General features: G+C 55.5%; 56 protein-coding genes, 1 pseudogene and 2 riboswitches (1 of these 59 cut by a window edge). Of the genes and pseudogenes, 23 read left to right on the forward strand and 34 right to left on the reverse strand.

Going from position 1 to position 55780, the window contains the following annotated elements; all coding sequences use genetic code 11:
• A protein-coding gene (locus ACT3RW_RS15090) for an FAD-dependent oxidoreductase (protein ID WP_444614327.1) crosses the window boundary here: on the forward strand, positions 1-468 show its 3' portion. Its footprint begins 705 nt before the window's first position; 468 of the gene's 1173 nt are visible here — the last part of the coding sequence; its start codon lies beyond the left edge, outside the window; it ends in the stop codon at positions 466-468.
• 11 nt (positions 469-479) lie between these two features.
• On the opposite strand, the gene ACT3RW_RS15095 is transcribed toward ACT3RW_RS15090, so the two are convergent.
• Genes ACT3RW_RS15095 through ACT3RW_RS15105 form a run of 3 tightly spaced genes read right to left on the reverse strand, consistent with a single transcriptional unit; the run spans position 480 to position 2471 of the window.
• Positions 480-1343, reverse strand: a complete 864-nt coding sequence (locus tag ACT3RW_RS15095) for an agmatine deiminase family protein (protein WP_444614328.1) — start codon at positions 1341-1343, stop codon at positions 480-482.
• A 26-nt stretch (positions 1344-1369) separates the two neighbouring features.
• Positions 1370-1501 carry a hypothetical protein gene (locus ACT3RW_RS15100; protein ID WP_444614329.1) on the reverse strand — a complete coding sequence of 44 codons (132 nt, stop codon included), beginning with the start codon at positions 1499-1501 and terminating at the stop codon, positions 1370-1372.
• Positions 1494-2471, reverse strand: coding sequence for a nitrilase-related carbon-nitrogen hydrolase (locus ACT3RW_RS15105; RefSeq protein ID WP_131089305.1), 978 nt, complete (start codon positions 2469-2471; stop codon positions 1494-1496). Before ACT3RW_RS15105 ends, ACT3RW_RS15100 begins: the two co-directional genes overlap by 8 nt.
• A 143-nt stretch (positions 2472-2614) precedes the next feature.
• Here ACT3RW_RS15105 and ACT3RW_RS15110 point away from each other — a divergent pair, with 143 nt between their 5' ends.
• Positions 2615-3220 (forward strand): TetR/AcrR family transcriptional regulator, encoded by a 606-nt coding sequence (locus tag ACT3RW_RS15110; protein ID WP_444614330.1) that lies wholly within the window; start codon positions 2615-2617, stop codon positions 3218-3220.
• A 2-nt stretch (positions 3221-3222) separates the two neighbouring features.
• On the opposite strand, the gene glsA is transcribed toward ACT3RW_RS15110, so the two are convergent.
• Positions 3223-4251 (reverse strand): glutaminase A, encoded by a 1029-nt coding sequence (gene glsA / locus ACT3RW_RS15115; RefSeq protein WP_131089843.1) that lies wholly within the window; start codon positions 4249-4251, stop codon positions 3223-3225.
• 209 nt (positions 4252-4460) lie between these two features.
• On the opposite strand from glsA, the gene ACT3RW_RS15120 reads away from it, so the two are divergent.
• Positions 4461-4883 (forward strand): acyl-CoA thioesterase, encoded by a 423-nt coding sequence (locus tag ACT3RW_RS15120; protein ID WP_131089307.1) that lies wholly within the window; start codon positions 4461-4463, stop codon positions 4881-4883.
• Positions 4884-5086: 203 nt separating this feature from the next.
• Entirely contained in the window at positions 5087-5509 is a 423-nt protein-coding gene (locus ACT3RW_RS15125; protein WP_131089308.1) for a VOC family protein, read from the forward strand.
• Positions 5510-5513: 4 nt separating this feature from the next.
• Here the strand turns inward: ACT3RW_RS15125 and ACT3RW_RS15130 are convergent, their stop codons facing one another.
• Entirely contained in the window at positions 5514-6338 is an 825-nt protein-coding gene (locus tag ACT3RW_RS15130; protein ID WP_444614331.1) for an SGNH/GDSL hydrolase family protein, read from the reverse strand.
• A gap of 235 nt (positions 6339-6573) precedes the next feature.
• Between ACT3RW_RS15130 and ACT3RW_RS15135 the strand changes: the two genes are divergently transcribed.
• The 3 genes from ACT3RW_RS15135 to ACT3RW_RS15145 are packed head-to-tail and all read left to right on the forward strand — an operon-like array spanning position 6574 to position 9385.
• Positions 6574-7848 (forward strand): sensor histidine kinase, encoded by a 1275-nt coding sequence (locus ACT3RW_RS15135; protein ID WP_444614332.1) that lies wholly within the window; start codon positions 6574-6576, stop codon positions 7846-7848.
• Positions 7836-8525: a response regulator transcription factor gene (locus ACT3RW_RS15140; protein ID WP_444614333.1), complete on the forward strand. Its 690-nt coding sequence runs from the start codon at positions 7836-7838 to the stop codon at positions 8523-8525. The genes ACT3RW_RS15135 and ACT3RW_RS15140 overlap by 13 nt, the downstream gene beginning before the upstream one ends.
• Positions 8522-9385: a DUF4097 family beta strand repeat-containing protein gene (locus ACT3RW_RS15145; RefSeq protein WP_444614334.1), complete on the forward strand. Its 864-nt coding sequence runs from the start codon at positions 8522-8524 to the stop codon at positions 9383-9385. Before ACT3RW_RS15140 ends, ACT3RW_RS15145 begins: the two co-directional genes overlap by 4 nt.
• Positions 9386-9458: 73 nt before the next feature.
• Here ACT3RW_RS15145 and ACT3RW_RS15150 read toward each other — a convergent pair whose 3' ends face one another.
• The 3 genes from ACT3RW_RS15150 to ACT3RW_RS15160 all read right to left on the reverse strand — a co-directional run bounded on the left by ACT3RW_RS15150 (position 9459) and on the right by ACT3RW_RS15160 (position 13605).
• The gene (locus tag ACT3RW_RS15150; RefSeq protein WP_444614335.1) at positions 9459-10286 is read right to left on the reverse strand and encodes a PspA/IM30 family protein; all 828 of its coding nucleotides are present in this window, start codon (positions 10284-10286) and stop codon (positions 9459-9461) included.
• Between the two features lie 80 nt (positions 10287-10366).
• Complete coding sequence (locus tag ACT3RW_RS15155; protein ID WP_444614336.1) at positions 10367-11026, reverse strand: AAA family ATPase; 660 nt, start codon at positions 11024-11026, stop codon at positions 10367-10369.
• 671 nt (positions 11027-11697) lie between these two features.
• On the reverse strand, positions 11698-13605 hold the full coding sequence (locus ACT3RW_RS15160) for an FAD-dependent monooxygenase (RefSeq protein WP_444614337.1): 1908 nt from the start codon (positions 13603-13605) through the stop codon (positions 11698-11700).
• A 273-nt stretch (positions 13606-13878) separates the two neighbouring features.
• Here ACT3RW_RS15160 and ACT3RW_RS15165 point away from each other — a divergent pair, with 273 nt between their 5' ends.
• The 3 genes from ACT3RW_RS15165 to ACT3RW_RS15175 all read left to right on the forward strand — a co-directional run bounded on the left by ACT3RW_RS15165 (position 13879) and on the right by ACT3RW_RS15175 (position 17615).
• Complete coding sequence (locus ACT3RW_RS15165) at positions 13879-15576, forward strand: purine-cytosine permease family protein (protein ID WP_444614338.1); 1698 nt, start codon at positions 13879-13881, stop codon at positions 15574-15576.
• A gap of 188 nt (positions 15577-15764) precedes the next feature.
• On the forward strand, positions 15765-16433 hold the full coding sequence (locus ACT3RW_RS15170; RefSeq protein ID WP_262199205.1) for an IclR family transcriptional regulator: 669 nt from the start codon (positions 15765-15767) through the stop codon (positions 16431-16433).
• A 414-nt stretch (positions 16434-16847) separates the two neighbouring features.
• On the forward strand, positions 16848-17615 hold the full coding sequence (locus ACT3RW_RS15175) for a DUF2786 domain-containing protein (protein WP_262199204.1): 768 nt from the start codon (positions 16848-16850) through the stop codon (positions 17613-17615).
• Between the two features lie 156 nt (positions 17616-17771).
• On the opposite strand, the gene ACT3RW_RS15180 is transcribed toward ACT3RW_RS15175, so the two are convergent.
• Positions 17772-18230, reverse strand: coding sequence for a GatB/YqeY domain-containing protein (locus tag ACT3RW_RS15180; RefSeq protein WP_262199203.1), 459 nt, complete (start codon positions 18228-18230; stop codon positions 17772-17774).
• 83 nt (positions 18231-18313) lie between these two features.
• On the opposite strand from ACT3RW_RS15180, the gene ACT3RW_RS15185 reads away from it, so the two are divergent.
• On the forward strand, positions 18314-19681 hold the full coding sequence (locus ACT3RW_RS15185; protein WP_444614339.1) for a DUF4232 domain-containing protein: 1368 nt from the start codon (positions 18314-18316) through the stop codon (positions 19679-19681).
• A 34-nt stretch (positions 19682-19715) separates the two neighbouring features.
• On the opposite strand, the gene ACT3RW_RS15190 is transcribed toward ACT3RW_RS15185, so the two are convergent.
• Both ACT3RW_RS15190 and ACT3RW_RS15195 read right to left on the reverse strand, forming a co-directional pair.
• On the reverse strand, positions 19716-20990 hold the full coding sequence (locus ACT3RW_RS15190; protein WP_444614340.1) for a carboxylate--amine ligase: 1275 nt from the start codon (positions 20988-20990) through the stop codon (positions 19716-19718).
• Positions 20991-21004: 14 nt separating this feature from the next.
• The gene (locus ACT3RW_RS15195; RefSeq protein WP_262199200.1) at positions 21005-22147 is read right to left on the reverse strand and encodes a lipid II:glycine glycyltransferase FemX; all 1143 of its coding nucleotides are present in this window, start codon (positions 22145-22147) and stop codon (positions 21005-21007) included.
• A gap of 96 nt (positions 22148-22243) precedes the next feature.
• Between ACT3RW_RS15195 and ACT3RW_RS15200 the strand changes: the two genes are divergently transcribed.
• The 3 genes from ACT3RW_RS15200 to ACT3RW_RS15210 are packed head-to-tail and all read left to right on the forward strand — an operon-like array spanning position 22244 to position 25258.
• On the forward strand, positions 22244-22573 hold the full coding sequence (locus ACT3RW_RS15200; protein WP_131089326.1) for a metal-sensitive transcriptional regulator: 330 nt from the start codon (positions 22244-22246) through the stop codon (positions 22571-22573).
• A 57-nt stretch (positions 22574-22630) separates the two neighbouring features.
• On the forward strand, positions 22631-22951 hold the full coding sequence (locus ACT3RW_RS15205) for a heavy-metal-associated domain-containing protein (RefSeq protein WP_131089327.1): 321 nt from the start codon (positions 22631-22633) through the stop codon (positions 22949-22951).
• A 57-nt stretch (positions 22952-23008) separates the two neighbouring features.
• On the forward strand, positions 23009-25258 hold the full coding sequence (locus tag ACT3RW_RS15210; RefSeq protein ID WP_444614341.1) for a heavy metal translocating P-type ATPase: 2250 nt from the start codon (positions 23009-23011) through the stop codon (positions 25256-25258).
• 8 nt (positions 25259-25266) lie between these two features.
• Here ACT3RW_RS15210 and ACT3RW_RS15215 read toward each other — a convergent pair whose 3' ends face one another.
• Positions 25267-26034 carry a hypothetical protein gene (locus tag ACT3RW_RS15215; RefSeq protein WP_444614342.1) on the reverse strand — a complete coding sequence of 256 codons (768 nt, stop codon included), beginning with the start codon at positions 26032-26034 and terminating at the stop codon, positions 25267-25269.
• A gap of 192 nt (positions 26035-26226) precedes the next feature.
• Positions 26227-26324: riboswitch (glycine riboswitch) on the forward strand.
• Positions 26325-26433: riboswitch (glycine riboswitch) on the forward strand.
• A 274-nt stretch (positions 26434-26707) separates the two neighbouring features.
• Between ACT3RW_RS15215 and ACT3RW_RS15220 the strand changes: the two are divergent.
• Positions 26708-28113, forward strand: a pseudogene (locus tag ACT3RW_RS15220) (amino acid permease).
• 172 nt (positions 28114-28285) lie between these two features.
• The gene (locus ACT3RW_RS15225) at positions 28286-28690 is read left to right on the forward strand and encodes a 4a-hydroxytetrahydrobiopterin dehydratase (RefSeq protein ID WP_444614343.1); all 405 of its coding nucleotides are present in this window, start codon (positions 28286-28288) and stop codon (positions 28688-28690) included.
• On the opposite strand, the gene ACT3RW_RS15230 is transcribed toward ACT3RW_RS15225, so the two are convergent.
• Both ACT3RW_RS15230 and ACT3RW_RS15235 read right to left on the reverse strand, forming a co-directional pair.
• Positions 28661-29692 (reverse strand): FUSC family protein, encoded by a 1032-nt coding sequence (locus ACT3RW_RS15230; protein WP_444614344.1) that lies wholly within the window; start codon positions 29690-29692, stop codon positions 28661-28663. The genes ACT3RW_RS15225 and ACT3RW_RS15230 overlap by 30 nt on opposite strands.
• Positions 29692-30141 carry a MarR family winged helix-turn-helix transcriptional regulator gene (locus tag ACT3RW_RS15235; protein WP_444614345.1) on the reverse strand — a complete coding sequence of 150 codons (450 nt, stop codon included), beginning with the start codon at positions 30139-30141 and terminating at the stop codon, positions 29692-29694. Before ACT3RW_RS15235 ends, ACT3RW_RS15230 begins: the two co-directional genes overlap by 1 nt.
• Positions 30142-30614: 473 nt before the next feature.
• Here ACT3RW_RS15235 and ACT3RW_RS15240 point away from each other — a divergent pair, with 473 nt between their 5' ends.
• Positions 30615-31163: a CGNR zinc finger domain-containing protein gene (locus ACT3RW_RS15240; protein ID WP_131089335.1), complete on the forward strand. Its 549-nt coding sequence runs from the start codon at positions 30615-30617 to the stop codon at positions 31161-31163.
• Here ACT3RW_RS15240 and ACT3RW_RS15245 read toward each other — a convergent pair whose 3' ends face one another.
• On the reverse strand, positions 31164-32186 hold the full coding sequence (locus ACT3RW_RS15245) for an Rv2578c family radical SAM protein (RefSeq protein ID WP_444614346.1): 1023 nt from the start codon (positions 32184-32186) through the stop codon (positions 31164-31166).
• A 163-nt stretch (positions 32187-32349) separates the two neighbouring features.
• Between ACT3RW_RS15245 and ACT3RW_RS15250 the strand changes: the two genes are divergently transcribed.
• Positions 32350-32877 carry a PadR family transcriptional regulator gene (locus ACT3RW_RS15250; RefSeq protein WP_444614347.1) on the forward strand — a complete coding sequence of 176 codons (528 nt, stop codon included), beginning with the start codon at positions 32350-32352 and terminating at the stop codon, positions 32875-32877.
• Positions 32874-33860 carry a zinc-binding alcohol dehydrogenase family protein gene (locus ACT3RW_RS15255; RefSeq protein ID WP_444614348.1) on the forward strand — a complete coding sequence of 329 codons (987 nt, stop codon included), beginning with the start codon at positions 32874-32876 and terminating at the stop codon, positions 33858-33860. Before ACT3RW_RS15250 ends, ACT3RW_RS15255 begins: the two co-directional genes overlap by 4 nt.
• Positions 33861-33873: 13 nt before the next feature.
• Here ACT3RW_RS15255 and ACT3RW_RS15260 read toward each other — a convergent pair whose 3' ends face one another.
• Positions 33874-34509, reverse strand: a complete 636-nt coding sequence (locus ACT3RW_RS15260) for a TetR/AcrR family transcriptional regulator (protein ID WP_444614349.1) — start codon at positions 34507-34509, stop codon at positions 33874-33876.
• Positions 34510-34592: 83 nt separating this feature from the next.
• On the opposite strand from ACT3RW_RS15260, the gene ACT3RW_RS15265 reads away from it, so the two are divergent.
• The gene (locus ACT3RW_RS15265) at positions 34593-34928 is read left to right on the forward strand and encodes a hypothetical protein (protein ID WP_262199193.1); all 336 of its coding nucleotides are present in this window, start codon (positions 34593-34595) and stop codon (positions 34926-34928) included.
• A gap of 156 nt (positions 34929-35084) precedes the next feature.
• Complete coding sequence (locus ACT3RW_RS15270; RefSeq protein ID WP_131089339.1) at positions 35085-35396, forward strand: hypothetical protein; 312 nt, start codon at positions 35085-35087, stop codon at positions 35394-35396.
• 39 nt (positions 35397-35435) lie between these two features.
• Here ACT3RW_RS15270 and rraA read toward each other — a convergent pair whose 3' ends face one another.
• From rraA to ACT3RW_RS15350, 16 genes are all read right to left on the reverse strand, one after another.
• The gene (rraA, locus tag ACT3RW_RS15275; protein WP_444614350.1) at positions 35436-35912 is read right to left on the reverse strand and encodes a ribonuclease E activity regulator RraA; all 477 of its coding nucleotides are present in this window, start codon (positions 35910-35912) and stop codon (positions 35436-35438) included.
• A gap of 80 nt (positions 35913-35992) precedes the next feature.
• Positions 35993-37468, reverse strand: a complete 1476-nt coding sequence (locus ACT3RW_RS15280; protein WP_444614351.1) for an amino acid permease — start codon at positions 37466-37468, stop codon at positions 35993-35995.
• Positions 37469-37562: 94 nt separating this feature from the next.
• Entirely contained in the window at positions 37563-37856 is a 294-nt protein-coding gene (locus ACT3RW_RS15285) for a hypothetical protein (RefSeq protein WP_444614352.1), read from the reverse strand.
• A gap of 38 nt (positions 37857-37894) precedes the next feature.
• Positions 37895-38488: an HdeD family acid-resistance protein gene (locus ACT3RW_RS15290; protein ID WP_165477306.1), complete on the reverse strand. Its 594-nt coding sequence runs from the start codon at positions 38486-38488 to the stop codon at positions 37895-37897.
• A gap of 135 nt (positions 38489-38623) precedes the next feature.
• Positions 38624-39964 (reverse strand): MATE family efflux transporter, encoded by a 1341-nt coding sequence (locus tag ACT3RW_RS15295; protein ID WP_131089343.1) that lies wholly within the window; start codon positions 39962-39964, stop codon positions 38624-38626.
• A 30-nt stretch (positions 39965-39994) separates the two neighbouring features.
• Positions 39995-41263, reverse strand: coding sequence for an MFS transporter (locus ACT3RW_RS15300; protein WP_262199192.1), 1269 nt, complete (start codon positions 41261-41263; stop codon positions 39995-39997).
• Between the two features lie 4 nt (positions 41264-41267).
• Positions 41268-42038 carry a CPBP family intramembrane glutamic endopeptidase gene (locus tag ACT3RW_RS15305; protein ID WP_131089345.1) on the reverse strand — a complete coding sequence of 257 codons (771 nt, stop codon included), beginning with the start codon at positions 42036-42038 and terminating at the stop codon, positions 41268-41270.
• A 173-nt stretch (positions 42039-42211) separates the two neighbouring features.
• Complete coding sequence (gene aqpZ / locus ACT3RW_RS15310) at positions 42212-42976, reverse strand: aquaporin Z (RefSeq protein WP_444614353.1); 765 nt, start codon at positions 42974-42976, stop codon at positions 42212-42214.
• A 209-nt stretch (positions 42977-43185) separates the two neighbouring features.
• Complete coding sequence (locus ACT3RW_RS15315) at positions 43186-44241, reverse strand: FUSC family protein (protein WP_444614354.1); 1056 nt, start codon at positions 44239-44241, stop codon at positions 43186-43188.
• 172 nt (positions 44242-44413) lie between these two features.
• A complete protein-coding gene (locus tag ACT3RW_RS15320) occupies positions 44414-45334 on the reverse strand; it encodes a LysR family transcriptional regulator (RefSeq protein WP_444614355.1) in 921 nt (306 codons plus the stop codon).
• 154 nt (positions 45335-45488) lie between these two features.
• Positions 45489-47573, reverse strand: coding sequence for an ABC transporter ATP-binding protein (locus tag ACT3RW_RS15325; protein WP_444614356.1), 2085 nt, complete (start codon positions 47571-47573; stop codon positions 45489-45491).
• On the reverse strand, positions 47574-49307 hold the full coding sequence (locus ACT3RW_RS15330; protein ID WP_131089349.1) for an ABC transporter ATP-binding protein: 1734 nt from the start codon (positions 49305-49307) through the stop codon (positions 47574-47576). It abuts the gene before it with no gap.
• Between the two features lie 250 nt (positions 49308-49557).
• On the reverse strand, positions 49558-50208 hold the full coding sequence (locus tag ACT3RW_RS15335) for a 4a-hydroxytetrahydrobiopterin dehydratase (RefSeq protein WP_444614357.1): 651 nt from the start codon (positions 50206-50208) through the stop codon (positions 49558-49560).
• Between the two features lie 144 nt (positions 50209-50352).
• Complete coding sequence (locus ACT3RW_RS15340) at positions 50353-50613, reverse strand: hypothetical protein (RefSeq protein WP_444614358.1); 261 nt, start codon at positions 50611-50613, stop codon at positions 50353-50355.
• Positions 50614-50716: 103 nt separating this feature from the next.
• Positions 50717-50875: a hypothetical protein gene (locus ACT3RW_RS15345; RefSeq protein ID WP_165477307.1), complete on the reverse strand. Its 159-nt coding sequence runs from the start codon at positions 50873-50875 to the stop codon at positions 50717-50719.
• A 35-nt stretch (positions 50876-50910) separates the two neighbouring features.
• Positions 50911-51177 carry a DUF7218 family protein gene (locus tag ACT3RW_RS15350; protein ID WP_131089352.1) on the reverse strand — a complete coding sequence of 89 codons (267 nt, stop codon included), beginning with the start codon at positions 51175-51177 and terminating at the stop codon, positions 50911-50913.
• Positions 51178-51474: 297 nt separating this feature from the next.
• Between ACT3RW_RS15350 and ACT3RW_RS15355 the strand changes: the two genes are divergently transcribed.
• Positions 51475-52365: an SDR family oxidoreductase gene (locus ACT3RW_RS15355; RefSeq protein ID WP_444614359.1), complete on the forward strand. Its 891-nt coding sequence runs from the start codon at positions 51475-51477 to the stop codon at positions 52363-52365.
• Between the two features lie 28 nt (positions 52366-52393).
• On the opposite strand, the gene ACT3RW_RS15360 is transcribed toward ACT3RW_RS15355, so the two are convergent.
• Positions 52394-53494, reverse strand: coding sequence for a hypothetical protein (locus ACT3RW_RS15360; RefSeq protein WP_444614360.1), 1101 nt, complete (start codon positions 53492-53494; stop codon positions 52394-52396).
• A 245-nt stretch (positions 53495-53739) separates the two neighbouring features.
• Between ACT3RW_RS15360 and bcp the strand changes: the two genes are divergently transcribed.
• Positions 53740-54216: a thioredoxin-dependent thiol peroxidase gene (gene bcp, locus ACT3RW_RS15365; RefSeq protein ID WP_444614361.1), complete on the forward strand. Its 477-nt coding sequence runs from the start codon at positions 53740-53742 to the stop codon at positions 54214-54216.
• Positions 54217-54301: 85 nt separating this feature from the next.
• Here bcp and ACT3RW_RS15370 read toward each other — a convergent pair whose 3' ends face one another.
• The gene (locus ACT3RW_RS15370; RefSeq protein ID WP_444614362.1) at positions 54302-55678 is read right to left on the reverse strand and encodes an NAD-dependent succinate-semialdehyde dehydrogenase; all 1377 of its coding nucleotides are present in this window, start codon (positions 55676-55678) and stop codon (positions 54302-54304) included.
• Between the last annotated feature and the right edge of the window lie 102 nt (positions 55679-55780).

A 55780-nucleotide genomic window follows, 5' to 3' on the forward strand; every position in this document is an offset into this window, starting at 1 on the left:
TTCCCCGGCTTTAACCATATTTTGGACGGCACGCGGGATATTGGTTCCCCGGTCTTCGGTCCCGTGTACGGCATGCATACTCCGGGACTGGGGATCAAGGTCGGTTGGCATGGCTCCGGGCGACTGACCGATCCTAACCACCGTGAACATCAGGTCATCGAGGAACAGATCCGCGGATTGCAAGACTACGCTCAGCGCTGGCTACCTGGGGTGGATTCGGAAATCTATGAATCAATTTCCTGCACCTATTCCAATACTGATGACGAGAATTTCATCTTGGATCGTCTTGGACCGATCACCATCGGTGCGGGCTTCAGTGGTCACGGTTTCAAGTTTGTTCCGGCTATCGGTGAGTACCTCGCCCAACTGGCCTTGGGCAGTCGCGGCACAGAAGAATTGTTCTCAGCCAGCCGGACCCAGCGCGAGCCATTGTTCTTAGAACGTCGGCGCGCGCTGGGGATCAGCTAACTAGATATCCTCTAACTGCGTGGCAGCTGCTGGGTGATGCAGTGGATGCCACCACCGCGGGCGAATAGTTCGCGTGCATCTACCCTGACTACTTCCCGGCCTTCATACGCTTCGGCCAGGATCTTTGCTGCTTGCGCATCATTGGGATCATCAAAGGCACAAGCGATGACTCCACTGTTGGTCACGAGATGGTTGATATAGGAGTAATCCACCCATCCTTCGTCGTCGCGCAGCACCGTGGGTGCGGGCACGGCAATGAGCTTGAGCTTTCGGCCTTTGGCATCCGTTGATTCTTCAAGACGTGTGCGCACCTCTTGGGAAATCAGGAAATCTGGATGTTCTGGGTTCTGCTGATCGTGGTAGAGCACCACGCCTGGGGCGGCAAAGCAGGCCACAATATCCACGTGCCCGCGAGTACCAAACTCCTGATTGTCGCGCGTCAATCCCCGGTCCAACCAGAGCACCTTTGAGGTGCCCAGTAACCGGGCGAATTCCTCCTCGATCTGCACTTCATTGGCCTCAGGATTTCGTCCTGGATCAAGCTGCACACTGCGGGTAGCCAAAATGGTGCCTTCACCATCAACGTGGATTCCGCCACCCTCATTGGTGATGTTCGCGCGGGCAATGGGCAGTTCTGTTAGCTGCGCTAGGTGATCTGCGATGAGTTGGTCTTTGTCCCAGCTCGCCCAGCTTTGGGCACCCCAGCCGTTGAAGTTCCAGTTCACGGCGGCCAGTTCATTGTGTGCGGTGCGCACAAAGGTTGGTCCGATATCGCGCATCCATGCATCGTTTAGTTCATGGAACGAATAGCTGACCGAGTCCCCTAGGTGGCGGCGCGCGTCGGCTTCGCTCGAAGGATCCACCACCATGGTCACCGGGGTGAACTTGGTGATGGCCCGGGCTACCTGACTCCAGGTGGATCGCGCCGCTTCTGCTTCTTTTCGGTATCCCCCAGCGTGTAGCCACTGGCAGGGAAGGCCATGAAGATTCGATCATGGGCTTCGGTTTCTGCAGGCATGAAAAACTCAGACATTGCTGCTGCTCCGTTCTCCCAAACCAGTCTCTTCGCGCGCTTCACGAAGCGCTGCGTAAGTTTCTGGCCGGCGGGTACGTAGGAATGGGAAGAGCGTCAGCCAGTCTCGGCGCGCGTCAAGATCTAGCGTAGCGACCAGTACCGCAGATTCATCGCGTGGTGCGCGGGCCAGGATGCGTCCGTAGGGATCAGAAATGAAGGAAGAACCGTAGAAGGTTAATGCTCCTTCATCTCCCCACCGGTTAGGGACCACCATGAACAGACCATTGGCAATGCCATTGCCAACAATGGTCTGACGCCACAGTGGTTCGGTATCAAAGTCCGGGTGATCTGGCTCCGAGCCGATAGCCGTTGGGTAGGCAAGCAGATCCGCACCGGCCAGCGAGTAGATGCGTGGTGGCTCACTGAACCATTCATCCCAGCAAGTGGGCAGGCCCATGGCCACATCCCCTAGGGCTGGAATACGGTGTACCGGATAGGGATCTTCGTTGGGTCCTTCGCGGAAGTACTTGTCCTCGTAGTAGCCAGCGGTGCGCGGAATGTGCAGCTTGTTAGTCGCTGCCACCAGCTCACCTTCCGGAGAAACAATAATGGCGGTGTTCAGTCCTAAACCGTCGGCCTCTGGGGCCTTGCGGAACAGTGAAATGTGAACCTGCAGCTGGTAGATCGCGGCCATTTTCTTCGCGAAGCTAAAGGTCCTGCCGGTGAGCAGATCTTCCGCCGTTGCGTCCGCTGCGTTGGCATCCGGGATTTCAAAAGCCGGGTACTTGCTCAAGGTGAGCTCGGGAAGGAAGACAATTTTGGCGCCGTGCTTGGCTGCCGATTTGATGCCTTCTTCTAGTTCGGCTTCGGTGTCTGCCGGGTTTTCATGCCAGCGGTGCTGGACCAACGCTACGGTCAGTGTGCCTCGGGTGGCTTCTTCGGCGCGGGCCGGGGACACCGGTGGTTCTAGGGCCAGAATTTCTTGCATGGTTCACCTTCACGGTTTTAAACGAATGTGATTCATTTTATAGCGTAGATGCTTCCGCGGGGTGAAAGCAAGAGGTTTAACGAATGCTTTTCGTTTATTTTGTGTATGCTCATGTCAAGAGATGTCCACCTACAGGAGTGAGTATGGCCCGGCCATCACAACCCAAGCTGAGCACCGACGCCATCGCTAAGGCAGCCCTGAAATTAGTGGATGCCCACGGAGATTTCACCCTGCCCCAGTTAGCCAAGGCTTTGTCGGTTTCCGCTTCCTCGCTGTACAACCACGTTCAGGGTCGCGATGAAATCATTGAGTTGATGCGTGGCCAAGCGATGTCTGCCATCAAGCTGCCTGACCTAGAGAATTCTTCATGGCAAGACACCGTTCAAGGAATCGCCATCGAGTACTGGGCTTCGTATTCAAAGCACCCGAGGCTCATCCCGTTGATGACCAGCTATACGGTGCGCAATAGCACCACACTGCGTGTTTACGATGCCTTGGCCGAAGCCCTCGCAGCTGCCGGTTTTGAACCAAAACAGCGGTTGCAAGCGATCACCATTATTGATTCCTTCGTCCTGGGCTCAGCCCTCGACGCGGCAGCCCCGAGTGAAGTCTGGGTTGCCGACACCGAGGTCTCCACCGCCTTCAGGCAAGCCTTGGACTCAGGCCAAGATGTTCAGGACCGCTCCGTGGAAACGTTCCGACTCGGCTTGGACATCATCTTGGACGGTCTTCAGAGCTCACTTGCTTGAGTTCAGCGCAGTAGGCTGGGCGCAGAAGCGAAGAGGTTCAAACCCATGGCACGCGAAAGCTGACCGATAGCCAACTGAGCTCGCACCGAGTTTCCGGCCATATCTAGAGGTGGTGAGAACGAGCAAATAGCACCCTTACCCGGGGCCACTGCAACGATGCCACCGGAAACACCAGACTTTGCTGGCAAACCAATTTCAAAGAGCCATTCACCGGAGCGCTCATATAGTCCGTTGGATGCCACCGCAGCCAAGGTATCGCGACAAACATCGGCATCCACCACTCGTTTGCCGGTCACCGGATTCACCCCGCCATCGGCCAGGGTTGCGCCCATGATGGCTAGGTCATGTGCCGTGACGTTCAGTGAGCACTGCTTTGTGTAAACATCCACGGCGTCGAACGGGTCATCCTCTAGCCGACCATAGCTTTTGAGCAGACGTCCCAAAGCCTTGTTGCGCTCATTGGCTAAGGACTCGGAGTGATACACCTCGTCATCCAAGCTCAGCGAGTGACCAACAAAAGCGGAGAGACCTTCCTGCACGTTCTCCCACTTTTTGGCTGCCGTCTTTCCCGGAATCAACGAGGTGGTGGCAATTGCGCCAGCATTAACCATCGGATTCATTGGGTGCCCATTATTGAGTTCAACAGCCATCACCGAGTTGAAGGACATTCCGGTGTTGTTCACGCCAATGCGTTCGCGAACCGTTTCGCGCCCATGTTCCTGAAGGACCAGCGCGTAAACGAACATCTTAGAAATCGACTGAATGGAGAATGGATGAGCGCAGTCGCCCACCGAGTGCATCGAGCCACCCACGTGCGACATAGCGATACCGAAGAGTCCAGGGTCCGCTTGTCCGAGAATCGGAATGTAGTGCGCCAGCAGGCCTTCATCTACATCTGCGTAACGTTCATGGGCTTCTTTGAGCAGTTTGTCGATTTGGTCATTTTTCAGCGCACCGGTAGATACCTGCTGAACTACGTCGTCAAAATCCGTAGGAATGGTCTCGTTATTGCCTTCCGAAGGATAGTTCAATGCCACCTGCCTCTGCTTCTAAAAAATGCCTAATCATGCCTATCTGACTTGAGACTACCAACAGCTCTGCCTATTGGCACCAAAAGTCGCAACCTAAAGAACGCTATCGCTAGCACAAGGCCCGGTTCCACGGTAAGGCTATGTGTTTTCGGCGACAGTGTGGATCACATAACAGCGCAATGACCCGTATCTGACTTAGCATTTTGAGTATGGCTAAGGGTATTACTTTTCATACGCGTAAGTGGGTTCGCCCAGAAGATCTGAATGCAAACGGCACGCTATTCGGCGGTAGCCTCTTGCGATGGATTGATGAAGAAGCGGCGATCTACTCCATCATCCAGCTGGGCAACAAGCATGTTGTCACCAAGTTCATGTCCGAGATCAACTTCATTGCTTCGGCTAAGGAAGGCGACCTCATTGAAATGGGCCTCACGGCCATCGACTTCGGTCGCACCTCGATCACCTTGCGTGCAGAAGTACGCAACATCTTCACTCAGGAATCAATCCTGACCATCGAAAAGATCGTGTTTGTGAATATCGGTGAAGACGGTAAGCCACAGCCACACGGCTTCGACCACATCACCTACACCCGGGATCGCATCCCGCTGGAAATCACCACTGCGCTCATCTAACTTTCAGTACCAAAGACCCTAATCCCACACTGCATTCAGGGTGCTTCCAAGACCTCGATCACGAACACATCTAATGTGTTCGGGTCGAGGTCTTGTGCTTTGTCCATGGCAGTTGAGGCAAAGCACTTGATCTAGCTGGCAGCATCCCGCAAAGTAGATCTTGCCGTTAGATATCACCCGCATAGAGACAAGCGAGCATCACCATGGGACAAATGATTTTCGTCAATCTGCCAACCGCAGATCTGGCCGCAGCAGACAAGTTCTACGAAGCGCTTGGATTCACCAAGAACCCCACCTTCTCCGATGATCATGCAACCTCGTGGGTTATCGATGAAAACATCTTTGTGATGAGCTTGAAGCAAGAATTCTTCGCTACTTTCCTAGTCAATGGCGATAAGCCAGGACTGGATTCAGGATTCCGCGAAGCACTCAATTCCCTGACCGCCGAGACTCGTGAAGGCGTGGATGATTTTGTCTCCCGCGCTCAGGCCGGCGGCGGCAAGACCTACCGTCCAGCCAGCGAACCATTCCCGGGCATGTATCAGGCAGCAGTTCAGGACCCTGACGGACACGTGTGGGAAATTGCTTGGATGAGCCCTGAAGCCATGGAAGCTCCAGCAGGCTAAGTACTCAAGAAACTTCTGAATTCCGCAAAGGCTGCGCCACGAACGAGGCGCGGCGCTTGCGGAATTGTTTTTTCATGCCCTTGGCCGGGTACATGGGTTCTGGCCAACGTGGTGCAAGCTCGTCCCCCAACGTCACTCCGCGCATCCGTCGACCAAACATTGGTAGCACCCATTGTCGCAACCACTCCACGTCCCGCTGGGTGGCCTGCCAGAATCCCGCGCGCTCGGCATGTGCCAGCGGATCAAATTCCAACTGGTGCTCAGACTCTAAAATCTCAAGAATTCGGATGGCCATATAACGATGGCCCGCACGATTCATATGCAGCTTGTCGATATCCCACATGCGCCGGTCTCGGTAGGCATCCCATTGCCAGTAATCCACCAGCACGACACTCTCCGGATACTTTTGCGCCAACGTACGCACGCAGTCATTAAACCGCCAGTTGCGACGTTTAAACGGTGCCAGCACCGGATGTACTGGGATATCAAATCCGGTGAACAACAGTACTTTGGCCCCGGTGGAGACTAGGTCATCCACTGCCTGCGAATATCGTTCAAGGAAAAATCTCATGTCTTTGCGGAACTCTAAGATGTCGTTTCCGCCAGCGTAAAAAGTGATCACGTCCGGCTTGAGCTCAAGGGCCACAGGGATCTGCTCTTCAATGATTTGTTCAAGCCTGCGACTGCGAATCCCCAGGTTCACATATTGCCATTGCGGATCAGCCTTAGACAGCTGTTTGGCCACGCGGTCCGCCCAGCCGCGCACCCCGTTAGGCAACCGTGGCTCCCAGTCCCCTACTCCTTCGGTGAAAGAATCACCTAGCGCCATAAATAGCCGTCCCATACTAATGACGCTATTGGGTCAATGTGCATGGCGTTCACATTCGAGTTGAACACCGGGTAAATGCTGGAATCAGCACGCAGTCCAAAAGACCTTTCGCATGATCAGCCATGGCCATCAGCCGGCCACCGCGTCGCTGATGCCAACTACTTCGGGTTTTCCATAATGAACTTGTATGGTTCCCTGTGTATCGGCGCTGATCTGTGCAATCTACTGTTGAATTATGACTTCGACATCACTGTCTTCACCGGGAGCTACGCGCTCCCGCCCACCACTGAGATTAGGCTTCACGCTGCTGCATCTAGCAGTGATGGGCACTTTTGGTGTCATCGGCCTAGGGCTACTGGTTACCTGGCTGGCGGTAGGAATTGGTCTCGTTCCGCTACTCGGTATTGGCCTGCTGGTACTTGCTGGCCTGCTCGGCGCGATGTTTGTTGTGGCTCGTTTTGAAATTTCACGAATCGGCGGACTGTACGGCATTGATGCGGTGCCACTGCGCTGGCCGGCCCGACGCGGTCCAGACTTTGGCGGCTTTATCCGCACCCTTGGCCGGGCGGTCTCCGAATCACGCATGTGGGCGGCTCTGGGCAGCTTGGTACTTTCCTGCATCACCGGCACCATCATGCTCGGAGTTTTGCAGTGGAGTGTGCACTTCGCGATTCTTTCCTTCGCTCCGCTCACCGGCACAGACACAGTGTCCGGACCGTTCAACGTGGACACTCCTGTCAACCAGGCCCCGTGGCTGATGCTTCTGGCCATCGCCGGAGCAGGCATAATCATCGCTACAGCTTTCCTGCACCGCAGTATCACCGTTGGCATCATCGGATCCTTGGCCCGCGAAACCGAGCTCACCGAACGAGTGCGCAGCACCGCGGTACAGCGGGAAGGTGCGGTGCGTGCCGCCGAGGTGGAACGCACCAGGATCGAACGCGACCTACACGATGGTGTCCAGCCGCGATTGGTCTCCGTGGCCATGACCTTGGGGTTGGCGCATCAGCAGATCGATTCCAACCCCGAACAGGCCAAAGAGCTGGTGGCCGAAGCTCATGCCTCCACTAAGTCCGCCATCACCGAGCTACGTCAACTGACCCGAGGCATCTACGCCTCAGTGCTCGATGATCGTGGCCTGGACGCAGCACTCTCGGCGGTGGCCGGACGTTCACATATTCCGGTCCAGCTTGATGTGCAGTTAGAAGGTCGCTACCCGCGGGTGGCAGAAGCAGCCGTGTACTTCGCCATCGCTGAGGCCTTGACCAACTCGGCCAAACACTCACGAGCCCAACGCTGCCAAGTAACCGTAAGGGTGCGCGAAACCAACGGTCAGCCACATTTGTGGGCGCGAGTTGAAGACAACGGCGTGGGCTCCGCACACATCACTGCCGGTGGCGGATTAGATGGAATCAACAACCGGGTGCTGGCAGCCGGTGGAACCCTGCTTCTGCAAAGTCCGGCCGGCGGACCAACAACAGTGGAAGTGAGCGTGCCATGCGCGTACTAATTTGTGAGGATTCGGTGCTGCTGCGCGAAGGACTGGTGCGCTTGCTGGATCACAGCGGTCACCGCGTGGTTGTGGATCTGCCCGACGCCACCGGGCTAATGAGTTTCTTGGAATCGGTGGATGCCGAAGACTTCCCACAGATCGCCATCTTGGATGTTCGGCTGCCGCCGAGCTACACCGATGAAGGCATCCGAGCAGCTCTTGAAGTGCGCAAAGTCTATCCGGATCTGCCGTTGCTGGTGCTCTCCCAATACGTTGAGGAGCGTTACGCTTCGGAGCTGATTTCCACTCAGTCAGGGGCCATTGGCTACCTGCTCAAGGACCGGGTGGCTGATGTGAGTGAGTTCATTGCGTCGTTGGAACAGATCGCTGCCGGCAGCACTATTTTGGATCAGGAAGTTGTCGCTCAGCTATTAACTCGCCGCAATCATGATGACCGAATGCAACGACTGACCGATAGGGAACGCAGTGTCCTGGCCGCGGTGGCCGAGGGAAAATCCAACCAAGCAATTGCTGCGTTGCTTTTCCTCTCGGAAGCCAGCGTTGAAAAGTACATCACCTCCATCTTCCAGAAGCTCGGCTTAGAGGCCGACGGAACGGGCAACCGGCGTGTGCTGGCCGCCCTGGCACATATACAAAACCTGGGCACCAACCACACAGATCGGAACGGATCATGACTGATACACAAACCACCGCGAGGCCACCGATTCCCCCTACGTCCAACGGCAACGGCACAGCACTGAATATCATTCTCGCTGTGATCGGTGCGCTGGTGATCCTCACCTTGTTGATCAGCTCCGCACGTAGCGCCTTTGCCACCTTGAGCCGTGAAAACTCCACACAGAGTGCCGACATTGCCGGTGTCACCAACTTAGAAATTAGTGCCGGTTCTGGACGCTTTGATCTGCACTTTGCCAAGGTCCAAGAAGCTACGTTGGAAGTGGATAGCTCAGATTCTCAGGAATGGCAGCTCAAGCGCGAGGGAAACAAGTTATCCGTTGATTCACCGGATTCATGGGGCAACTGGTGCTTCTTTGGCTGCAGTTCCTATGAAAACAAAGCGGTGCTCACGCTACCTGAATCCATGAATGATGGAAGTATGGATGCCTACTTTGACCTCTCCGCCGGTGAACTTAATGCTGTCGGTTCCTATAAGAATCTCGAGGTTGAAGTTGGTGCAGGTTCTTTGGACTTGTCCGGAACAGCGAAGAACGCCAAAGTGCAGATCGGAGCAGGAGACGCTGAAGTGTCCTTAGAGGATGTTGAACAAGCTGACTTTGATATTTCCGCAGGGCAGCTTCAAGGCACCCTATCCGGCAAGGCACCGAAACAAATCAACGCTGAAGTCAGCGCCGGTTCCTTGGAACTTGAGCTCCCCGACGTCACCTATGACCTGCGTCAAGATGTCTCAGCCGGGGACGTGAGCAACAAACTAGCAACGGATATGGATTCACCGAATAAGATCTCGGTCAATGTTTCGGCCGGCAATGCCACCTTCCATCCACAGGATTCTGGCCCTGGTCCTTGGAATAACTAATCCGAGAACACAAACAGCATGGGCTGCAGATTTGATCATCTGCAGCCCATGCTGTTCGTGTCTAAAGAAAAGCTTAGGCCTGCTTGTTCTTCAGCGCAGCCAAACGTGCTTCAACCTCTGAAAGATCTGGCGCAGCTGCTTCCAGCTGAGGATCAGCCGGTGCCTGCTCGATGACATCTTGAGGATTGTTGTTGGACTTCAGCGCAGCCAAACGGGCATCAATTTCGGAAGCCGCACCCAGATCTTCAAGCTGAGCAAACTGCGCGTCAAGCGACGAAGCTGCGAGTTCCTGAGCACCACGAACCTTGGCCTCGTCCTGACGGATCTTCTGCTCAAAACGGCTGATTTCGCTGGATGGATCGTTGAAGTCCAAAGCCTTCATGGTGTCCATCATCTGGTTCTGAGTCTTGGCATTGCGTGCACGAGCCACCAGCTCATCGCGCTTGGCCACCAGTTCCTGGCGCTTGGCCTGCATGGTGTTCAGACCGGTCTTGAGCTTATCTACGACGTCGCGCTGGGTGGCGATGGTCGACTGCAGCGAAGTAGCTTTCTTCTCAGCATCCATCTGTCGCTGGATAGCAACGGTGGCTAGCTGGTTGAACTTCTGCTGGCTGTTCGCATCTCCTGCGGCAGCATATTCATCAGCCTTATTGGAGGCAGCGACGGCCTTTGAACCCCACTCGGTGGATTCCTGCTGTAGCTTGGCGTAGTCGTCCTCGGCCATGCGCAGGTTGCCGATGGTCTGGGCAACGGCCTGCTCTGCCTGAGCAATGTTGTTGGTGTAGTCGCGGACCGTCTGGTCCAGCATCTTCTTTGGATCCTCGAGGGCGTCCAGTGTCGCGTTGGCGTTGGCTTTGCCGATTCCGAACATTCGAGCCCAAATTGAGCGCTTCTGTGCCATGGTGCGTCCCTTCGTTGTCCTTTGCTTAAAGCTTAGGGGAAGAGCGCCTGCCTCAATAACTGAAGGGCAATTCGATGAACCTACGCGTCAAAGTGGCGCAGGTAGCGTCCTGGTGCATCAAGGAATAAACGCCAGTTACTGACCATTTCCAAGTCGTCATAACTGGCCGGGCGGATCCCCCACTGGCCGATTTCGTAAATTTTTGCCTGCGGCAGCGAGGCGAGAATGGGTGAGTGGGTGGAGAGAATGACTTGGGATCCGCTGCGCAGCAGATCGGAAATGTGCGAGAGCAACATCAGGCAGCCGTTAAAGGAGAGCGCGGATTCGGCTTCGTCAAAAACCCAGAGCCCGTTGACGCTGGAGCGTTGAGTGAAGAATTCGATGAAGGATTCACCATGGCTCTGGAAGTTGTGCTTGCCGCGCGAGCCGACGGAACCCAAATAGGCGAAGTGCCCATGCATGGTTTCGGCACGCAAAAAGACCCCTGCCTTCGAAGCCCCGGCTCCGCGTTCTAATTGCAGGTGCGAAGATAACCCTGATTCGGTCATTTGTGTATGGTGCATGGAATCGCGAGTTCCGCCCTCTGGATTCAGCCCGAAGGCCGCCGCGATGCCTTCAACCAGGGTTGACTTGCCGGCACCGTTTTCACCAACCAACACGGTCAGCTGTCCCAAGTCCAGACCTTCGTCCAAGACTTGTTGTACCGCTGGGATTTGAGCCGCCCAATCGGAACGATCCATGGGCTCTTTGGGATGCTCTGAGATTCGGCGTATCGGCAAGGAATCAAATAACACGTTCATGCCCCAGAGAATATCAGCCCCGTAGGACAGGACGAGTTGCCGGGCGTCGGGTCTGGGACTGTGCCTGACATCGGCCCGCGTTGTTTGGACCGTTCAGAGAGAACATGTCGCACAGCGATTCACCAACTGCCGCGGGTAACGGAATTCCATTTGTAAGGGAGCATTGCTTGACCTTGAACGTCATGACATTCAATTGGAAAGTATTTGAGGTGTGCAGCCCCAAAACGAAACTCGTAAAAGTGCCAAGACTGAACATCGGACTGTTGTCCCCACCTCAGCTAGAAAGGAAGAGAACAGCCCCGGAACCGTCCCTGTAGTCGTTTAGTAGACCGATCAGACGGCCGGGGTTCTGCTTTTAATTCATGCTCTCAGGGTTATGCCCGTTTGATCGGGGCAAGCCTCAAATTGTGTGCACAAGTAGCCGTAGAGAGCTGTCAACGAACTCTTGAACTGACGCCACGGCTCGGTACAGCGTTCTCTTCAGATCATCCTGCCAGAACGTAGTTGCTTCTTGCTGCGGCTAGATACCAGCTTCCGAAATCAGTAGCACCACTTGCTCCATGCACTTCTCATGGAGCCAGCGGTCCGTAGATATTACCCGACCCGCCAATTCAGGTCTGAGGATCGCTCACAGGCAGCATGTTCCGGGCGAAGAACTCGCTGATTTCCTCACGGGCATCCAGCGGGAAGATGCCTGCGACATACTGATCCGGCCGAACCACGACGATGGCACCATCGCGGTTGATTTCCCGTTCGCTGAAGATGTCGCGTCCATGTCCGGCAGCAAATACCTGGTTGATGTCGTGCAGCCCAAAAGGCACCTTCAGCGGCTGGAAGATCTTGGGCACATCATGCAGTTCTACCTCGGTGTAGTCCTGCTGGTAGATCGCCTTGGTATCAAAGACCGCGTCTTGATCTCCTTCAACCGGAGTGTAGAGGTTGCGCGGGGAAGCAAGATCCGCCTCCCACCAAGTAGCGAAGTCAGCCATGGCCGTGCCTTGAAGCGCAGGAGCTGCGGCATCAGCGAAAGAATAAACGCGCCAGCGTCCATCGGCCTCGTGCTGGTGACCCAGGTGCTGCCAACGGTTATCGGCTCGGCGAATCACCTCAGCCGATTTGAAGCGCTTACCTACCGGGAATCCAACGGCCAGCTCCTGGTGTTCTATACCGGTTGTGATGGCTGATTCGGTGTATTGCGTCATGAAGCCGGCAGGAAATTCCATGGTCTTCAGATAGTACTTTTCCAGTTCGTCCGGGTCTTCCCAGTCATCTACCGACTTGGCCATCCGTGAGGACCACTCCTTGTCGAAGTCGATAAGATTCTGGGCAATCACCTTGCGCTCCTCCGCGTAGGTATCTAGCAGCGCTTCGGGGGCACGGCCTTCGAGCACTGCGGCGAGTTTCCAGCCGAGGTTAAAGCCGTCTTGAATGGAAACGTTCATGCCCTGACCGGCTTTGGCCGAGTGGGTGTGGCAGGCATCGCCCATGATGAAGGCGTGCGGAGCACGGGTTCCACGCTCTTGGTCAGAGACATCGTCAAAGCCATCGGTGATACGGTGCGCCACCTCGTAGACAGAGAACCACGCGACGTTTTTCACGTCCATGGTGTACGGGTGGATGATGCGGTTGGCGGTGGCAACAATGTCTTCCACCGGGGTATTGCGGATGGCTCCAGCGTCCTGTGCGCTCAGCTCTCCTAGGTCAACGTAGAAGCGGACCAGATAGCCGCCCTCACGGGGAATCAAAAGAATATTGCCCGCATCATGGGACTGGATGGAGCACTTAACCTGAATGTCCGGGAAGTCGGTATTCACCATGACATCCATGACGCCCCACGCATGCAACGCCGAATCGCCATGCAACTTGTGGCCCAGCGAACGGCGCACCTGACTGCGGGCACCATCGCCACCAACCAAGTACTTAGCCTTGACGGTGCGCTCTTCACCGGCACGCTCACCGGAAACATATTTGATCGTCGCGGTCACCGGGTACTCGGCGCTGGGGTCGATTTCGCAGCCGAGGTATTCCACACCGTAGTCCGGGGTGATCTTGCCCGGGGCACGTTCTGCATCACGCAGGAAGTAGTCAAGGATGCGTGCTTGATTCACATAGATATGAGGGAATTCGCTAATGCCGTTGGCGTCATCGGCTGCCCGTGAGTGACGTTTAATGTTCGCTGGATTTTCCGGATCAGGGGTCCAGAAGCACATCTCCACATTGCGGTAGGCCTCTTCAATAACTTCATTGGCAAAGCCGAAAGCTTGGAATGTTTCCACTGAACGGGCTTGGATCCCGTCGGCCTGTCCTACGTCGAGGCGACCGGGGCGTAATTCGATGGCGCGAGCGTTGATGCTAGGGAAGCGAGAAAGCTGAGCGGTCACCACGGAGGCGGCCGGGCCGGTGCCAACAATCAGCACGTCCATTTGATCAGGAATATCTGTTGATCGATTGATTCCATAACCTGCGGCCTTTTTGACGCGTGGATCCCCCGAAACATATCCCCGGTGGTGAATCTGCATTACCCGACTCCTAGTTCTGTGCCGCAAAACGTCATTGTCTCTATAATTGCGACACTGTTCTAACTATAGAAACAAGTGTAGCTTCATGCGACCACTTACACCATGCTCCTTGACCTCTTTCCTGAGCAAACAACCGTGAGCCATAAATCAGACTGCACACGGAGTTGGGCAGTCACTCACGTAACCAAGGGTTCACGTGGGGTGGACGTAATTTACGTGCCGGACACAGAACGACGGCAATCGGCGAAACATCAGATCCATAAGCTGAGAAACATGACAGCGACGAATGAACAACAGCAGGCATCGGTAGTCACCGGCGCTACTGCCGGGCAAGACCAACTGAACGCGGCCAAGGAATCTTTAGAGGATTACACCCTCCGCTTTGCCCCACGCTCCTACCGTCGATGGGTTCCTTCGGTAGTGGCCACCAGCGCACTGGGCGGTATCGCTTACCTCGCGGACTTCTCCATTGGCGCGAATATCGCTTTGGCCCACGGAACGGCGAGCGCAATTACCGGTGTGCTCATCGCAGCGGTCATCATCTTCGTTACCGGATTCCCGCTGGCCTACTATGCGGCCCGCTACAACCTCGATCTGGATTTGATCACCCGTGGCTCCGGGTTCGGCTACTACGGTTCAATCGTCAGCAATGTCATCTTCGCGACCTTTACCTTTATCTTCTTCGCTTTAGAAGGTGCCATCATGGCCCAGGGTCTGGAGCTGGGACTCGGAATCCCTAAGGCGCTGGGTTATGCAATTTCAACGCTTATGGTCATCCCGCTGGTTATTTACGGCATGAAGACTTTGGCCAAACTACAGGTGTGGACCACGCCGCTCTGGCTCATCCTGATGGTCGTACCCATGGTGTATCTTGTGGCTAGCCACCCCGAATCCGTAGATACCTTTGTGAACTACGCCGGCGCACAGGGCACCGGCGAGGGCGTGAACTTCGCCTCGGCCATGCTGGCCGCCGGTGTTTGCCTCTCGCTGATGGCGCAGATCGCAGAACAGATCGACTACCTGCGATTCATGCCACCAAAAACTTCAGCCAACGCACGCAAATGGTGGACCGCCGTGATTCTTGGCGGACCGGGTTGGGTCATCTTCGGTGCGATCAAACAGATCACCGGTATGTTCATTGCTGTCTACCTGATTGCCACGCTGGATCCGCAGGCCTCGGCTACCGCGGACGAGCCGGTGCACCAGTTCCTCGGTGTCTACCGTGAAATGATGCCGGCCTGGTTGGCCATGAGCTTGGCCGTGGTTCTTGTGGTCATCTCGCAGATCAAGATCAACGTCACCAACGCCTACTCGGGATCACTGGCCTGGACCAACTCCTTTACCCGCGTGACCAAAACCTATCCCGGCCGCATGGTCTTCGTGCTGGTCAATCTGGGCATCGCCCTGATCCTGATGGAATCGAATATGTTCGACTTCCTCAATACCGTGCTTGGCTTCTACGCGAACTGCGCGATGGCTTGGGTGGTCACCGTGGCCAGCGACATTGCGATCAACAAGTACCTGCTTAAGCTCTCCCCCAAGGTGCCAGAATTCCGTCGTGGCATGCTTTACGCGGTCAATCCGGTGGGCTTCGTTTCGATGCTGGTCTCCGCCATCGCTTCCATCGCGGTCTTCTTCGGACTGCTCGGCCCTGAGCTCCAGCCGTTCAGCCCACTGGTAGCCGTAGCTCTGGCCTTGTTCCTGCCACCGATTTTGGCCATCGTCACCAAGGGACGCTACTACCTGCGCCGCAGCGACGACGGTATCAACAGCCCACTACTAGATGCTGAAGGCAACCCGAGCGATGAGCTCTACACCTGCTGCGTGACCGGTTTGCGCTTCGAGCGTCCAGACATGCTGGCCTCGGCGGTCCCTGGTCCGAACGGAGAACTGCAGTACATCTCCTCACTGGCACTGGCTACGGACCGAACCGGCGAGCACCTGTTGCCAGCCGATCCGCCCATCCGCTAACAGCTTCCTTTCGGTCATGCTTCGCAGATAAGGCCCGTCTCACCAAGTTTTGGTGGGGCGGGCCTTTGGCTTCTGATTAAGTTCAAAGCAAGCCATGCCAAAGCATTGAGCTAGGCTGTGAGCAAATATAGTTCGGACGAGTAAGTAGCTTGTCGCTCAAGGCGCGGACGAGATGAAAAGATGAAGTTATGACCAAATCCACCGAAGGCGGGTCCCAAACTTTGGGCCGCGGACTCGAAGCGCTGACCCTCATCGGTGAATCGCAGAGGCCACTGAGTGTCGCTGAGCTTGCCACGCAGCTCGGGATCCACCGCTCCATGGCCTACCGCCTGGTCAAGACCTTTGAACAGTACGGCTTTGTAGAACGCTTGGCCTCAGGCGATCTTGAACTCGGAGCACGCCTCGGCGCACTGGCACGCAATGTCGCCAAGTCGTTGCAGTCCGCAGCGGCGCCGCACTTGGCCACGGTTTCTGATGAACTGCGCATGACCGCCATACTGGTGGTCTTTGATGGTGAAGCTGCTGTCACCTTGAGTACCGCGGAACCCCGGATGGCCGATGCCACGGTGGCTCAACGCCCCGGCACTCGTCACCCCATTGATAATGGTGCACCTGGCCGAGTGATCCGTTCGCAACTGAACCCAGAACAGTATCCAGCAAGGGACTTTGAATCCAGTCACGACGAAGTTATCCCGGGCCTGACCTCCATTGCGGTTCCGCTGTTGTTGCCGCAGAATAAACCGGCAGCCATCGCGGTCATCTATCCGCCACTAGAGTTGGATGAGAAGCACATCGCCCAGGTGCTCACCAACGCTTCCGAACGCATTTCACAGGCGTTGGGGATTCGGTTGAACTAAGCACCTGAGTGATGGGTTGATTCATCTGCACCTAGGCAGTGCAGGCCTCATTGGAGCATCCAGCATCACGTGGCCTGTAGGTTTCGGTGCCTTCAACTTTTTCCCACACGATGTGGCGATGCTGTCCACAACGTTGGCAGGAAGGAGCTAAGTAAGTGCCCCGCTCTTCCATGGTGTACGTCCGAAAATCACCCATCAGAACCTCTTCTCAAATGGCCCCGAACCAGGGTCGCGGGGCATGCTGGACCTGCTTGGTGCCTTCACTCTACGCGCGGATATCACTACCGGCTAGAGTCGTTGCCAAACAGTTACCCACAGCCCGTCAAGCAGTATTTTCACTCTCCTGCCACACTGGGGCAATGAACCCACAAAACTCGCTTCGTTGCCCGAAGCAAAGCCCGGAAAGAAGGCGTCATGAGCACCTCTGAACACAAGCTTCAGCGACTCAAAGAACGCATCGCGTTACTGCTTAATAAGGCTGAAAACACCAACTTCCCCGCTGAAGCCCAGACCTTCCAAGAGCATGCTGAGCGCCTCATGGTTCGTTACGGTATTGGCCGCGCAGAACTTGATGCGATGGCCACCGGCCCGGACAAGAAAAAAGAACCGATCATTGAAGAACGCTTCGATATGAGAGGTACCTACCGCTTAGGACAACGCGACGGGCTAGCTACCGTCGGGCATGCTTTCCGCACCGTGACACTGCTGCAAACGAACTATTCGAACTTCTGTCGTTTGTACATCATTGGTCACGAGTCAGACGTCAGTACCGTGAAAAACTTGTTCTCCTCATTAGTCATTCAGGCAAGCCTCGCGATGAGTCACTGGTGGAGTGAAGAAGGCAGACACATCGCTTGGGATCGAACCGATTCTGAAAAGGTCATTGAGCGCCGTGAATTCCAGCGAAGTTTTTATCTGCAAGTTGCTGAGCGCATTCGCGGGCTCTACCAAGAGGAAAGCGAACACAGCGGCAGTGGTACCGAACTTGTGCTCGTTAGTCGTAAGGAACAGGTTGACGAATTTGTCAGCGAAAAATATCCGTCCTTGCGTCGCAGCCGTAACCGCGCAGCCTCCGGTAGCTTGAACGCTGCCCTGGCCGGCCGGGTCGCGGGAAGTCGTGCGGATCTTGGCTTTGGCAAAGATGTTGAGTCCAACGGGCCCGCGGGAGAAGTAGCTAGCTAAGGTCTCTTACTGGAAATATTGCCCCAAAATTCCGAGTTAGATTTTCTAAGTGGCAATTTCTTCTACCCGTTCCCTGCCGTCGTTAGCCCTACGCAACGGAAGATATGACAGAGGGCCGTTCCGAAGAACGACCCTGATCACTACTTCTCGGCGTTACTAGCCGAGCTTGGCGCGAACCATCTGCGATACAGCCTTGCCGTCAAAGCGGCCAGCGATCTCGGCACCGACCAGTTTCATGGCCTGTCCCATATCCTTCATGGTCAACTCGTGATCAGCAGACAGTTCTGCCATCACCCTGTCAACGATGCTCTGAGCTTCGGCTTCATCAAGCAGCTTTGGCAGGTAGGTAGAAATGAATGCTGCCTCTGCCAGTTCACGTTCGGCTAGCTCGGCGCGACCGTCTTTGGCAGCCAGTTCGGCGGTTTCCTCGCGGTTGCCAACTTCCTTGCGCAACAGATTCTCTACGTCCTGATCGTTCAGTTCGCTAGGGTTCTTCCCTGACTTCTCACGAGTGCCGATAGCGCTGAGGATATTGCGTAGGGTGGTCTTCTCCAGCTCGTTGCCTGCTTTCAGGTGGACGATGCTGTCTTCGCGCAGGCGATCTTTCAAACTCATGGGGACTCGCTTTCAAAGTACGTGTGCTTGAAACTCTACTCGCTTTAAGCCACCGCATTTTTGCTTCTTGGTATGGTGACTTCATGAGACCACTGCGTGCTGGCGCGATAGTCGCGGCCCTCATCCTCGTAGTGGCGCTCATCGTGATCACCAAACCATGGAAGCTGCTAGATAGTTGTCATGCTCCCGATGAATTCTGCGCTTTAGCTTCCCAGCTTGAAGAAAAGGATGGCGTCGAAGCAACCGCTGTGGACTATGAAGTTACTGCCGTTGACGCCAAAGATGGCGACCGCTCAACGGTCCGTTGGACCGTTGAGCTAGCTGAAGATCTTGACAGTGCGCAGGCCGGCGAACTCGCTTCCGCTGTTTCGGCACAAGTCCAAAGCTTCATCGCTTCTCGCCCGTTGGTACAAAGCTCATTGCGTTTTGTCGCTGGAGAACCCCAAGAATCATCGATTCCTGACTTCAAGTTATATCCGTTGGACGTCTCGGATAGTTCAGAGGCCAAGGCTCAAGTCGCACGGGGCTTTGCGCTACATCAGCTCGGCGCACAAAAAGTCGGCCAGAATTCCGCGACCGCCGAAAATACTCAAGTGCTGACGGCCTTGGCAGACTACGCTTCGAACCAGGGTGCTCCAATTACCTTAGAACTAGCCGATGGTTCCATTCGGTATACGCCCACCACAGGGTTTGATATTGCCCAGCTTGCTTTAGCTATTGAAGCTGCAGGCCTTGGACCCGTGGAATCGGCAATCATGGATTCGTCTGGGCTTTCGGTGCATACCAAAACTGCTGCTGATTCGAAGGAAACCGCTCAGATCAAGAAGTGGCTGACCGAGCATGAGCCTCTCAAAGAACCGATGGCATTCACCTTATCCAGCCCCGGTTTTGCCGACATCATCCAAGGTTGGCTTGGAGACAAAATTCCTGAATCCCTGATTGCTAGGCCTGCGCGGTTGCCTGAAGCTGTGACGCCTTGGCCGCAGGATGCTGCCGCTCAAATCTGCACTGACAAAGATCTTGCCCTAAGCCTCGGCTCTCCCGATGCAGCAACAGGTTCACGCTACATGGCCGTATACGCCAAGAACATTTCTGGCGGTGCCTGCGCAGTTAATGGCTATCCGCAGATTCAATTTCTCAACGCTGACGGTGAGCCACAGCAGGACGTCACGCTAACTAAGATGCCACACATTCAATCTCAGCGCGCTGTGATTCCTGCTGGTGAAAGCATCTTGTCTGCCTTGCAGTGGAAGGCCATGTCCACGGCCAACGACCCGGATCAAACTACGAGGTTGCGCATCAGCGCAGCTTCAGGTTTTAGCGCCACCGAGCTTGCCAGTATGTATGAGCAATCAGCAACTAGCTTGGACATTCTAGACGGCGGCGAAGTCAGCCAGAGCCCGTGGGTTCAAGCACTAGATGGCTGGGCGCTACCGGATTCTTCCGGTTAGCGGCCAGCCATCTAGGGGTACCGAACTGCGCAGACTACTGCTCGCGCGGCGGGAACTTCTTGTACTTGCGGTAGTGGTTAATCGCATTGAGCACTAGGTAAGCCTTACGGCGTGGGTGCTTCTCTGCAGCGAATTTCAACGGGTTGGATACCTTGCCAGCTTTGAGCAGGGCAGCTGCCTTCTTCCCGGTTGCACTGCCCAAGAAACGTCCCAGCAGGTGGTGTGGCAGGACGGTGAACAGGTGCTCACGACGCAACTGCAGCACGCCAGCAGGCGTTTCCATGACTGCATCGGTTTGTGGGTCACCGCTATCAAATTCAGGACCCAAGAATTCGGTGACGTAGAAACGGGCCGGGTTCACCCCAGCAGCGGTCAGATAGAAGTGGTTGCGGCCCAAGCGTGGGTTGATCTCGAAGAATTTCACCGTGTTATCTCGGCGATCAAACTTCGCATCAATCATTGCGATACCGCGCCATCCGAGTTCTTCAAGCATGCGCGCACCATCGGCGGCCATCTGATCATTTTGACCGGTGACGATTGCCGCGGAATTGCCCAGTACCAGCGGGGCGTGTTCTTCAATGACGACTTCCCCATAGCCAGCAAAGATGACCTTGCCTTCTTTGGTAGCGAAGTAGGTGCACAAACGCATAGCGTCGTCCCCGCCAGGCACGTATTCCTGCAGGACGTAGCCAGAGGCATAACCGCTGGCGTCAATCTTGGACAACAGTGTTTCCAGATCATCACGGTTATTGATGGTGTGGATTTTCTGTTTACCCTCGAACTTCGCAGCGATCCAATCCGCGGAGCTTGATGGCTTACCGATCACCGGATAGGTGAACTCCTTGGCCATCAATTCAAGGTCATTGCTCGGATAGTACACGGCCGTGCGTGGGTGCGCGATCTCAAGCTTTTCCGCCAGTGCGTAGAAGTTCTCCTTCAGCGCGGCCGCTTCAATGATCTCCCGCTCTGGGTAGGGAATCACGAAGTGTGCTTCGAGCTGCTCACGGTGCTTGGCAATGAGCATGATGTGGAAGTCCAACGAGCCAAAGAGCATCAGTGGGCGTGCAGAGTTTGCGGTCAGCTCTGCAGCCAACCCGATCAGTGCTGCCACAACGCGGTCTTCATCAGCCATGGAGCCGATGGGGCGCAGTTCGATGGCTACCGAATGCTCGATAACACCGTTGCCTGCTGCGGGCAGGACTACCGAGCGAACGCCGTAGGCTTCATAAAATTCGCGCGCCAGGGTGTAGGTGCCAATGTCGCCGCCGAGAATGACGGGGACGAATGGCTGGGTTTCTTCGATTGCCATGAGTACTGTTTTCCCTACTTCTTGCGCCAGTTCATGTACTTTTCGAAGGCCCAGGCCAGCGGCTTGTTCAGCGCTAGGTCCCATTCGCCGTTGGTCTGCACGATGTCACAGCCGGTATTGGTTTTGAACTTGGTCAGACCCGAGAGGTGGTGTTCCTTATCCAAGGTTGCACTCACGCCACCCTGGTCAAGGTAGCGGCAACCGGCAGCGATGGAGTCTTCCACCATGCGGTTCATGATCGCCTTAGGGGCAAAGAGTTTGCGCTGCTCATTGGAGGAGGCACCGTACAGGTACCACGCCAGGTTAGAAGAGCGGATCACAATGGAGGCGGCCAAATCCACGCCTTCATTACTCGCGATGTACAGAGTGCAAGAACCTGGAACGGCTTCGTTGAGCACCTTGTGCATGGTCTCGAAGTAGCTCAGTGGACGGCCGGTGAAGTCTTGGCGGTCTGCGGTGGTGTTGTACAGGGCATGGAATCGAGCCATGTCCGCGGTGTCTCCCACTTCAACTTCCAAGGTGCTCTTGAGCGCCTTACGAGTTTCGTTGCGGGTGGTCGCGGAGTAGCTGGCCATCACCTGCTCAACGTCCAGCTGGGTGCCATTTTCATCCTGCAGTGCTACCCGAGCGACGTATTCGGGCTGGCCTGCGCCGAAGTCTAGGCCGACGTCTTCCTTGGTGAACCCCAGGTCTAGCAGGGCGTCGTTCAAGGCCAGTGCCTGGGCCGACGAGCTTTTCAGCTCTAGGTCCGAAAGTTGGGCGAAGCCTTCCTTGCCAAGGTTTTTGCGTACGGCTCCGGCTGCCCAGGTGCGTACTTCGCGGCCTGGGCCCATCTTCAGCTGGAAGGCACCACGGTTGCGCAGGTACGCAGCAAGCGGGCGGATGACCTTTTCGGCTGGGTGCGCCTGGAAGTCAATCACTGGACCATCTGGCACATAGGCCAGTGTCTTCTTGATGACTGGGGCAGCGCGGTGCAGTACTAGCGCGGTGCCTACCAGTTCGTCTTGGTCAAACCAGCCGATGGATTCACCACGCCAGCCGCCCTTGACTCGGGCCCATTCTGGACGCTGCAAAAAGCTGACGTCGAGGGCGGTCTCAAGGAAAACTGAGTGTTCGGCGCTGGTAATCGGACGCACGTGCAGGTCGTTGTGGCTCACGGGTGAAATCTTATCGTGCTTCGTGGACTTAAGTAGGGAGGTTGAATACCCCTAGGGGGTACTTGACTTAATACCCCATAGGGGTATTCTAGGAATATGGAAACCACGCAGAGCGTTGATGAGCATGCACAGCATCATGGCTACCACGCGGATAAAGCCGCGCTGGAACGCCGCCTGAAGCGTATTGAAGGCCAAGTTCGCGGAGTGGCCAAGATGGTTGATGAAGACAAATACTGCATCGATATTTTGACCCAGATTTCGGCGATCAACGCAGCATTACACAAGGTCAGCGTGCAGCTGATCGATGACCACATCGGCCATTGTGTGGTTGATGCGGCGAAGTCTTCGCTGGAAACCGGGGACCCGAGCATTGTGCAGGAGAAAATCTCTGAGGCCACCGCCGCAATATCGAGGCTGGTCCGCTAAGCGTTTTTTCACCTAGATTTCCGATTCACACAAAATTCATCGAAAGAGAGCAAGATCATGAGCCACGAATGCAACTGCGGATGCTCCAATGAGAACAACTCGAAGACCTCCCAGGGCCTACAGATCACCACTCGTGATCAGGCAACTCCCCTAAACATCCAAACGGAACTGAAGATCTCCGGCATGACCTGCGGCCACTGCGTCGCCTCGGTCACCGAAGAACTCAAGGAACTTTCCGGCGTACAAAACGTCGACGTCGTACTCGATGCCAAGGGCATCTCCACGGCCACCGTCACCGCAACGCAGCAGCTGAGCGAAGCAAGCCTGCGCGAAGCGATCGACGAGGCCGGTTACACCCTCGAAGCAATCAACGCCTAGCCACCCGCGCCAGGCACAGCCCGTAAACAACGGGCCAGAAAGTGCAAGGTAGAAATAATGAGCTCCCACGCACCCCAGAAGCCAATCGCAGAACTGCGTACCGTCGATCTTGATATTCAAGGCATGACGTGCGCTTCCTGCGTGAACCGAGTGGAACGCAAACTGGGCAAGCTGCCCGGTGTCAGCGCCTTGGTAAATCTCCCGCTGGAAACAGCAAAGGTTCAGGTACCGGTGGATGTCAGCGACGAAACGCTGATCAATACCGTTGAAGCTGCCGGCTACGGCGCCTCGGTAAAAAAGCCAGCGCAGCCTGAGCAGCATCACCACGAAGGGGATGAACATTCGGGTCATGAGCATTTGGTCCCCAACCATCTGTTGCGACGGCTGATCATTTCGGCGGCTTTCACCATCCCGCTGTTTGTGATCTCCATGGTCCCAGCCGCGCAGTTCCCGCATTGGGGATGGGTAGCCTTTGCCCTGGCCACCCCAGTGGTCTTCTATGGTGCGTGGCCTTTCCATAAGGCAGCAGCAATCAACGCCCGGCATCTGTCCTCCACCATGGATACTTTGGTGTCTCTCGGTGTGCTGGCCGCCTATCTCTTCTCGGCAACCCAGCTTGTTCTGGATCCGCAGATGACGGCACACGTGGGTATGTCCATGAGCGAGCATGCCCTCTACTTTGAGACCGCAGGCGTTGTGGCTACCTTGCTGTTGCTTGGACGCTTTCTGGAGCATCGCGCCAAAACCTCAGCATCTGACGCGCTGAAATCTTTGCTCAGTCTGGGAGCGAAGGAAGCTGTACTGCTGCGTGATGGCCAAGAAGTGAAGATCTCGGCCAGTGCATTGCAGCCAGGAGATCACTTTGTGGTGCGCCCCGGTGAGAAAATCGCCACCGATGGCACGGTCACCCACGGTGATAGCGCGGTAGATACCTCATTGCTCACTGGCGAATCCGTACCGCAACAGGTTCGCGTGGGCTCCGAAGTTACCGGGGCAACCCTGAACACTTCTGGCCGTCTAGTAATTGAAGCCACCCGCGTAGGTGAAGAAACAACCCTGGCCCAGATGGGCAAGCTAGTCTCCGAGGCACAGTCCGGCAAGGCACCCATTGCGCGGCTTGCCGATCGCATCTCGGCCGTCTTTGTGCCGATTGTTCTGGGCATCGCAGTACTCACCTTTGTTATTTGGTGGCTGGTTTCCGCTGATCCATATCAAGCATTCAGTGCAGCTGTTGCTGTGCTAGTCATTGCTTGCCCTTGTGCTTTAGGTCTTGCCACCCCCATCGGTTTGTTGGTGGGTACCGGCCGTGGAGCTCAACTGGGTATCTTGATCCGTGGCCCACAGGTTTTGGAAGACACACGCAAACTGGACACGATTGTTCTAGATAAGACCGGCACCGTCACCACCGGAGTGATGACACATACGGGCACAACCACCGCCGCTGGAGTGGACGCAACTGAAGTTTTGCTGTTGACCGCAGCAGTGGAACACCATTCAGAACATCCAATTGCCCAGGCTATCGCCACCGCCGGTGCCAACGTTGGCACGCTTCCCGAGGTGAGTAATTTCCGCTCGGAGCCCGGTGGCGGAGTATCGGGAACCGTGGCTGGGAAGACCATTGTTGTTGGCCGGCCCAGCTGGCTTGAAGCCCAGGGAACGCTACTTGATTCCTCGGCCCGCTCTTTGCTCGAAGAGGCTGAAGCAGCCGGCGCCACTGCGATTCTGGTTGCGGTCGATGCCCAGTTCCAAGCGGTGATTTCCGTTGGTGATCAAGTCAAAGAAACTTCTTCAGAAGCGATCAATGAACTGCAATCCCGTGGTCTGCGGGTAGTTTTACTTACCGGTGATAACCCATCGGTGGCCGCCAAGGTGGCAACACAAGTTGGCATCAAGTCTGACGATGTTTTTGCTGGTGTACTGCCAAGCGAAAAGGCCAAGGCTATCTCTTCGCTACAGGAGCAGGGCAAGGTTGTGGCCATGGTGGGTGACGGTGTGAACGACGCTCCGGCGTTGGCTCAAGCCGATCTCGGCATCGCCATGGGCTCCGGCACCGACGTTGCCATTGAAGCTGCAGATATTACTCTGATGGGCAATGACCTTCATCAGGTCGCTGCCGCCATTGATCTATCGGACAAAACCTTGGCCACGATCAAGATGAACCTGTTCTGGGCTTTCGCCTACAACACTGCGGGTATCCCGATCGCGGCCTTGGGTTTGCTCAATCCAATGATTGCTGGTGCCGCTATGGCAGCCAGCTCCGTTCTGGTGGTTGCCAACTCACTGCGCCTTCGCAGCTTTGGCAAATAGCCCGGCGGTTACGGGGTCTCCCTGACGCTGGTCAGGACTTTCTTCAGAGTTGAGTACTGCTCACTTGCCACGAAAGTCTTGGCCTCGTCGAGGGTGGTATCCCCGTCCTCATCAAGTCCCAGTGCGTGCAGGTACTCAGGATTCATGGCCATGATTGGGGTTTCCTCGGCACTGGTTTTGAAGTAATCAATTGCCGGTGCTTCGGTCCAGTTTTGCCATACATCATCGATGATGACGGCAACACTCAAATCCCTGTCGCCGAGGCTGGCTTCCCGGTAGTAGGAGACCACACTGGTCGGTGCGTACTGCAAATCAGGCGCTGGGGCCGAGTCGAGCACCTCGCGCTTATAGGTGTTCGGGTTGTCAGTGTCCCTGAAACTAGTCGTTTCAAGATCCAATGCGAGATTCTTCTTAGAATCCAAGATCTTGTAGACCGAATAGTCGTCTTGGCATCCATATTCACAATCTTCAACGATTTCCCAGTCTTGCGGCAGGTCAAAGGTGACGTTGTACAGCGAAACGGTACGCCAGGTACCCCCCGGATCTTCGGTTGGTTCCGTTGGCTCAGGTGTCGGAGTTGGCTTGGCAGTTGGTGGTCCGGCATGCTCCGGTGCCGGCGCCCAACTCGGCGGACCTGCATGGCCCGGTGGGCCGACATGATCCGGACGTCCTGCATGATCAGGTGGTGCTGCGATGGCAACTGCACTGCTGGTAAGCAGAAGCCTCGCTGCCAGTACTGCGCCACCCTTGGATAGCGACTTGAGAATGGGTTTCATTGTGGGGTCCTCTCTCCCGTCCACAATGATGAAACTGACCCGACCTTTAATCAAGAGTCCGGATATAAAGATACTGCCTCGGTTTGGTATCACTAATGCCTCGGTACGCCCCCCAAAGAAACCTTGCGCCATGAGACTTGCGTCACATTCACCGCTCAGGGCATACCGTGACGATAATCACCACAATGCCATTGATACGTGGCGGGAGAGTCCCGCCCTCAGCAAGGGCGGGCGCCGTAGGAGCATTTTCCTCCCCGGGAAACTCTCAGGCCCCGTACCGCCACGAGAAGGCAACTATGGAAAGCAGCGCAGAATGAACTGCGCTCACCGAAGGAGCAAGCTTCGCCCAGTAGTCGGGTTGAAGCGAAAACTCTCAGGTTCATATACAGATTGGGGAGGGACCACGAACAGTGACGCTTTGTGCGCATTAGATTCGACGGCTCTCTCCAGTGGCATAGGCAGTAGCTGCTCTTAGCGCAGCGAGCTGACGTTGCCTTCCCGGAGCCGGCGAATCTGGCGTCTTGAGCAAAGCAAGTTGCTAGGCGTCACGCCACACTCCTGGAAGGCAACCAGCATGAGTACCACCAGTTCTGATCCCACACTTGAACGCGGACTATCTAACCGACACATCCAGCTCATCGCCATTGGCGGTGCCATCGGCACCGGCCTGTTCATGGGTTCGGGTAAAACGATCTCCGTCGCCGGCCCGTCAGTCATCTTTGTCTACATCATCATCGGCTTCATGCTCTTCTTCGTCATGCGAGCGATGGGCGAGCTACTGCTGAGCAACCTCAATCACAAGACTTTCGCCGACTTCGCAGGAGACCTGCTGGGCCCTGGGCGGCGTTCTTCACCGGCTGGACCTATTGGTTCTGCTGGGTGGTCACCGGCATTGCCGACGTCGTAGCCATCGCCCACTACATTGCTTACTGGTGGGGTGAGCTACCACTATGGATTCCCGCTCTGGGCTGCATCGCGCTACTACTCGTGCTGAATCTGGCCACCGTGAAAGCCTTCGGCGAAACCGAATTCTGGTTCGCGCTGATCAAGATCATCGCCATCGGCGCACTGATCATTATTGGGCTAGTCATGATCATCACCGGGTTCCAACACAATGGTGCCACCGCATCGGTGAGTAATCTGTGGGCCAATGGCGGAATGTTCCCTACGGGCTTCATGGGCTTTGTCGCAGGGTTCCAAATCGCCGTATTTGCTTTTGTGGGCATCGAATTAGTGGGTACAACTGCCGCCGAAACAAAGGATCCTGAGAAGACCCTGCCCAAGGCCATCAACTCCATCCCGATCCGCATTCTGTTCTTCTACGTCGGCGCCTTGATCATCTTGATGACTGTCCAACCATGGAAGCTGTTCTCCCCGGAAAACTCGCCATTTGTCGGGATGTTCACCCTAGCCGGGCTGGCTGGGGCGGCCGGCATCATCAACTTTGTGGTGCTCACTTCCGCGACCTCCAGCGCCAATTCCGGCATCTACTCCACTTCCCGCATGCTGCGCGGCCTAGCCCTAGAAAACGATGCTCCAAAGAGCTTTGCCAAGCTTTCGCACCGCAAAGTTCCCAAGAACGCCCTGATGTTCTCGTGCATGTTCCTGCTGGCCGGGGTTGTCCTGCTCTACAGTGGCGATTCGGTGATGGGAGCCTTCACGTTGGTTACTACCGTTTCGGCTTTGTGCTTCATGTTTGTATGGACGATCATTCTGCTCAGTTACCTGGTGTTCCGCGCCCGCCGCCCTCACCTGCACGATGCGTCGGCCTACAAGGTTCCCGGTGGTCGAGTGATGCCGTACATAGTTCTGGGCTTCTTCGGATTTATTCTGTGGGCCTTGACCACTCAGCCAGATACTCTTGTTGCCCTACTGGTCACACCCATCTGGTTCCTGCTACTGGGTATTGCCTACCTCGTGATCCGCCGCCACCCGAGGCACCAAGCGCTACGTATGGCGCACGTGGGCAAGGTGGCCCACGAACGCTATGAAGCCGCGGCCTACCGAGATGCTCAGGCGTTTGGCCATCGCGATATTCCAGCCACGGATAAGGTTCTGGAGCAAAAGGCGCATAAGTAGCCCAAGGTACCTCAGCGCGACAGCCGGCTGCCCCGGACCTTAGGCCTAGGGTCCGGGGCAGCCTACGTATTCACTGTGGACGCTGTACCTCGGGACTAATTACTGCGATGATGAAATTTGGCGGCCTCTGGCCAGCACCATGGGATGACCCTCCGCCTTCAGGAGATACACCATGACTGTCCTTCGACAGATTCCATTTCATGAATCACCAACAGCATTAAATCTGAAGCAGCGTTTAGCCGCTCTTGATGATTGGATAGCAGACGAGGATTCATTCAGAGCTTCCTACCGATTTGAATCCAGCAGCACCGCATTAGAATTCATTACCCTCGTGGGCTTGCTCGCTGAGAAGGTGGACCTTCACCCGCAGGTGGATTGGCGTGCTGATGTTGTCACGCTTCGTTTAGCCCATGAATTGAATACCGAAATTACCGAGCAGGATCTTTCACTGGCCCGCCGCATTTCCACGGACGCGCACCGACTGAGCTGCGTGGTGCTCAATCTGAATCAAGAAACCACTGCCCAACCCAAGGGCAAACCAGAAGTGCTACTGGGCGGCCTTTCGGCGACTCGCTAATATTCCGATCACGATGCTCTGCACTGCGCCAACCCCGGCGCCCAGTGCGGTCATCGCGATCCGGTCAATCAGTAAGCTAGAAGCCGGTTCCGGGCTGACCATGTGAACCATCAATAGCGCGGTGACGGTCATGAAGATCATGCCAACGGCGTAGTTGCGCAAGATGACCAGCTCAATGCAGATCTGACCAATAATCGCCACCAGCAAGATGACCCAGATGGGCGGCTGGAAGGCAAAAACTGCGGCGGCCAGCAGTACACCAACGCAGGTTCCGACACTACGCTGTAGCCCTCTGGCCACCCGCGCATAGGTATCAATTCCAGTTACGGCTGCGATGGCACCAAGGCTGGCCCAGTACCAGTGCCCACCACCAACCAGCTGAGCGACGATGCCTGCCAGTAGCACGCCGGATCCCATCTGGAGTGATTCGGGCAGGGCGCGTGCCGATGGGGCCCAAGAGATCCCTCGACCCAACGTGTGGAATAGGTGCGCCCGACGCAGCGACAGACCAAGCATGAACAGCAGACTGAAGATCATCGTTCCGCCACCAACGAGCAGCACACCGATGAACGAGTTAGTTGTAGCGGGAACGGTGATGCAAGCGCCACCTGCGAAGACCGCAAAGACAGGTCCTGGTGGCATCCATCGGGCTGCGTGAGAAACATAGTGCGCGCCAAAACCAATCAGCGCCAGCACGACGACGCAGATGAAAAATGGCGCGTGGATGTACGAGAAATAGGTTCCGAGCAGCATGGCAGCCAGCTGCACCAGACCTACGGAAAGCTGCTGCCAAAAACGTGGCGCGTAGGAATCGTAACGTCCAAAGACCGAACAGAAAGCACCAAAGGCGGCATACATTGCCCAGTCCAGGTGGCCGGTGATGGTGACCAACACCAGCGGGACGGTCAGTGCCAGCGCTGCCTTAGCGGCCGGGATCACCGAGGGTTTAGGTGGCGCGACAACTAGACTGCGTGCGAGGACTTCTTTAACATGTTGTTTCATTAGCGTGCCTCGCCATCTTTGATGGCTACCTGCTGAAGCAATGAACGCAGCGTTGCTTGTTGCTTGGCATCAAGCGCACCAAAAACGTCAGCTTCGCTACGCTGCGCCGCGGCGGTGGCCCGTGCGGTGAACTTCTTGCCGGCGTTCGTCAGTGTGACGATGTTGCGCCGGCGGTCCGCCGGGTCAACACTGCGCTCTAAGATCTTTCGTTCAGCCAGCTCGTCCAAGTAGGCCACTAGGTGTCCGCGGTTCAGATTTGAATGCATTGCCAAGTCATTTTGCGACATTGGCCCGAACTCGGCGAGCGCGCAAACGATCATGAAGTGGTTGCGTGTCAGTGATTCTGATTCCATGAGCTCGGTGAGTTCTTGGGTGCCTATACGTCCAGCCCGCGAGGTCAGGTAGCTCAGGGAGTTCCATTGGAACTGAGGAATCAGAAAGTCGTTCATCCCTTCAAAATATCATTTCATCCCGAAACTATTTCCGTTTGAGCCGATAATCGAATGAACGTCACATCCGCATGACGGCAACAGCAACGCTGAGGGATGAGCGCAAGGTAAAAACCCTGATGTGCAAAGAAATCTGAAAGTTAAACAGCTAGACCCCCTTGATCTCAAGAATATGAGGGGGGTCTGCGCCATTAACTATATTCCTACTTCACCCAGAATTTCAACGTTTCGTTGACTCACAAGAAAACCTCCGCGAAAGCACCTCTCGATTCCTGGACTCTACGGTTGCCAGACTCAGCAAGGGCAACAACGTGCCAGCAATGGTGGCAACCTCGGATCAGTGGTTTCATTCATGCCTAATGACAACTTTTGGGAAGAATTTTCCGCCCCGCACAAGGGCAACCAAACACGCGGGCATCACGATGCGGTTAGGCTTGTAAGGCAGTCAATCCACCCTTATTCAGGAACGAATTATGACCTTTGCTCCAGACATCGAAGCCTCACTTAAGACCGTCGTGAACCTCCTGAACACCGAGGTGCAAATAATCGACATGCTCTCCACCGTGGCTGATCTGGATGAGTTCCTTGACTCTGAAAATTTTGAAGGCTCCCGCGCTCACAACCAGGCCGAACTTCGTTCCATTCGTCAGCTGCGTTCCCAGCTCAAGAGCATCTGGACTGGAGATGAGGAAGAAGCAGTATTTAGGGTCAATCAGATCCTTCGTAACGCCAACGCCCAGCCACAGTTGATCAAGAGTGAAAACCTCGGATATCACCTGCACGCCACAACCACCAGCACTCCGCTCTACGACCGGTTGGCAGTGGACGCAGCCATGTCACTTGCTGAGGTCATTCGTGCTGGCGGTTTAGATCGACTGCGAATCTGCGCTTCTTCCGATTGCCACAACGCCCTGCTAGATCTGTCACGAAACCGCTCAAAGATCTATTGCGATATCGGCAATTGTGCCAACCGTGAGCATGTTCGCGCCTATCGTGCGCGCAAGGCAGCAAAACACTCGTAGTCACTGTCCTAGTGGTTGATCCGCATCATCCAGTGAATGTAACCCGTACTTGTGCGCCAAGACATGTACCGTCTCACTAATGCGCCGGCGGTACTCAACCGGTGCATTAGAAGAGCGCCCATACAGCTTCTCAAATTGCGGGCCTAGTTCAGGGCGATGCGTGCGCACCCACGCTTGAATCGATTCGAGAGCGCCCGGTCGAAGATGCATCACCCCGTGCATGACAGCCTTGGCACCGGAGCTGGCAATCAGTTCCATAGCGCGCTCTAAGTGTTCCGCTGAATCCGAGAGAAACGGAATGATGGGCATCAAGAAGACGGTGACGTCGAATCCCGCGTTGGTCAGTAACCTGACCGTCTCTAGTCGGGCTTCGGCCTTTGGTGCGCCGGGTTCCATCAGCTCGCGCAGGCTTTCATCAAAGATCGCAATAGACATGCTGATACTAATATCTACGCGCTCCCGTGCCGCCTTGAGTAGAGGGATGTCCCGCCGAATCAAGCTGCCCTTGGTCAGGATGGAAAACGGAGTATCGTGTGCCGCTAGCGTTTGGATGATGCCCGGCATGAGTTGATAGCGTCCTTCAGCACGCTGGTACGGATCAGTGTTTGATCCCAGCGCAACCAGTTCACGCTTCCACGTAGGTTTTCTTCTCAGTTCCTGGTCCAGCGCTTGAACAATATTTGTTTTCACGATGATTTGTTGGTCAAAATCTGGCCCGCTATTGAGCCCCAGGTATTCGTGGGTGCTGCGGGCAAAACAATAACGGCAGCCCATCGTGCATCCTCGGTAAGGATTGATGGTCCAGCGAAACGGCATTCGCGAGGTTTCTGGCACTTTAGTCAGTGCAGATTTGGATTCGACTTCATGAAATACGATTCCTGCGAACTCCGGCGTACGAACCGTGCGGGTGACTCCCGAGAGTTTTAGTACGGCAGCTCCAGTGATGACGTCTCGTTCAACGGCGTCTTTCTGAGCATCCCAGCGCATTGGTTTTGGTTCAATATTTTCGGCTGGTTTTGCCATTGGTCCTTCTCGCTCCTGGACGGTGACGCCAAGTTCAGGATCAGATCCCAAGCTCGGCTCAACAGTTTCCGATACCTGACTACCGGATCACCTTTCCGGTCAAGACGGTCAGATAATTCTATACCTCGTTCCGATATACCACGAATCGAGGTATGATGTTCACGTGATTGAGTTGATGATTCTGGGATTCTTGTCTGAAGGCCGTCTCCACGGCTATGAGCTTCGACGTCGAATGGAAGAGCTCGGTGGGCACGCCCGCAAGATCAGTGACGGCACCCTTTATCCAGCCATCACCCGACTTGCCAAAGCTGGGTACGTGACTAAAGAAAGCGAACCCGGAGTAGCGGGCGCTCAGCGGCAAACCTTAGGCCTCACCGAGGCTGGGCACGTTCGCCTTTTGGCAATTCTGCGGGACGCTTCCGGACTAGCCATCACCGACCTGACACATTTTTTCACCGTCCTCACTTTCCTTTCTGTCTTACCTGATGCCGAAGAAAGAAACGCAGTGCTTCAGCGACGCTTGGACTTTCTCGAAGCACCAGCCAGCTTCTACTCAAATGAGGGAGTTCGCGTGAAGATTGCAGACATGACGGATCCATACCGGAGAGGTGTTCAGCGCAGCGCCCGCGCCTTGCGCAATGAAGAACGCAAGTGGATTCGCGAGCTTCTCAATGACAACGAAGGAAAATGATCCAAATGACCATGCGTGCAGTCGTCTTATCTCAGCCCGGACCAGTGTCCAACTTACAGCTTCAATCCCTACCCATTCCAGAACCAACCGAGGGCTGGATTCGCATCCGCGTTCGCGCGGCGGGAATGAACCGGTCAGAACTTCACACCCGGCTTGGGTTGGCCGGCGACTCAGTGCAGATGCCTCGAGTCCTAGGCATTGAAGCGGTTGGCACAGTGGGCCTTGATCCCAGCGGCACGTTTACCACCGAAACTCAGGTGGCCACCATGATGGGTGGCATGGGACGCACCTTTGACGGCGGTTACGCCGAATACACCTGCGTTCCAGTCAACCAGGTGATTCCATTTACCTCCGAGTTGCCATGGGAAGTTCTTGGCGCAGTACCGGAGATGCTTCAAACTTCCTACGGAACGTTGAGTGTAGGTCTGGATGCCCAGCCTGGACAAAGCATCCTCATTCGAGGCGGAACATCCTCAATTGGCATGACCATCGCCGTGCTGGCTAAGTTGATGAACATGACCGTCATTTCAACCACCCGAGACAAAACCAAGGGCGATAGGTTGCGTGAGCTTGGAGTGGACCACATCATCATTGATGATGGAAACGTTGCGGAGCAAGTACGGGAAATCTATCCGGAAGGAGTTGATGCGGCCGTTGAGCTTGTCGGCACCCCGACACTTCGCGATACGCTCTTGGCAACAAGGATGCACGGGACCGTTTGTTTCACCGGCATGCTTTCTAACCAGTGGACAGTGAAGGACTTCTACCCCATCGACTACCTGCCTTGCGGTGTGCGACTCTCCGCCTATTCTGGTGAATCGAGGGATCTTCCAGCCACCGTACTGCAACGCTTCTTGGATCAGGTTGCCGCTGGTTCCGCCACCGTTCCACTAGACCGGACTTTTGAGCTCAGCGAAGTTCAGGATGCCCATGCCCTAATGGAATCAGATAAGGCTTGCGGCAAACTCGTACTCTTACCCTGAGTACCTGACTTCTTCAGTCATTGGAGAGCTCTTGGTTCTGCGCGTTGTCGGCCATGCCCATTTGACCTTCGGATTCGTTCTCGACAAGGTCCTGCGCCAGCGAACGTATCGCGTCTGCCACGATTTTCTTGTGGCCAGCCACTGATTTTTTCCCCAAGATCACTTGGTGAACGTTGGGTGTGGCCAGCAGAGAATTGCACAGCGACACTACAACAAACAGCAGGTTCTGCGCGTCCTCTAAGTTGCTGATACCCAGAGCATTGCGAATCTCTTGAACTTTGGATTCAGCTCGCACCGAGCGTTCTTTGGCGCCAGCTGCACTGCCATGTTCAAGACCTTCCCAATGAGCAAGCCGTGCCATTTTTGAGTTCTTTGAGGAGAAGTCAAAGTATTTTTCAGCGAATGCCACGATACTTTCGATGCCCTGACCCACCACCGTGACGGCGTCAAGGGCCGTGGACAATTCGTGCACCAAGGCCGCCTCAAAGAGTCCCTCTTTGTTGCCAAAGTAGAAGTAAATCCGCTCTGGGTTGCATCCCGATTTATTTGAAATCTCTCGAATTCGGGCGCCAGCAAACCCACGGTCTGCAAATTCTTCAACCGCAGCGGCGAGCAATTTTTGACGAGTCGCTTCCGTATCCCAGCTCATGAGTCAATCGTATCTCCAAACAGTTGTTTGGTAATTATTCCGCCGGACACGTAAACTGACTTCACACATATAGATGGAGATTCATGACCCCCACGAGCAACGAGCTAGCGACCGACGAGACTTATGCAGATTTGCTGACTCCACCAAAACTCCCCTCCGTACACACCAGAGCGGCGTTAACATGGCTAGCCATTTTCCCGATGGTGTCTGCGGGAATGTTGGTGTTGGCGTGGCTTGCTCCCCCGTGGCATCCAGTTCTTCGCTCCCTGGTGCTGACGTTGATTGTCGTTCCGCTGACCGTTTACATCACCGTCCCAGCGTTGCTCAAAGCGCACCACAAGACGGTGAACCGCACCTGGCGCAAGCCTCGTCCTGTGATCACTGAGGTAGACAGTGCCCTGCCTACCGAAGGCGCCTAAGCAACCACATCCAGCGACGCACCTGCGGCCCAATTTGCGCTTGTGTACGGTGATCACCGGTTTTGACTCGGTGATTCCTCGCCTTTAACCCGATCAGCACCCTATGATGAACACACCACCAGTACACCGGAGTTGTAGTAGCTGAAAGGACAGGTCATGTCACAAGGAACGCACGCATCAGATGACTACGAGGCACGTCTGGAAGCCGGTCACAGCAATCCGTTGATGGCCGCTGGTCGCTGGGTAGTGGCACTGGCTTCAGCAAGTTTTGGCGACGGTGAATTCGAAGCCAATGAGCCACAGGTCGTTGTGCACTCACGTGTGGATGATTCGGTACTGTTGCGCATGACCACTTCCAGTTTGGAAGAGGCCGAACGCCTGATCGTGCAGATTCGCGAAGACTTAGAAAATCTCAGCCCGGAGGAATTCCGTAATGAGTGGGAATCCGCAGGCGACCAAGAACGCTAGCCGTGAGCGAGCACTAACCGAGGTTAGCGCTCGCTGAGGTTAATGCTCAACAAGGATCCCGTCGATGTCTGCGTAGACCATCGCACCTGGACGCACCTTCACGTCCCCAATGGTGATCACTTCATCTACCGCACCATGTGAACGTTTGACCGTCTTGCGTGGGTTGCTACCAAGCGCCTTGATGCCCAGCTCAAGCTCCGCCAGCGCTGCGCGGTCGCGCACCGCGCCGTGGATAATGACGCCAGCCCAGCCATTAAGCTCCGCACTGGCGGCAATCATGTCGCCCATCAGTGCAAAGCGCAGGGATCCCCCACCATCAACGACCAGGACTGCACCCTCACCGGGGAAGCTCAAGAGCTCCTTGATCAGCCCGTTGTCTTCAAAGCACTTCACTGTGCGCGCTGGACCGTTAAACGATAGGCGTCCGCCGAAGTCTTGGAATTGCACACTAACGGACTGTAAAGCCTCACCATGCTGGTCATAGAGGTCTGCAGTGCTAATCGGTTCCTGCTGCATTCGGGCTCCTTAGAATCTGCGAAGGTGTTCCACAACACAGCATATCGGTGCCCCACGTACCAGCCAGTACAAGTTAGTTGTTACAGATCCAGTTCTGCTTGGTAGGCCTTAGCGTTCAGTGCGCCTAGGCGTGAATGACGTCGTCCATAACCAAGGTAGATCCCGATGCCCACAAGCATCCAAATCCCAAAGACCACCCAGGTAATTCCAGCCAAGTTGAACATCAAGAACAGGCAGGCTGCGATGCCCAGAATGGGGGTGACTGGGTAGAGCGGAACACGGAAAGTACGTGGGGTGGCGGGCTGAGTTTTACGCAGGTACATCACTGAGACACCAACTAGCGCAAAGGCAAAGAGCGTACCGATGCTGGTTGCTTCGGCCAGCTGACCCAAGGGGATCAGTGCGGCGGCAATTGCCACCACCAATCCAGTAACCCAGGTACCAACTACCGGTGTGTGGGTCTTGGGTGAAACCTTGGCGAAGAACTTTGGCACCAGCCCATCGCGCCCCATGGAGAGCAAGATACGCGTCTGTCCGTACAGGGTGGTGAGCACTACCGAGATAATCGCGATGACCGAAGCTAACGCAAAGGCCAGCACCAGCCACTTCTGTCCTGTGATCTCCGAAACGATCTGAACCAGCGCCGCTTCAGAAGTAGCGAACCAGTCCCACTGGCGGGCACCAATAGCGGCAACGGCTACCAGTACGTAGATCGCGGTGACCAGCATCATGGCGATCATGATGGCTCTTGGCAGATCACGCTGCGGGTTTTTTGCTTCCTCGCCGGCGGTGGAGGCAGCATCAAAACCGATGTAAGAGAAGAAGACCATGGAGGCCGCACCGGTGACTCCGGCAGCTCCCATCGGCAACAACGGAGCAAAGTTTCCGGCATCAAAAGCGGTAAAAGCAACAATGACAAAGAAGATCAGAATCGCGATTTTCACCAACACCATCACGGTGTTGGCTAGCGCAGATTCACGGGCACCACGTACCAGCAACAGGGTTGCAAGAACCACCACGATCAGCGCAGAGAGGTTAATAACCCCGCCTTCACCCGGGCCGCCGGCCAAGGAGTCAGGCAAGGACAGACCAAAGATCTGCAGGGTCTGGTTGACATACGCGCCAGCGCCCACGGCAACGGCTGCCGCGGAAACCGCGTATTCCAAGACCAGACACCAACCGCAGATCCATGCCACACCTTCACCCAAAGTGGCATAGGAGTACGAGTAGCTTGATCCGGACACCGGAACCATGCCAGCCATCTCGGCATAGGACACTGCCGAAAGAAGCGCCGTGATGCCGGCAAGCACAAAGGCAATCCAGATCGCCGGACCAGCCACTGGAACGGCAGATCCAAGGATCACCAAGATGCCGGTTCCGAGGGTTGCACCAACGGAGATCATCACCAGCTGCAAGACGCCCAGTGAGCGCTTAAGCTGCCCGAGCCCTGCGTTGTTGGCTGCGTCGTTGCTCATCGCCTTGATGGACTTGCGGCGGCGCAACTGCTTGCCCAAAGGGGTACTGCCTGATGGCTCGGTGGTGCTGGTGCTACTCACGGGGAATCCTTGAACGTGTTACGGCAAACGAGAACGCGCTGAGACTATCTATGGTGGACAGTCCCAGCGCGTGATGCGTGGTTAAGCTTTATTATCAGTCTTCAAACTTCTTGTCCGGGTTCAAGGAAGATCGGTTCACGCCGGTCCCCTTGCCCAAATCTGGATCATTCTCCTTGCCGGCCATGGTCATCACCGAGATGACCAGCAGGCAAGCGATAAAGGCGATGCCGAAGCACGCTAGGCCGATATCAAAGCGCAAAGGATTTTGTGATCCGCCGGTGGAGCTAACCAGGCCGACAACTCCTGCGATGAGCGCCATGACCAGCGAAAAGCTCAGTGGACCCTTGACCGACTGGCTCCACGGCTGCTTCTTCTTGTCGTTTCCCACCAAGAACTCCGTTTCTACTTTTCGTGCAGGCCTTAAGACTAGTTGCTTTCCGGCTCTGGTGTATCGCTTGCGTTCGCGGTTGCTGCCTTCATTTCGTGGCGATGCCCAAAGCCAGCAATCAGCTCGAAGACCGCCAGAATAATGGTGCCGCCACCAATCAGGCCGAAGAGCGCATGGGCGTCCATGCCCCCGGACAGGCTCAGTGCAATGGCCAAGATCACGCCTACTGCACCGGATACCAGCTGGTTTCTAAACGGCGGGAACTGCTCGCGCAGCTTCGTAAAGACATAAAGCTCGGCAATACCGGAGACTAGGAAAGCGAATGCAGCAATGTAGCTGATCCAGGCGACCGAATCAACAAAGATAGTCGCGATACCTGCCAACATCATCAACCCAGCACCCAGAACGTAAGGGCTACGCGACTTTGCAGGCGCGCTTTCCACCGCTACGTATTGCCACATCAATGCGGCGGTGACCACGAAGAACGCTGCAGTTACATAGGCCAGAGCATTCTGGTCCGCTCCGATCCAGAAGATGGAGAGCAGAGCGTAGATAACGGCAGTGACACCGCGCATAAGGACTGGGCGGAATACTTCTTGGGCTTGAACTGGGGTGGTTGTTGGTGCAGGCACAATTTCTATTCTACCGTTCATAGAACTAACTGCCAGCTGGACCGGGGTTCCTCACATCCTAGGGTGATGATGCTTCTCGCCGAGGGACATCAACAGTTTCAGTTTTCGCATCTTCAAAGCTGCGAATTACCTCCGCTACACGCCCAAGCGCATCCAGGCCGTTCCGCGGGCGCGCACCGCGAGGGTCACCCCACGTGAGGCCATGAACCCTAGGGCAAAGGCCACCCAGATCCACCAAATTGCCCATGTTGGTTCGGGCGCCAAAGCCAGCACAGCCCACAGCATCGGAAGGTACACCACCAGGTTCACCACGGAAGCCAACCCCAAGTAGCGGGCATCGCCAGCGCCGATCAGTACCCCATCAAGTACAAACACCAGCCCGCACAACGGCTGCGACAAGGCCAGAGCCCACAATCCCACCGTAGTTAGCTGACGGATCTGCTCATCAGGAGTGAAGATCATCGGGAAGATCCATGAGGTGGCTAGCAGCAGAATGCCGGTGGCCGCTCCAAAGTAGATTCCCCAACGACTCATGATGCCGGTGAGTTTGCGGACGCGCTGTGCATCACCGCGGCCTAGTTCTTGGCCAATCATCGCCTGAGCAGCAATCGCCAAAGCATCAAGGGCAAAGGCGAGGAAACTGAAGATGGTGAAGACCAATTGGTGTGCGGCCAAGGTCTGCGTCCCCGAAGACGTCGCTACAAGAACCGTGAGCAGCAGGGCCGCACGCATGGTCAGATTACGCAGCATTAGCCAGGATCCAACTTGACCGGTGGAGATAAATCCTGCCCAGCTCGGCGCCAGCGAGATCCCTTGTTCACGGATCCGCGGTAGCAACATCCACAGGTAGACGGCCGCCATCAACCACTGGGCAATTGAAGTACCTAAGCCCGCACCGGCCACCGACATGTGGGCGCCATAAACCAAGGCGAAGTTCAACACGATATTCAGACCAAAGCCCACGGTGGCAACCACCAGTGGCGTTTTGGTGTCTTGCATTCCGCGCAATACACCGGTGGCAGCGAGCACCAACAGCATGGCGGTCAACCCCGGCAACGAGTAGTGGATGTAGTCCACCGCAAAGTCGGCAGTCACCCCATCTGAACCCATCAGCAGAACCAGCGGTCGGGCGCCGAAGTACCCGAGGACCGAAAGCAGCACACCAATGACAACCGCAAACCACATGCCGTCACGTCCGGCAGCCATGGCTTGGGCTGGTCGTCCGGCACCGATGGCACGTGCCACCGCCGGAGTGGTGGCATAAGCCAAGAAGATCATCAGTCCCACAGCGGTCTGCAACACCGTGGTGCCCAGGGCTGCGCCGGCCAACTCGTTCACTCCAAGGTGGCCAACGATGGCAGAGTCCGCCATCAAGAACAGTGGCTCAGCAATGAGCGCACCGAGGGCGGGCACTGCTAGGGCAAGGATCTGCCGCGAGATGTTCTTCGGGGAATCGATGGGGGTTGATGAGCTCACAGACTCCACTCTACGAAGCACCGCTAGCTTTCACCATTCATGCCCAGCTGGCAAGACAATTCTTGGTAGTGCTCGTCCGCTGGGGATCGCTGAAAAACTAGGCCTTACCCAAGGATGGATCCCGCTTGGATAAGAAGGACGCCAGAAGCATGGCCAGCGCCTGCAGCGTGATGACGCTGAGGACAACGCTGCCCCAGCCCAAGTACATGAACGGAATACCGATGAGCCATCCGAGCACCGATGAACCAACGTAGTAGAACAGGTTGTACAGGCTGGATGCTTGGGCCCGAGCGTCCGCAGCCAAGACAGGAACCCAGCCGCTGGCCACCGCGTGCGCTGCAAAAATCCGGCGGTGAAGATCAACAGGCCGACAACAATCACGATGAGGTTTCCGGCCAGGGTCAAGGCTAGGCCGAGCGCGCTGAGCAGGATGCTCAGGCGAAGGGTATTACGCCGTCCTATTTTGGCCACCACTTTGCCACTGGCCACCGAGGTGTAGGTGCCAGAAAGGTAAGCCAAGAATACGAGAGCTGCCAGCGAGGATGGGATCAGATACGGTGGGGCTTCCAGGCGGAAAGCGAGGTAGTTGTATACGGCGACAAAGCCACCCATCAGCAAGAAGCCTTGGGCGTAAACCAAAGCCATTTTGCCGCGCAGTGCCCGCCCAAACTTCGCGGCGATGCCCTTGAGGTTTTGGCCTCGGATTGGGGCAAAACCTCGGGCCGGCGGGGCTTTGAGCAAGAAGAACAAAGTGGCCAATCCGGCCATAATGCTCACCGCTGCGATTCCCCAGCGCCATCCTGCGGGTTCGCCGATAAAGCTGGCTACCAGACGTCCGGCCAGCCCGCCCAGGGTGGTACCTGAAATGTACGTGCCGCTAGCTACTGCCACTGCTTTTGGATTAACCTCATCAACGAGGAAGGCCAACGCCGATCCGGGAACGCCGGCCAGGGCAAGCCCTTCAAAGAATCGAATGGCAACTAGGGTTTCAAAATTAGGTGACTGGGTGCTGAGCAAGCCAAGTAGAACCGACGCGATCAGCGCCGCGCAGATCACCTTGCGCCGGCCAATTCGATCCGAGATGATGGCCCACGGGGTGACCGCAAGCGCTAATCCCAGGGTGGCCGAAGAGACGGCCAAGGCAGCTTGAGATGAGCTGATCTGGAAGTAGTCGGAGATGACTGGAAGCAGTCCCTGCACCGCGTATAGCTGAGAGAAAGTGGCAACACCACTAGCAAATAATGCCAGCAGCATGCCACGATAGGCCGGGGTGCGTGGAACATGTCCGGTAAAAGACACTTCTTTAGACTCCTGCAGGAAGTAATGGGTAGATCAGATACACAACTAACAAAGCCACGGTGTTATTCAGCACGTGGAACATGTAGGAATAGGCCATCGACTTACCGCTGAGGATGTAAGCAAGGCCCATCATGATTCCGAGCATGAAGTACGGAACTACTTCTAGCCACGAACTAACGCCAGCTCCAACAAAGTGGATTCCGGCAAACAAGAGTGTGGAGATCAGTAAAGTGATCCAGACATTAAGCTTGCGAGAGAGCTTGCCGATGAGCAGATGACGGAAGAAGTATTCCTCAACAAAGGGGCCAAAGAACGCGGTGACAACCAACATCACCGGTAATGGGACGGTTCCGGCCATGCTTTCTAGGGCAGCCTGGTTTTCGCTGGTGACCGCTTGACCGGTAAGCCCTGCCACCAGCGCGTTGAGCATGATGGTCAGCAGCCAGCCACCGGGCAGCATCAGCCATTTTGCTAACGAGTGGTAACGCATAGTCTTGAAGGACTCGAAAAATTGCGGCCCACACTGGATCATGGCCAGCACAAAGAACGTGACATACAGGATCAGGTTGATCCCGAACAACGCCTGATCTTGGGTGTCGAAGGCATCCATATACCCAGGAATCAGGGCGATGAGGCTAGCGGCTCCCCCGATGAAGAAAATCAGGTAGGCCAAGACGGTGAACAGGTCGCCCTTGCTGAATTTTCCAGCGTTGAAGACACGTTGTTTGGGCCTGAGCGGTGCATACTGAGTCGGGTGTTCGGGCCACTGTTGCATGGTACAAGCCTACTGTCGTTAGCTATGGAATTCGTAAACTGTAGGCTGTCTGGCCTATGAATCGCTTCACGTAGAACTTGCAGACATGACAGACCCCGGAACTGGTGCTGTGTGCACAGCACTCATCCCGGGGTCGCTTCGAGCCACGGCCGTAGCCCTAGCTCAATGCAAAACTAGTTGCGGTCGAAACCTTCGCGACCCCTGTCCACAAATGCTGGGAACAAGATCTTGTAGGTTACGCCTGCGATGGCCGCACCAATAATTGGAGCGAGGATAAATAGCCACACCTGACCCAAGGCTTCTGGCCCGGCGAACCAAGCAACACCCAACGAACGCGCTGGGTTAACCGAAGTATTGGTGACCGGGATGGAAACCAAGTGGATCAACGTCAAAGATAGACCAATAGCAATTGGACCGAAGCCCTTTGGTGCACGCTCGTCGGTGGAACCCAGAATCACGTATAGGAAAATGGCGGTGAGCACGATTTCAGCAATCAATGCTGCTACCAGCGAATAGCCATCTGGTGAGCGATCGCCATAACCGTTGGAAGCAAATCCTGATTCAACCGCACTGAAGCCGTCTTTGCCTGAGGCAATCGCGAACAGCACGGCACCTGCTACCGAAGCGGCAACAATCTGCGTAACGATGTATGGTCCAACGTCCTTCCACGGGGTACGGCCGGCGAAGGCTGTTCCGAGGGTGACCGCTGGGTTGAAGTGTCCGCCTGAAATATGGCCGACCGCGTAGGCCATGACCAGCACGGTTAGACCGAAGGCCAGTGAAACACCGACAAATCCGATCCCCATGTTGACCGATTCATCCGCGATGACCTTTGCGGCGAAGATGGCCGAACCACAGCCACCGAAGACCAGCACAAATGTGCCCAAGAATTCTGCCGAGAGTTTTGCGCCCACAGTGGGCACGGCAATGTCTGACATCCGTTCTTTCCCTTTCCTCGATGAATAATGCGAGTTCACTGTCAGCTTATGTCCATCGAAGGACACCTGAATAGAGATTTCACCAATTATTCCGATGCATCTCGCGAAGTATTCTCTTGTCAGGTCGCTTGCCTGCAGTTTTGGGGTTGCTTGTGACAAACGCTGGAGGTAAAAGACAAATCCTCACTAGCGGTGGAACTAACCGACAGTTATGCGACTACAGGCCGGCGTTCAACTATGGCTGCCGCCAGAATACCGACCACAACGCCAAGGAGATTGCCCATGGCGCAGTCCCATAACATTTGGGATCCTGCCGACGGATTCGCTGCCTGGAGCATCAAGATGACCAGCGGGGTGAAAAAGCTGAGGGCAAGACCGTAGTTACGCACCATGTAGGCTTCAGTCGGGAACATCAGTCCGATAATCAGGCACCCGGTCGCGACTTCATTGGGCTGAAGATAGCTAATTCCCATCAACACCACGATGCCGGCTAGGGTTCCGGCGATGCGGTTGGCTCCTCGTTGCAGTCGACCTCGGGCGTTGCCGACGGCCAGAGGAACGGCCGCTCCAGCCAGTGTCCACTGAAGGTGCTCAACCTGGAGGAAAATCCCCAACGCCCCAGCTAGGAAAATAACTATCAGGTAGGTTCTGACCCTGCGCAGGATGCCTGGCCAATAAATATCGTGGACGGCTACTAACCGTTGCGCGGCGCGGTCGAAACGCGTCGCTTGGCCGAGCAAGACACTGAACAGCGCGGTGACCACAAACGCCATAAGTCCATCCACAGCGGGCAGGTCCTTCACCGGCAAGGTTCCCAAGGCGCCAAACGCGAAAAGCGGAAAGAAGGCGCCGCCTGGTTTGATCCCAAATCGATCGGCGACCAGCGAGCTGAAGGCAGCCCAAAACATTGCCCCGGCAAGCAACCGCCACCCATGTATTGCCATCGGGGCCACAACGATCCCGCAGATTCCGGCGCCGAGCATCAAAGCCATGGCAATCAGCTGGTTCTTCAGCCGTTGCCAACGATGCGGATCGCGCCCGTACATTCCGACAATTGACCCAAAGACCGCATAGGCAAGTAGATCCACCCGACCCATCAGCAACAGCAAACTGCCTGGGATACCCAAGCCGAGGCCTACGCGCAGGGCCGGACGGATCTCAGGGCTGTGCGCGATGAGGAAGAGTTGCCAGTCCACGAGTGAAGCCATCTTCGACTTGACCTTTGGAATGGCCGCAAAAACGTCGGCCGGTTTTCCCGCCGGCATCACGTAGACCTAGTCTGCACGGCACTTGGCCGCTTGTTTGAACTGACTTGTCGCACTGTACTGTCCCCGCATCTAGTTGCATGACCCGATTCGTTTCTGGGGCTCGGGTCTGCCTCTAGGATCAAGGATCAGACTTGATCAATTCCAACAATCACAATCAATGATTCAATAATCATTCATTATGATCACTAGTGGTTGACTTATCGCTCAACTCAAATGTGTCAAAAATAATCTCCTTTAACGCCTGCGTCATCAAAGTTAACGGTTTGTCATCGACCATGACCACAGAGATTTGAGAGGTGACTTGCGGATTGTCCAGCCGAGTTAGCTCGATTCCTGGAAGGGCGCCCAATGGAGGCAGCCATTGGCGAGGGACAATGCTGGCCCAATGCCCGGTCGACACATGCGCCAAGAGGGTCACTATCGAATCACATTCAATTCGTGGTGAAACCTCCAAAGAATGCTGGATGAGGGTCTGGTCCAAGACTTGGCGTCCGCGAAGAGAAGAATCGAGAAGACACAGCGGCATTTCCAATGCTGTCGCCCATGACTCAACAGCATCTTTCTTACGCATGCCCGACGCGGTGAGCAGCACATGCTCCTCTGCATACAGCGGGTACACCAGCAACCCGGCCACATCCTGTGGCTCTGCGTAGATCAGGCCCGCATCAAGCTCGTAGTTCCTGATCTGTCGGACAATCTCTTGTGAACGCAGACTCGCTTGAACATTGATGCGTGTCTCGGGATAGGCTCGCGCAAACTTGTCAGTGAGCATCGCGACCGTGGAAGAGGCAGCGGGAACAGCACCAATGCGCAGTGTGCCGTTCAGACCATGAAGATGATGAGAAACTTCCTGTTTCAGCGACTCATGGTCTTTTAAGAGTTTTCGCGCCCATTTGAGCACGGTCTGCCCTTCGGGGGTCAGGCTCTGGAAAGCGTGGTTCCGCCTAACCAATGGGACACCGAGTTCTTTCTCAAGTTTTCGGATCCCCTCCGATAAGGCCGGCTGGGACACAGCGCATTCTTCAGCGGCCCGGGCAAAATGCCCTTCATTGGCCAAAGCCACCAGATATTCCAGCTGTCTAAGCATCATGATCACATTGCATCATCATCGGGATGAGAAACGCTATTGATGACCTACTGGCGTGCCATACCAATCGGGTCTGGAGCGCTGTCAGATATAACAAAGGACCCAGATCTCTGACAGATTTTCTGTCAGAGATCTGGGTCCTAAAAGCGAAGAAAACCTACTCGGTTTCTTCCTTTGCTTCCGGCGCCAACTCAGCAGCCACCGGAGCACCGGCAGCTACCGCAGGAACGGCAGCGGTATCTGGATTTGCGTCCACATCCTCAGCCGGACCAGCAAACTGCGATTGGTACAACCGGTAGTACGCACCCTGCGTTTTCAGCAGATACTCGTGGTTGCCCTGCTCTACAATCTTTCCCGATTCCATCACCAAAATGGTGTCGGCGTCACGGATTGTTGACAGGCGGTGAGCAATCACAAAGCTAGTGCGGTCACTGCGCAAGGCGGCCATGGCCTGCTGCACCAGCAACTCGGTACGCGTATCCACCGAGCTGGTTGCCTCATCAAGGATCAGCAAGGATGGATTGGCCACAAACGCGCGCGCGATCGTGATCAGCTGCTTCTCGCCGGCCGAGACGTTGGTACCTTCTTCATCGATAATGGTGTCGTAGCCATCAGGCAGCGCACGCACAAATCGATCAACGAACGTTGCCTTGGCTGCCTCGATGACTTCCTCATCGGTAGCATCCAGACGTCCGTAGCGGATGTTCTCCATAATGCTTCCGCCAAACAGCCACGCATCCTGAAGCACCATGCCCACCTTGGAACGCAGATCTGCACGCGAGAGCTGGGTGATGTCATGGTTATCAACCAAGATCTTCCCGGAGTTCAGCTCGTAGAAGCGCATCACCAAGTTCACCAAGGTGGTCTTGCCGGCACCGGTTGGTCCGACAATGGCCACGGTGTGCCCAGGATCAGCGTCAAAGGACAGGTCCTCAATCAGTGGCCGCTCTGGGGCGTAGGAGAAGGAGACGTTCTGGAAGGAGACGTGACCGTCGGTGCGTTCAGGCAGTGCTACCTGCGCGTCTTCCGGATCTTGTTCCTCGGCATCCAACAGCTCAAAGGTACGCTCTGCCGAAGCCACACCGGACTGCAGCATATTTGCCATACCAGCGATCTGGCCCAGTGGCTGGGTGAACTCGCGCGAGTACTGGATGAATGCCGTGGCATCACCAAGGCTCATCGCACCCGAGGCTACGCGCAACCCGCCCACCACGGCGATGCCGACGTAGGACAGGTAGGACACGAAGTTCATCACTGGCATGATCATGCCTGAGACAAACTGTGCACCGAAGCTAGCTTTGTACAGCTCTTCGTTGCGGGTAGTGAAACGTGCAACCATGTCCTCTTCACGGCCGAAGACCTTCATAAGCTCATGTCCGGAGAAGGACTCTTCGATCTGGCCGTTCAGTGCACCGGTGTTTTTCCACTGGGCAGTGAACAGCTTCTGTGCCTTGGAACCAATGAAGCCTGCGGCCACACCGGATAGTGGCAGCGCCACCAAAGCGATCAACGCCATCTGCCAAGAGACCACAAACATCATGATGACAATGCCAATAACCGTCATGATGGACTGCACCAACTGGCTCAATGCCTGCTGCAATGCGTTCTGAATGTTGTCCACGTCGTTGGTCACGCGAGAGAGAATGTCTCCGCGCTGGCGGGTATCAAAGTAGTTCAGTGGCAGACGGTTGATCTTGTCTTCAACATCCTTACGCAGGTTGTAAACCACGCGCATGACCAGTTTGTTCAGCAACCAACCTGAAGCCCAAGAGAAGACTGAGGCCACGAAGTACATGGACAGCACAATCAGGATGAACTGCGAGAGCTGAGTGAAGTCGATGCCCTGACCGGGGACAAAATTCACCTTAGACAGCATGTCAGCTTGGGTGTCCTGACCGGAGTCACGCAATTGCTGAACAATGACGTCGGCAGGAGTTCCGGCAGGAAGATTCTTGCCGATCAGACCAGCAAAGATCACGTCCATGGCTTTACCCAGAACGCGAGGGGCAATCACCGAAAGCACTACGTACACGGTGATCAGTGCAAAGACGAGAACCATGCCCCACTTATAGGGGGACATCAGTCCTACCAGGCGTTTGGCCGATGGCCAGAAGCGCTCAGCTTTACGCGCTGGAGCACCACCGCTCCAGTCGTCTGCACCGGCGGCGACTTCAAATTCATCAATTGCGGCGAGCTCGCTATCAAGTTGCTCTGGTTCCACATTTTTCTGTTTTTTCGCCACTTAGGCCACCTCCTCCACGCTCAGCTGGGATGTCACAATTTCTTGGTAGGTTTCCGAGGATTCCAAGAGTTCTTCATGGGTTCCTCGGGCCACAATTTCTCCGTGATCCAAGACGAGGATTTGATCCGCCTCAGTAATGGTGGAGACTCGCTGGGCCACAATGATGACCGCTGCTTCCTTGGTTGGTTCAGCCAAGGCCGCGCGAAGCTTGGCGTCGGTGTTCACGTCCAAAGCAGAGAAGGAATCATCAAAGAGGTAGGTGTTTGGCTTGGCAGCCAAGGCACGGGCAATGCATAGTCGCTGACGCTGACCGCCAGAGACGTTGGTACCGCCCTGAGCGATGGTGGATTCCAACTGGCCATCACGTTCAGCAACAAAATCTGCTGACTGCGCGATTCTCAAGGCTTCCCAGAGCTGCTCATCGCTCGCGTCCTGAGCACCAAAGCGCAGGTTGCTGGCAATGGTTCCGGAGAACAGGTAGGGGCGCTGTGGCACAGAGGAAATATTCTGCGAAATTGCCTCTCGGCCCAGTTCCGTCAGTGGCGCACCACCGATGAGGATCTCACCTTCGGTAGCGTCGTAGAGCCTAGGAATCAGGTTCAACAAGGTAGTTTTGCCAGCGCCGGTAGACCCGATAATTGCGGTGGTCTGTCCAGGCTTGGCAGTGAAGGAAACGTTGGACAGCACCGGGGCTTCTGCACCCGGGTAGCCAAAACTCACGTTTTTGAATTCAACGGTGCCCGGTTCTGGAAGAGCCACTTCGCGATCTTCCGCGTCCTTCATCGATGGCTCGCTATCTAGGACCTCAGAAATACGGTCAGCTGAAACCATGGCGCGTGGAATCATCATGGCCATGAAGGTGCCCATCATGACGGCCATCAGGATCTGCAGCATGTACTGCAAGAAGGCGGTCAGCGCGCCAACTTCCACCTGGCCGTTATCTACACGGTGACCACCGAACCACAGCACTGCTGCGGTGGAAAGGTGAAGGATCATGGTGATGGCTGGGAACATCAGCACAAACAGGTTACCGACCTTCACACCAAGGTTGGTCAGCTTCTGGTTGGCGTCAGCATACCGTTCGGTTTCGTGCTCTTCACGGACAAAGGCGCGAACAACACGGATACCGGTGATCTGCTCGCGCAGTACCCCGTTGATCCCATCGATTCGTACCTGCATGTCACGGAACAGCGGCATCAGTTTAATGACCAGCAGGCCAACAACGATCAGTACCATTGGCACCGAAACCCAGACCAGCCATGACAATCCGGGATCTTCGCGGATAGCCATGACGACGCCACCAATGGACATGATTGGTGCGTTGATCATGAAGTTTAATGCCATCAAGGTCAGCATTTGGATTTGCTGCACGTCGTTGGTGCCACGGGTGATCAGGGTGGCGGCACCAAACTTGTTGACGTCCTGAGCCGAGAAGGTGGAGACCTTTTCAAAAACAGACTGTCGAATGTCACGGCCAACGCTCATGGCGGTTTTGGCTCCGAAGTACACGGCAGCCACAGCGGTGACTACCTGAACGAGAGCAACAATGAGCATCAGTCCGCCGGTACGCCAGATGTAGTCAATATCTGCGGACTGCACGCCTACGTCAATGATTTTGGCGTTCAGGCTAGGGAGATAGAGAGTGGCCATGGTGGTCGCCAACTGCAAAATGATTACGGCAATAATCCAGCCTGTATAAGGCTTGGAGTGTTTCAAGATGAGCTTGAGAAGCATGTGGAAAATCCTCGCTGACATCAGGGTCTCCGGCACCGGGCCACTTCGGTTTAAGGGCGCGATGATTGAAGAGCGATTGCCAGTCTAACCCGGTGCACCGACAAGTAGAATCATCCTTGCGATTGATTTTTGTCAATCGCTATCTTGTCACTCAAAAGACCGCATGATCTCAGGGTCTGGTGGTGCCGATCATAGGCGCTAATCAAGCACCTGATCTTGCTTCTCTAACTATTTATGGCACCCTAGTTAGTTACCGGTCCTTCTCCGTGCAGATGCAGAATCTGTTGTTCTGAGCATCGGTGACCACTACAAAGCTGGGCGCACTTTCGTGATCAAGTTTGGCTCCGGTTTGTTGCAGTTCATCAAGCACCGGCTGGCTCTCGGAATGGGCGCGCCAGACATCTAGGTGCAGACGGTTATCGTTCGGCGTTTGGGTCTCCTGGAACCAGATGGCTGGCAGTCGATGATTAGGGTCGGCCAAGCTGCCATCGCCCTTCTCTTTATATCCAAGACCGGCAGCCCACTGAGCACTAATCTCATTCACGTCTGCAGTGTCTACCGCGATCTCCACAACACCAATCAGGTCGGTTCGTGCGGTGGCTCCCAAGGCTGCAGCGCGCTCAGAGATTTTGCTCGCCAAGGCGATATCACGGGTGGTGACTTGTGAGCCAACATCATGGGATGTTGTGGTGACAAAAAGAATGTTGTATCGCCAGTCGACGTCCGGATGATGATTATCTAGCTCCGCTGCGCTGGCAATATCTGCAAACAGCTCAATGGCTGCAGCTGCAGTCTTGGTTTGAAAAACTGCGGCGATAGCTCCGGGAACTAATCGCCATTCGGGCAGCTCCTCAAGATATTGATTTACCTGTTGCCTATCAAGAATGTCGTTGTCACTCATGGTTATCCTTTCCGTGACAAATAGCTGGAAGTTAGAAAGCTGATCCGCCACTGCACTAGCGGCGGATCAGCTTGGCATTCCAGAACGCTATGTTCTGGGAGCTACCTACGTACGAAACTACCTATCCCCTACCGCCAGAGAGGGTTACCGCTCGTCTTGTCTGTACTGTGCCTCATCTGGAGCGTCCAGCTCGGGATCCACTCCGGTGATTGGTTCGGCGTGATCAGGGGTGACCGGTTCTGCGTCGGTCTCGGAGTATTCGGTGAGCTCTACGCCGTCCTCAGGGACATGCTCGTCATCTGGCTCCCCGGCTGGCCAGGTATTCTCAACCAAGTTCTTGTCTGGGTCTTTCAACGTTTCTTTAGCACTGCCGAACAAATCTTTTACCTTATCCAAAAATCCCATGATCTTTCTCCATTTCTGTGGGGCGTGCAGATCATCTATTTCAATGCCACAAGTGGCAGCTGTGGTCGGTGTTTTCGGTGCTTACTTGCCAGAACCGTAGTGGCTATCCGGCATCAAACCGATCATCGTCGGTTGAGGTTGCTGATTCTGCGTTGTCGCTTTGCACTTCGCCACGACGTACAACGCGCTCGTCGCCGGGTTCTACAGATTCATCAATTTCTGCCGTGCGTGCTGGTTCTTCTGGATTCTTGCGGTCACCCATCACGATCTCCTGATCTGTCTGACTAGATTCGAGAATTAGGAATTGCGTAGAGCTTTGATCAATTCACTCTTGACCATTTTGGAACGACCCTTGATGCCAATCTCACCGGCCCGCTTGCGAAGTTCGGCAACGCTCCAGTCATCATAGTCGCCAGCTTCTCCACCTCGCTTACCTACCGCGGAACGTCCGTCGCGAGCTGCGGCATTAGCGATTCGTGCTGACTTCTGTTTGGAGTTGCCCTCTTCGCGCAGTTCTTCATAGAGTTCTTCGTCTTTGATAGGGCTTTGTGCTTTCCCTGCCATCTTGAACCTCCAATGCTGCCGATACCAACAAGTTCCCTGCGCAACCCACGCTAGCTAAGTGAGCGATCAGATGAAAGGGGTAAAGCGTGGTTTTGTATAAGGACTCAGAATTGAGCACTAACACATTGAATTTCTTGGTGCCTGACGCTGAATTTGAACCGGACGCATACTGGCCATTGCCTACAAAAACAGCAGTGGAGCTGTCACTATGCACCTATTAAGCCAAGACTGGGCATTGTTCGAAGATGCCTTGGGGCAAACTCCGGGCATCATCCACCAGCTGAAGGAGGACTTCTCATGACAGATCCAGCAGCAGATACTCAGCGGGCAGGTAAAGAACGCATCAGCCCACCTGAACAGCGCCAGCCTGAACCAGGACTTGATAGCAAGATGCAGCCCAAGGCAGATCACGGCGAGCACAGCTACAAGGGCCATGACCGGTTAAAAGGTAAGCGTGCTTTGATCACCGGTGGTGACTCAGGAATTGGGGCAGCGGTAGCCATCGCTTTTGCCCGAGAAGGTGCCGACGTTGCGCTGGCTTATCTTCCGGCTGAAACCTCTGATGCCCTCACCGTGGCACAAGTACTAGAAGACGCTGGGGTGGAAGTTAAGCATCTGCCCGGAGACTTACGGAACAGAAGCTACCGGGATTCATTGGTAGATGAAGCCGCCACCGCTTTGGGTGGCTTAGATATCTTGGTAAATAACGCCGGTAAGCAGATCAGCGTTGAGTCCCTGCAGGATCTCAGTGATGAACAGGTCGAGGCGACTTTTGACGTGAATATCTTTGCGATGTTTGCACTGTCGCGTGCCGCGCTGAAGGTCATCGGCGAAGGAGGCTCCATTATCAACACCACCTCCATCCAGGCTTTTGACCCTTCGGATCATTTGATGGATTACGCGGCCACCAAGGGTGCCATCAGTAATTTCACCAAGTCCTTGGCTTCACAAGCTGCCAAACAGGGGGTGCGGGTGAACGCTGTGGCACCGGGTCCAATTTGGACTCCGCTGCAGCCAAGTGATGGTCAGCCCATCGAGGCCCTGCCCGAATTCGGGCACGATACCTGGTTGGGCAGGGCTGGACAGCCGGTGGAAGTGTCGCCGGCGTATGTATTCCTTGCCAGTGATGAGGCCTCCTACGTGGTGGGTTCCACCGTGCATGTTAACGGTGGCAAGAACCAGCCATAGATAGTGCCTTTCGAGGACTCCGTCGCACTTAGGCGGAGTCCTCGTTTGTGCCATCTACACTGAAGTCCATATTGCGGCGCTCATATTCGCGCTGACTGAAGGTAGCCCGCTGCACTCGTGCCACGTCATCAAAGCTGGAGCCGACCGCACCACCCATCAAACCCAATGAGGAAGCTAGCCAGGCTAGGTTGAAGTATTCGGCCAGCCCCACTTGATGGGCCAGTTCCGAGGCGAGGTATTCCTGATCAATGACAATCAGCGAACCAAGGAATAGCGCCAAGAAAAGCAGTATGTACATGGTGAAGGCAGCAATGGATACAGTGAGCAACGTAGCCAGGTTGTAGACCACGAGCTTTTCTCGTCGGCGGCTACCCTGAGGGCTCTCCCATAATCGGTTATGCAGTACCAGCCAGATGGTCAGCACCAGAATGCTGAAGACTGTAATCAGTGTCAGTCGAGGCGAGGACGAGTAGTCAGCCATGGACCAGATGCTCGTGTAGAACACACCAAAGGCACCGGTAGCTACGGCACCGGCCATTGCCGAAGACAACCTTGGCACTAACCGCCAAGGACGGTTGCTACGTACCATGCCACCAATGAGCAAGATCCTGCCACGTAGTCCTTCGATACTGGAGACTCGATCCTGGGACTCATCCCCGTCAGCAAGACTGCCTTGAATGCTCATCGCCTTGGCCAGCTGTGACCCATGACGGTTGGGCTCTTGACCAGTGGCGAGTTCATGGACTAGCTCTGCTAGTTGATTTGCCAAGACACTGATCCGTGCAAAACCCATAGTGGGCACACTGAGCACCGCAGAGGAGTCATTGGGACTGATCGCTGAACGCACCGGGCGTTCTTGCACATAGTGCGGTACGTCGGTGAGGTAGATAATGAAATTCCAGCCGTGCTTTTCACGTAGTTCAGGGACTTTTTCATTCAAAGCCACTCGCCCGCTCTCACCCAGCGGCAAGGTATAGGTATCAGTATTAACTTGCCAGTGGTAGTCACTGTCATAACCGTTGTTGAGCTTAATTTCTAAGCGCTTGGAGACACGGTTTGATAGGGCCCGGGCAATGTCTGGGTCCGCGATTAGCCCTACTGTGCGTATCGATGTCATGTTCTCAGTCATCGAGCTCCCATCCGTCCTAGAATGATCAATTGATCGCCCATTCCTGCCGATTCAGTGGAACACTTCTATCAACAGAATGTCGCCAACTGCTCGTGATTGGCAGGTAGCGCGGAGGTTTACGCAGTGCAATGCCAAGGTATCGCCTTGCTCTTGAACATAAAAACTATTCAAGCACTCCCCTCTAGCCTCGGACAGCAACAAGCCATAGGATGAAAACCAAATATCACAATCCGAAAGTTGGGATCATGTCAGAGCAATCCACCGCACTTTCCGTTGGACAGCAAGCACCAGCCTTTTCGCTGCGTAACGCCGAAGGTGAGACCGTATCGCTTTCGGACTACGCGGGGCAGAACGTCATCGTGTACTTCTACCCGAAAGCAGCCACCCCTGGCTGCACCACCGAAGCCTGCGACTTCCGTGACAACCTGAATTCTCTACGTAGCTCCGGCTATGCAGTACTGGGCATTTCACCAGACGAGCCAGAAACCTTGGCTAGTTTCTCCAGCGATGAATCATTGAATTTCCCGTTGCTCTCAGACCCAGGAAATGAAGTGGCCAAGGCCTACGGTTCTTATGGCACCAAGACGTTTGGTGAAAAGACATCGGTTGGCACCTTGCGCTCCACCGCGGTGGTTGATCCGGAAGGCAAGATTTCGCAGATTGAATACGGTGTGGACGCCAAGGGCCACGTAGCCCGACTGCGCGAAGTCTTGGGCATCTAACGACTAACCGCAAATAAGTGCAACGATGGCCCGGTCTGCAGGAAGATTTTCCTGTAGACCGGGCCATTGCTTATTGACGCTGAGTTTAGCGGCCGGCGATCTTCACCAGCTTGCGGTTGATAAATTCATCCATGCCAAACTTGCCCAGTTCACGGCCGATGCCAGAACGCTTCACGCCACCAAATGGCAGTTCAGGTGAGGTGGAGGATGGTTCATTGATGGCGACCATGCCACTGCTCAGCTGGGTGGCAATACGTTGTGCGCGCTCGGCGTCCTGCGTATGTATGGAGGCTCCCAATCCGTAGTCCGAATTATTTGCCAGTTCTACGGCTTGTTCCTCGCCGTCAACCTTGTACAGGACGGCGACTGGGCCAAAGAGCTCTTCGGAGAAGGCACGCATTTTCTCGGTGACACCAGCTAATACCGTTGGTTCATAGAAAGCGCCCGGACCATCAATTGGCTTGCCGCCGGTCAGTACCGTTGCTCCCTTATCGATGGCATCCTGTACCTGCTCAGCTAATCCGTCGCGAGCTGCCACCGAGGAAAGTGGGCCCACGAAGTTTTCTTCCACCGTTGGGTCTCCGACCTTGATGCCGGCAACCTGCTCAACCAGTGCAGAAGAGAAGTCTTCATACACTGAGGAATCCACGATGAATCGCTTGGCCGCGTTGCAGGCCTGACCGGTATTGCCATAACGTGCGCGCAGTCCTAGCTTGGCGGTGCGAGCGATATCAGCATCGTCAAAGACTAAGAATGGATCAGAGCCGCCCAGCTCCAGTACAACCTTCTTCAGGTTGCGTCCGGCAATCTCGGCCACGGCCGAACCTGCACGCTCGGAACCGGTCAGCGAAACACCCTGGACCCGGCGGTCAGCAATGATGTCAGCAACCTGATCATTGGTGGCATAGATATTCACGTAGGCACCTTCTGGGGCACCAGCCTCGCGGAAGATCTCTTCCATGGCGGCAGCCGATTCAGGGCACTGCGGTGCGTGCTTGAGCAGAACCGTGTTGCCGTTCATCAGGTTTGGAGCCCCAAAGCGGGCCACCTGGTAGTAAGGGAAGTTCCACGGCATGATACCCAGCAGCACACCCACGGATTCCTTGCGCACCAGGGCTCGACCGCCCGAAGCGATTTCCAGCTCTTCGTCTTCTAGGAACTTGGGACCGTTCTTGGCATAGTAGCGGTAGATGGCCACCACAATGCTAATTTCACCGAGTGACTGCTTGATCGGTTTACCCATTTCGCGGGTGATGATCGCTGCCAGTTCATCAGCACGCGATTCATAGATGTCTGCAACACGATTGAGTAGCGTTACACGCTCATCCAAGGAAGAAGTCGACCAGCCGCGGTAAGCCTGATGAGCAGTGGTCATCGCCTGCTGGATCTGTTCGTCGGTTGCGGTGGGGAATTCTGCTTCCACCTCTCCGGTGGCTGGGTTGGTCACTGCGTAGGTGCTCATTAGTTGCTCCTGATCATGTAGCAGGTGTGTTGGTGGCGGCCGAGCCACTGGCTTGGTTCAGCGATGCCGCTTGCATTCCACACTTTCACGTCCGGCACGTCT

The organism is Glutamicibacter sp. AOP5-A2-18 (assembly GCF_052446055.1).
Classification (GTDB): Bacteria; Actinomycetota; Actinomycetes; order Actinomycetales; family Micrococcaceae; genus Glutamicibacter.

Excerpts from the sequence above, each read along its gene's own strand:
- ACT3RW_RS15355 (WP_444614359.1), top strand. The coding sequence starts at position 51,475 with ATGACAGATCCAGCAGCAGATACTCAGCGGGCAGGTAAAGAACGCATC.
- ACT3RW_RS15155 (WP_444614336.1), bottom strand. The coding sequence starts at position 11,026 with ATGGATCGTTCCGATTGGGCGGCTCAAATCCCAGCGGTACAACAAGTC.
- ACT3RW_RS15225 (WP_444614343.1), top strand. The coding sequence starts at position 28,286 with ATGACTGTCCTTCGACAGATTCCATTTCATGAATCACCAACAGCATTA.
- ACT3RW_RS15320 (WP_444614355.1), bottom strand. The coding sequence starts at position 45,334 with ATGATGCTTAGACAGCTGGAATATCTGGTGGCTTTGGCCAATGAAGGG.
- aqpZ (WP_444614353.1), bottom strand. The coding sequence starts at position 42,976 with ATGTCAGACATTGCCGTGCCCACTGTGGGCGCAAAACTCTCGGCAGAA.
- ACT3RW_RS15125 (WP_131089308.1), top strand. The coding sequence starts at position 5,087 with ATGGGACAAATGATTTTCGTCAATCTGCCAACCGCAGATCTGGCCGCA.
- ACT3RW_RS15260 (WP_444614349.1), bottom strand. The coding sequence starts at position 34,509 with ATGAGCTGGGATACGGAAGCGACTCGTCAAAAATTGCTCGCCGCTGCG.
- ACT3RW_RS15205 (WP_131089327.1), top strand. The coding sequence starts at position 22,631 with ATGAGCCACGAATGCAACTGCGGATGCTCCAATGAGAACAACTCGAAG.
- ACT3RW_RS15190 (WP_444614340.1), bottom strand. The coding sequence starts at position 20,990 with ATGGCAATCGAAGAAACCCAGCCATTCGTCCCCGTCATTCTCGGCGGC.
- ACT3RW_RS15315 (WP_444614354.1), bottom strand. The coding sequence starts at position 44,241 with ATGCCGGCGGGAAAACCGGCCGACGTTTTTGCGGCCATTCCAAAGGTC.
- ACT3RW_RS15350 (WP_131089352.1), bottom strand. The coding sequence starts at position 51,177 with ATGGCAGGGAAAGCACAAAGCCCTATCAAAGACGAAGAACTCTATGAA.
- ACT3RW_RS15270 (WP_131089339.1), top strand. The coding sequence starts at position 35,085 with ATGTCACAAGGAACGCACGCATCAGATGACTACGAGGCACGTCTGGAA.
- ACT3RW_RS15170 (WP_262199205.1), top strand. The coding sequence starts at position 15,765 with ATGACCAAATCCACCGAAGGCGGGTCCCAAACTTTGGGCCGCGGACTC.
- ACT3RW_RS15330 (WP_131089349.1), bottom strand. The coding sequence starts at position 49,307 with ATGCTTCTCAAGCTCATCTTGAAACACTCCAAGCCTTATACAGGCTGG.
- ACT3RW_RS15140 (WP_444614333.1), top strand. The coding sequence starts at position 7,836 with ATGCGCGTACTAATTTGTGAGGATTCGGTGCTGCTGCGCGAAGGACTG.
- ACT3RW_RS15240 (WP_131089335.1), top strand. The coding sequence starts at position 30,615 with ATGACCTTTGCTCCAGACATCGAAGCCTCACTTAAGACCGTCGTGAAC.
- ACT3RW_RS15235 (WP_444614345.1), bottom strand. The coding sequence starts at position 30,141 with ATGAACGACTTTCTGATTCCTCAGTTCCAATGGAACTCCCTGAGCTAC.
- ACT3RW_RS15245 (WP_444614346.1), bottom strand. The coding sequence starts at position 32,186 with ATGGCAAAACCAGCCGAAAATATTGAACCAAAACCAATGCGCTGGGAT.
- rraA (WP_444614350.1), bottom strand. The coding sequence starts at position 35,912 with ATGCAGCAGGAACCGATTAGCACTGCAGACCTCTATGACCAGCATGGT.
- ACT3RW_RS15160 (WP_444614337.1), bottom strand. The coding sequence starts at position 13,605 with ATGCAGATTCACCACCGGGGATATGTTTCGGGGGATCCACGCGTCAAA.
- ACT3RW_RS15340 (WP_444614358.1), bottom strand. The coding sequence starts at position 50,613 with ATGGGATTTTTGGATAAGGTAAAAGATTTGTTCGGCAGTGCTAAAGAA.
- ACT3RW_RS15265 (WP_262199193.1), top strand. The coding sequence starts at position 34,593 with ATGACCCCCACGAGCAACGAGCTAGCGACCGACGAGACTTATGCAGAT.
- ACT3RW_RS15135 (WP_444614332.1), top strand. The coding sequence starts at position 6,574 with ATGACTTCGACATCACTGTCTTCACCGGGAGCTACGCGCTCCCGCCCA.
- ACT3RW_RS15345 (WP_165477307.1), bottom strand. The coding sequence starts at position 50,875 with ATGGGTGACCGCAAGAATCCAGAAGAACCAGCACGCACGGCAGAAATT.
- ACT3RW_RS15175 (WP_262199204.1), top strand. The coding sequence starts at position 16,848 with ATGAGCACCTCTGAACACAAGCTTCAGCGACTCAAAGAACGCATCGCG.
- ACT3RW_RS15105 (WP_131089305.1), bottom strand. The coding sequence starts at position 2,471 with ATGCAAGAAATTCTGGCCCTAGAACCACCGGTGTCCCCGGCCCGCGCC.
- ACT3RW_RS15100 (WP_444614329.1), bottom strand. The coding sequence starts at position 1,501 with ATGTCTGAGTTTTTCATGCCTGCAGAAACCGAAGCCCATGATCGAATC.
- ACT3RW_RS15335 (WP_444614357.1), bottom strand. The coding sequence starts at position 50,208 with ATGAGTGACAACGACATTCTTGATAGGCAACAGGTAAATCAATATCTT.
- ACT3RW_RS15360 (WP_444614360.1), bottom strand. The coding sequence starts at position 53,494 with ATGACTGAGAACATGACATCGATACGCACAGTAGGGCTAATCGCGGAC.
- ACT3RW_RS15110 (WP_444614330.1), top strand. The coding sequence starts at position 2,615 with ATGGCCCGGCCATCACAACCCAAGCTGAGCACCGACGCCATCGCTAAG.
- ACT3RW_RS15180 (WP_262199203.1), bottom strand. The coding sequence starts at position 18,230 with ATGAGTTTGAAAGATCGCCTGCGCGAAGACAGCATCGTCCACCTGAAA.
- ACT3RW_RS15215 (WP_444614342.1), bottom strand. The coding sequence starts at position 26,034 with ATGAAACCCATTCTCAAGTCGCTATCCAAGGGTGGCGCAGTACTGGCA.
- ACT3RW_RS15230 (WP_444614344.1), bottom strand. The coding sequence starts at position 29,692 with ATGAAACAACATGTTAAAGAAGTCCTCGCACGCAGTCTAGTTGTCGCG.
- ACT3RW_RS15145 (WP_444614334.1), top strand. The coding sequence starts at position 8,522 with ATGACTGATACACAAACCACCGCGAGGCCACCGATTCCCCCTACGTCC.
- ACT3RW_RS15255 (WP_444614348.1), top strand. The coding sequence starts at position 32,874 with ATGATCCAAATGACCATGCGTGCAGTCGTCTTATCTCAGCCCGGACCA.
- ACT3RW_RS15210 (WP_444614341.1), top strand. The coding sequence starts at position 23,009 with ATGAGCTCCCACGCACCCCAGAAGCCAATCGCAGAACTGCGTACCGTC.
- ACT3RW_RS15150 (WP_444614335.1), bottom strand. The coding sequence starts at position 10,286 with ATGGCACAGAAGCGCTCAATTTGGGCTCGAATGTTCGGAATCGGCAAA.
- ACT3RW_RS15130 (WP_444614331.1), bottom strand. The coding sequence starts at position 6,338 with ATGGCGCTAGGTGATTCTTTCACCGAAGGAGTAGGGGACTGGGAGCCA.
- ACT3RW_RS15185 (WP_444614339.1), top strand. The coding sequence starts at position 18,314 with ATGAGACCACTGCGTGCTGGCGCGATAGTCGCGGCCCTCATCCTCGTA.
- ACT3RW_RS15165 (WP_444614338.1), top strand. The coding sequence starts at position 13,879 with ATGACAGCGACGAATGAACAACAGCAGGCATCGGTAGTCACCGGCGCT.
- ACT3RW_RS15370 (WP_444614362.1), bottom strand. The coding sequence starts at position 55,678 with ATGAGCACCTACGCAGTGACCAACCCAGCCACCGGAGAGGTGGAAGCA.
- ACT3RW_RS15305 (WP_131089345.1), bottom strand. The coding sequence starts at position 42,038 with ATGCAACAGTGGCCCGAACACCCGACTCAGTATGCACCGCTCAGGCCC.
- ACT3RW_RS15120 (WP_131089307.1), top strand. The coding sequence starts at position 4,461 with ATGGCTAAGGGTATTACTTTTCATACGCGTAAGTGGGTTCGCCCAGAA.
- ACT3RW_RS15200 (WP_131089326.1), top strand. The coding sequence starts at position 22,244 with ATGGAAACCACGCAGAGCGTTGATGAGCATGCACAGCATCATGGCTAC.
- bcp (WP_444614361.1), top strand. The coding sequence starts at position 53,740 with ATGTCAGAGCAATCCACCGCACTTTCCGTTGGACAGCAAGCACCAGCC.